This window comes from Cognatiyoonia sediminum (assembly GCF_900129845.1).
GTDB lineage: Bacteria > Pseudomonadota > Alphaproteobacteria > Rhodobacterales > Rhodobacteraceae > Cognatiyoonia > Cognatiyoonia sediminum.
The window spans coordinates 1-54,715 of sequence record NZ_FQXB01000002.1 but is presented as its reverse complement, the minus strand read 5'-3'; the positions used below and the strand labels follow the sequence as shown (position 1 = coordinate 54,715).

Here is a 54,715-nt window from a genome sequence, read left to right as displayed (position 1 = left end):
CTGGGCCGGCGATTGACCCCAAAGCTGTCAAAGGAGTGAGGGCCAGCGCCACCCAGCCATTTTGGATAAAGCCCAATGCTACGAAGGCAACAACGTCTATGCTCAGCCCAACGATCACAGCGTTCCTTTCGCCAAGAACACGCAAGATCGGCCGCATTAAGACGCCCTGAACAATCGCAATCCCTACGCCGAATACGCCAAGCGATAGACCGATCATCCCCGGCCCCCAACCAAACTGGGCTGCACCGAAATAGGCCCAAACGCCGGGGTAGACGAAAAACGCAATCGTATAGATGAAGGTGATCAGCATCAGCCGACCCAAACCAGGCAGTTTGTTGATGTGCTTAAAGGCACCCATTGGGTTGGCCCTGCGCCATTTAAAGGGCCTGCGAATTTTGTCAGTCACTGTTTCAGGTAGTACAAAATAGCCGAACAGAAAGTTTGCCGCTGCGAGCGCCGCCGCCGCATAGAAGGGGGCTCTGGTGCCATACTCAGCCAAAACACCACCCATCAGCGGCCCCAGCACAAAACCGACGCCAAAGGCCGCTCCGATCAGGCCAAAGTTCGCAGCCTTTTGATCTGGCTCAGAAATATCGGCCATATAAGCCGCTGCGGTTGACTGTGTTGCCGCTGTAATCCCGCCAATGATGCGCGCGACGATCAAAAAGGTGATCGACCCCGCGATGGCCATAAGGATGTAGTCAAACGCCATTACAGCGAGGGAGATCAGCAGTACGGGTCTTCGCCCAAACCTATCAGACAAGCTCCCCAGTGTTGGGCCAAAGATGAACTGCATTGCGGCAAAGATTGTCGCAAGGATACCGCCCCAAACGGCGGCATCGGCGATGCCCGCGCCTTCGACCTCTTGGATCAGGTCCGGCATGACGGGCATGATCAACCCAATGCCCATGCTGTCCAGCACAACACTAATCAGAATAAATGTGATAGGAAGGCGGTTATCCATCAAAGAACTCATAAAGTATTTTGCCGCAACCTAAACTGATTAGTTTAGATTGCAACGGACAGAGTTCAGCCTGCTGACACGCTATGGCCGATACGATAGAGAAAACCGTTTAGAGTCTCCGCAAATGCCTCGGTTTGATCCACACAAGGCAGATGGCCGGCCTTGCGGATCAGTTTGAATTCGGACCCTGGGATCAAGTCCACGGTTTCGCGCACCAAGTCTGGCGGTGTCGATCGATCTTCTGACCCAGCAATGCCGAGCGTTGGCAGACGCAACCCGCTGGTCGGGGTGTAGAAATCGGTTCCGGCAATCGCCGAACAAACGCCGCAATACCCTTCCACGGGCACCTTGCTGACCATCTCTTTCCAAGGTTTGACGTCAGGGCTTGTGCGAAACGCGCGTCCAAACCAGCGGCTCATGACGTCGTCCGCAACGCCAGACATGCCCTTTTGGCGTACAATGTCGATCCGATCCCGCCAGAGCTTTTTGTTCCCGATCTTCGCCGCCGTGTTCGACAGCACCAGACCTCGCACCAAATCCAGCCGCTTTATCGCCAGCCCTTGTGCAATCATGCCGCCAACAGAAAGACCGACGAAAACGCAGTCTTTCACCTCGAACCCATCGCAAACCGCTTCAGCATCGCTGACCATTGCACCCATAGTATAAGGTCCGCTTGGAACGTCGGACCGCCCATGGCCACGATTGTCGAAGCGGATGATACGCATCCCATCCGGCAGCAGCGGCAAGACCTGATCCCAAAGCTCGAGAGTGGTCCCAAGGGAGTTTGCAAAAACGAGCGTCGGCGCGTCCGTCGCTGCGTCTCCATCCTGCTTAGCGAAGATGCGCGTCCCGTCGCGGCTAGTGACAAACTGTTCCAAATCAAATCCTTAGAAAAGATCAAGCCGCGTTGGGTCCCCCCAGACGCGGCTCTCTCCTGCCATCCATCAACACCTTTCGCAAGGTGGAGGATGGCCCTCCCGAGCAGGAGAGAAATAAAATTTCACGCTCAAGTCAAACATTTTCTTAAAGTGACTAGAAAATATGCATATGGGCCATGATCTGGCCGTGATCTGAGGCAAGTTTATTATAGGGCGCTTCGGGGTGGCTGCCATCGGTCAGATGGTCATTCAACACGCTGAAATAGTCCATTTGCCCAATTCGGTTTGGGTTGTCTGGATGGAAGTGCTGGCTCATCAAAATCTGGTCGATGGATTCAAAAACGCCGCCAAATGCCGAAGTAAATACCATATCTCTCAATGACTTACGCACAAACAGCTTTTCGGCGGAGTGCAATTTAACACTACTGATCTTCTCTTGGATGATCTCGTTTTCCGCGTCCGTGTACCTATCGGATTTATGTGTCGCATCATGTCGCCGCATCCATGCGTAATTCTTGAAAGGAGCCTCTCCGGTGATGATTTCGGTGGAAACCGCATGTTCGCTGTCATTGAAGTCGCCCAGCACCATCACAGGTTGTCCAGCCTCCAAACTTTCAAGAATCGCCCTTCGTAGCACCCACGCCTCTGCCATCCGGCGAAGTCCGGCGCGCAATGATCCAAGCGCACGAGCCGCTGCGTCATAGTTCACCAAGTCAGCTGCGGGCGGGAAGGGTGCGCCGTCCGGTCGATCCAACTCACCCAGTTTCGATTTCAGGTGGCAGTTGAACACCGTGATCACAGTATCTCCAACAGGAACCCTCGCTTTCAAAAGTGGGCGAGACAATCGGCTGACCTTATAGGAACCACCATCGGAGCCACCCAGATCGGTGAAGGGGATTTCCAAAGGTTCAGACAAATCCTGAATGATCTCCGGCTCTCCGACGAAACCCGTCTTGGATAGGATCGCAACACCAGGCCGCCGGTGGCCCGGCGCGCCATCACTTATGTTTGGCGCGAAGGCCAGCGCGGCATTCGTATACGGCGCATAGGCCAGTTTTCTGAAAATCGCCTTACGCGCATATTTCTTAGATCTATCCGGAATATTGGATTCATTCGCTTCCATCCCCGCCGCATCTGCTTCATCAATCACCGCTTGCAGCGCATCTTCTTCGAAAATCTCTTGAAAACAGATGACATCGGCGTTCAGGGTCAAAACCTGTTCTGCCAGCCAGCTTTGCTTCCACGCATGTTCCTCCGGCGTGTAGCTTTCGTAGGTGTAGTATTCCTGCTCCGCACCGATCAGATTTTTAACGTTGAAACTCGCGATGGTGAACTCTGTCATGCCAAGGTCTCCAATGCTCTTTGGAAAACTTCTTTGTCTACGTTGCCACCAGTTGCCACAGCAATCACGGTGTCATGTCCCAATTCATTCCCATGAAACAATGCGCCCGCCAAAGCTGCTGCTCCACCTGGCTCCACCACGATCCGAAGACGTTCAAATGCCAACCCCATAGCGCGCAAGCATTCGTCTTCAGTCACAACAATTCCAGGGCCGCAATGTTCTTTTAGAATAGGAAAAGTTATCTCACCGGGGCTTGGTGTCAAAATGGCATCACAAATTGAGCCACTTTCGCTGTCATTTTTCTCGCGTTGCCCGGACAGCAGAGATCGCGTGACATCGTCAAACCCTTCAGGTTCACAGGGTCGCACGGTCATCCCCGGAGCCTCTGCCGCCAAAGCCAAGGCAATGCCACCCGTCAGCCCGCCGCCGCCACAGCAAACCAAGACATCCGCTTCAGTAACGCCAGCATCGGCCACGATCTCAAGACCGCATGTGCCTTGCCCGGCGATCACCTGAGGTTCGTCAAATGGTCTGATCAGCGTCAGCCCCCGTTTCCGAGACAGCGCTTCACCAATCTCTTCACGGCTCTCGTTCTCGCGGTCATAAAGAACCACCTCAGCACCCAAGGCGCGGGTGTTCTCAATCTTCACCTCGGGCGCATTAGACGGCATGACAATCACTGCAGGCGCGCCGTGTTCACGTGCCGCCAAAGCGACGCCTTGTGCGTGGTTCCCGCTGGAAAACGCAATTACGCCGGTTTTCAATTCATTGTCGGACAGATTCGAGACCGCCGACCATCCGCCGCGAAACTTGAATGAGCCTGTGTGCTGCAAGCATTCGGCTTTCACCAAAAGCTTGCGCCCGGCTATTTCGTCCAGAAACGGCGAAGACAAAAGTGGCGTCCGCCGCGCGTGTCCTTCCAAACGTTTCGCCGCCGCACGGATCATGTCGATATTCATTGCAGTTTCTCCACCCAAGCGGTTAGCGCCGCCAATGCCTCTTTTTCATCAAGGAACGGTACATGCCCGCGCCCGGGAACCTCTGCGCGGATCATATCCGGCCTGCGCTTGGTCATCTCATCCGCACAGGCTCTAGTCAAAAGATCAGAATTGACGCCACGGACCAAAGCCAGCGGTAAGCCTTCGAGTGCGTCGAATAAGGGCCAAAGATCAGGTGCAGGCGCTGCCGATTTCAAAACCGCGTCCCGCAGTTTCGGATCGTACCGCAGATGCAGCCCATCCTCGCGTTCCTCATAATGATTGCTGACTTCGGCCAACCAACGCTCCATTGGAACATCCTGAAAATGTGTCCAAACCTTTGCCCGAAAGGCGGCGACCTCTGTATAGGTTGCCTGCAAGGGTCGCTTTCCGATGTAGTCTTTGATGACCTCCAAACCCTTGTCGGCGATCTCCGGCCCAATGTCATTCAGCGCGACGCCCAACAGCCGATCCTTCGCTGTTGCTGCGAGCACCATCGCTATTAGCCCGCCGCGTGACGTGCCCAAGATCGCGGCCCGTTCCAGCCCCAGATGATCCATCAACGCTAAAGCGTCCTGCGCCTCTTGCGGAATCGTATAAGTCTCTGGATCAGCCCAATCCGACTGCCCGCGACCGCGATAATCGAGCCGGATCAAGCGAACGGGTAGGTGAGGGGCGACATGATTAAAATCGCGACCGTTTCGCGTTAAACCAGCCAAAGCGAGAACCGGTAAACCGTTCCCTTCATCGGTGTAATACAGGTTGATCCCATCTGCGGTCGAAAAAGACGGCATCACCCCAACTCCGGTATGCTAGTCAGGTCGGGTAACACATGCTGCGGAGTGCCAAAAAGTCGGTCCATTGGTGCGCCCGCACGGTTCACCCAGGCCGTCTGGAACCCATAAGCGGCCGCCGAACACGCATCCCACCCATTGGACGACACGAAGAGCACCTCATCCCGCGCGCAGCCAAAGTGCCCCTCGACTAGATCGTAGACAGTCGCGTGCGGCTTAAACACACCAACGCTTTCCACCGACAAAACAGCGTCCAGCAAGGTTTGTAGCCCCGCCGAGTCAACTGCGCCTTTCAGCATCTCAGGCGAACCGTTTGACAAGATGGCCGTCTGCGCTCCATTCGCTTTGAGCGCTGCGAGCATCAGAGGGACTTCCTCAAAGGCGTCCAACTCCCAATAGAGCGCCAACAACCTCTCTCGCAGCTCGGCATCCACCAATCCGCAAGCCTCCATCGCCCAATCCAACCCGTCCTGCGTGACCTGCCAGAAATCGCAATGATGCCCTGCAACTGCACGAAGCCACGTGTATTCCAACTGCTTAAGCCGCCAATCAGAGGCTAGTTTGGGCCAAACCTCCGCCAAAGCATCGCGCCCGGGTTCCGCCGCCGCGACACGCGCTGCTGCATTCACGTCAAAAAGCGTGCCATAGGCATCAAAAACATAAGTTGTAATCGGCATGTGTGTCTCCTCGAGCCTCAGCTTGTCACGGCTCTGACGAAAGTTCAAAGCCGTTTGCAACGCCATCGCAACCCGCATAGGGTCGCGCGATTGAAACACGAAAGGCAGACCCAAATGACGACAGCAAAATCAGGCGATACGGTGCGTATCCACTACACAGGAACGCTAACCGATGGGTCCGTCTTTGACAGTTCCGAAGGGCGTGATCCGCTCGAATTTATACTTGGCTCTGGCATGGTGATTGCCGGCTTTGATGATGGCGTAACCGGCATGACGGTGGGCGAAAAGAAACGCGTCGAAATCCCTTGTGATCAAGCTTACGGCCCGCGCCACGACCAAGCGACGCAAAAGGTGCCACGCGCTGAAATCCCAGACAGCATCCCGCTTGAACTAGGTTTGCAACTGCAAATGCAAGCGCCAAACGGTCAGCCGATTATGGTCACTGTTTCCGAGCTGACAGATGATGAAGTCACGCTGGACGCAAACCACGCACTTGCTGGCAAAGACCTGATTTTTGATCTGGAATTGGTCAGCATCGACGCGGCCTAGACCGTTAGGCATTTATTTCGAATTTTATGAAGCCGTCCTGTTTGCGGCCACCCTTGGCCGTGACAGGAGGTGATGAAACTGAACAATAAAAGACACCAAAATTGGATGCTCGCGATTGCCGTGGCAATACTTGTGATCGCAATCATCCGCCTTTTCCTAGGCCTCTAGCCTAGAAAGAGGTTGCCCCGCAAAGCTGCAACTTTGTGGGGCGTTCTTTTTGGTGAGTCCACAGAAAAAGAAGATACCAAGGTCAGTATATAGAGTTTTCCTAAGAACCCGTAAACCCTGTGGCCTTAAAGGTGATCCGGCTGCGGCATCCCCAGTACGTGGAAACCACCGTCCACGCGGATGATCTCGCCAGTGGTGCAAGCCCCCGCATCGGACGCCAGATAAACCGCGGTCCCGCCCACGGCCTCCAAGGTCGCATTGTCCCCCAAAGGTGCGTTCTGTCCGGTATGCTTATAAGTCTTCCGCGCGCCGCCGATTGCGGCACCGGCGAGCGTTTTCATAGGCCCGGGGCTAATCGCATTTACCCGAATGCCTTGCGGACCCAGATCATTCGCCAAATATCGCGTCGCACTTTCCAGCGCGGCCTTCGCCACACCCATGACGTTGTAGAACGGCGTCACGCGGTTTGAGCCTTGATAGGTCAGCGTCAGCAATGTGCCCCCATTGGGCATGATTTCAGACGCGCGTTTGGCCACGTCGATAAAGGAATAGCAAGAGATCGAGAGCGAGTTCTTGAAGTTCTCGCGCGATGTATCGCTGAACCGACCGGTCAACTCGTCCTTGTCGGAATAGGCAATAGCATGGACGACAAAATCCAAGCTGCCCCATTTTTCTTTCAACGTATTGAACGCCAAATCCATGCTGGCATCGTCGGTCACATCAACGTCGACCATGATGTCGGACCCGACGCTTTCCGCCAAAGGCTTCAACCGCTCGCCGAACGCCGCACCTTGATAGGTAAAGGCCAGCTCCGCGCCTGCATCTGCCATCGCCTTTGCAATGCCCCATGCGATAGACCGATTGTTGGCCACGCCCATCACCAAACCGCGTTTGCCCTGCATGGAAAGTGTCATCGGCTTAGCCCTCAAACTTACTCAACAACATCGACCCGTTCGTCCCGCCAAACCCGAAAGAATTCGTCATGATTGTGTCCAAACCAGCGTTCTCCACAACCTCAGTCGCGATCTCTTCCGGCTTCAAGGCAGGATCGAGCGTTTCCACGTTGATCGAAGGCGCGATAAAGTCATGCTCCAGCATCAACAAACAATAGACAGCCTCCGACGCACCGGTCGCCCCTTGGCTATGACCCGTCATCGACTTGGTCGAAGACACCGGCGGTGTCGAGCCTTCACCAAAGACGCGGCGCACGGCTTCAATTTCACCCACGTCGCCCACAGGCGTCGATGTGCCATGCGCGTTGATGTAGGACACCTTCCGCCCTTCTGGCAGCGACTTCAAAGCCCCACGCATCGCGCGTTCGCCGCCTTCGCCGGAGGGGGCCACCATGTCCGCCCCGTCTGAGGTGGCGGAGAAGCCTGTGACTTCCGCATAAATCTTGGCACCCCGCGCCTGAGCGCTTTCAAGGCTTTCCAGCACAACCATCGCGCCGCCACCGGCAATCACGAACCCGTCGCGATCCGCGTCAAACGCCCGGGATGCCCGTTCTGGCGTATCGTTATACTTCGACGACATCGCACCCATCGCATCAAACAGACAAGACAAGGTCCAATCCAGCTCCTCACCGCCGCCAGCGAACATCGTATCCTGTTCGCCCAACGCTATCTGTTGAGCGGCCATACCGATGCAGTGCAAAGACGTCGAACAGGCCGAGGTGATCGACATGTTCATGCCCTTGATTTTGAACGCTGTGGCAAGGTTCGCGCTGACCGTCGAAGACATGGTCTTTGGCACCGCAAACGGCCCAATCCGCTTTGTCGCGCCGGAGTTCAGCACCACCTGATGCGCGGCCAACATGGCCGACGTAGACGGCCCACCAGACCCTGCAATCACGCCAGTCATCGGATTGACGACCTGATCTTCTTCAAGCCCTGCGTCCTCAATCGCCTGCTGCATCGCAATGTAGGAATACGCCGCACCCGGCCCCATGAACCGCAGCGTCCGCTTGTCCACATGTTCGGAAACATCAAGTTTCAAAGTCCCCGCAATCTGACTGCGGAACCCATGCTCGGCCATTTCTGGACTGGCTTCGATGCCAGATTTGCCCGTCTTCAAAGAGGCTAGAACCTCATCGGCATTATTTCCAATAGGCGAGACGATCCCCAACCCTGTGACCACTACTCTGCGCATGAATGCTCCCCAAAACGGCTTTTGATCTTAGTAGGGGAGTGTGGGCAAGGGGGCAAGGGTGGGGCGCTTGACCTTAGGTCATTGTTTGAGAGACCAGAGTTTTATCCGTTGCGGAAAAGTTCTGCGGCCAAATGATCAAAGGTGTACCTAATCCGCCGGCTGGTATGAAGTTCGCGATGCGTCACGAGCCAGGTTTCTAATTTTGCGATCGCGACATCGGGAAGAATGCGGACCAGTTCGGGATTTCGTTTGGCAAGCTTAACGGATAGAGGGCCGATACCGCCGCCTTGTCGGATCAACTCGAACATAACCGGGCCGTTGTCGCTGACCGCAACGAAATTGTCTTTTGTTGCAGGTATGCCCATAGCTTTCAGTTGCGGGACTAGGCGCTCTGCTGATCCATAGCCAATAAATTGCGCTACGCCAAAATCTTCGGGGGCCTTCATGCGGCCAAGCGAACTGAGGTAGTCGCGGGACGCAAAAAAACCGATATCCAAATCGTCCAACCGTTTTGCAATAAGGTCGGGCTGTTGTGGTCGTACATGACGTATGGCGATGTCAGCATCTCTTCGAGTTAGGTCTGACATTTCGTTAGTTGGAAAAAGCTCGATCTGAATACCCGGATGCTTTTTATTTCTATGGTAATCCGGTTACTGATATCGCGATTTTCCTAGGCGCGTTCGGCGTAGAAATTATGCTGCTTTCTGTACCAATTTCCGTGCTGGCAGCGCATAAAATTGCGAGACGCTACAATCTCTTTGCTTCGGTGGTCATGCTGCCTACGTCGTTGCTTGCCCCACCTCGCGACATGGACGATTACTTTTTTGCGGTGGTCACTGTTGTGACTTTGATCGTCATCTTTTCGGTCGCATGGCTCTGGAAAGCCGCCGACACCTCTCGTGCTGATCAGTCATATGCCTGAGGTTTTTGGCGTACCGAATGAGTTGGATCGGTCAATGGAACGTAATACAATACCAGTTTGGCGTCGCACCTTTGGCAGCTGGCAGTTTTCGGTTTCCAGAAATGCAATGACGACGCAGGAATTGGAGCAAGATTATGATCTCGCAGCGTCGATCTGGCAAAAGACCATATCAAAATTAGGTTTCGAGCGGGCTTATGATCAGCTCGTAAGAACTGGCATAGAGTCATTGTTAGCGAAAGATCCGGACAATGAATTCGCGGTTTTGGACATCGGTATTGGGTCTGGGGCGATGACAGCGGCCTTCGCAGGTCAGGTCGCTCAGCCAGCCAAATACTTCGGAGTTGATCTGTCAGGAGAGATGTTGAACGTCGCTCGAAATAGATTGCGTGGGATCGGGATTGACGCTGATCTTACAAAAAGCGACGCCGATGCTTTGCCGTATGCGGATAACAGCTTTGATGTCGTTATGGCAGCCCATGTTTTCGAACATACAGTCGACCCAAAACACGCCATTGAAGAGGCGCTCAGGGTCTTAAAACCTAACGGCGTTCTCTTGGCCTGCATAACCAAGCAGTCGCTTATGGGTGCCTACATACACCTCAAATGGCGGACACATCGCGCGTCACAAGACAGAGCACTTGATTGGTTTCGGTCAGCGGGTGCAGATCGGGTTTTGGTTCAGCAGTTCACAGCCAATTCATGGGCGCGTGGGTTTAGTTGCGGCTATATCGTTCGAAAACCGCTCTAACCTTCAATCATCCCAACGCGCGTGGCGTGGCGGCCGCCTTCGAACTCGGTCTCCAAAAATGCATCCACCAAATCCAATGCCAATCCTTCGCCCAGAACCCGTGCACCCAGCGCCATCATATTCGCGTCGTTATGTGCACGGATCATCTTGGCCGAAAACGCATCACTACAGACGCCGCAGCGAATGCCGTCCACCTTATTCGCTGCCATCATGATCCCTTGCCCGGTGCCACATACAATGATGCCAAACCTACATTCACCCGACGCCACCTTCTCCGCCGCGGCTTTGCCGTGCAGTGGATAGTGTGTGCTTTCGGTTGTGGTCGGCCCGATGTCGACGGCTTCCCACCCTTTGGCGGCCACGTGCGCCGCGATCGCTTGGCGCAGATCAATGGCCGCATGATCGCTCGATAGAACGATGCGTTTGTTTGTCATTTTGGAATGCCCCTAATTCCTTGAAACGCTTTAGCTTTCGCTCAGCGCGACCTTCATGTCCTTGACCTGATAGATCACTTCGCCATCAGCTTCGACGATACCGTCAGCGACACCCATGGTCAGGCGGCGTGTTTGGATCGCCTTGGTGAAATCGATCTTGTAAGTCAGCATCTTGCGATCTGGCCGAACCATCCCGGTCAGTTTCACTTCACCAACACCAAGCGCATAACCACGCCCTTGCCAGCCGCGCCAGCCAAGGTTGAAGCCTGTCAGCTGCCAAAGGCCGTCCAGACCCAAACAGCCTGGCATGATCGGGTTGCCGGGGAAATGGCAGTCAAAGAACCAAAGATCAGGCGTGATGTCGAACTCTGCCAAAACATGGCCTTTGCCATGCGCGCCGCCATCCTCTGAAATCTCGGTAATGCGGTCCATCATCAACATCGGAGGCGCCGGCAATTGCGCGTTTCCTTCGCCAAACAATTCGCCGCGGGCGCACTTCAACAGGCCCTCTTTGTCAAAACTCGTAGGATATTGCGCCATCTATTTCCGCTCGCTTGCTTTAGTTGTTTGTTGTCTAAGTCCGTTTACCATCGCGTCATTCATAAGGGCAAGTGCGACACCATGTTCGAATCTGATTGATCCCAGCGCAGTTTTTCCCATATGTGTAAGAGGATAAGAGGGTTTTGACGATGTCAGACGTAGAAACAGTTCGGTCCACTGAATGGCTTGCCGGCGCTGATTTGCGCCCGACACGGCAGCGAATGACGCTGGCGAAACTGCTCGTGGGCGATGGCCAAAACCGTCACGTCACGGCCGAAAGCCTGTTCGAAGCTGCAACCAAACGCGACGAAAAAGTCTCGCTCGCCACGGTCTACAACACGCTACGCGCGTTTTGTGATGCCGGTTTGATGCGTGAAATTACAGTCGATGGGTCAAAGAGCTACTTTGACACCAACATGTCAGATCACCCGCACTTCTACTGGGAAGACACCGCGACGTTGACCGATGCGCCAGCGGAAGAACTTGAGTTTTCCAAAGTGCCAGACGCTCCGTCAGGGGCAGAGATCGCATCTGTTGACGTGGTTATCAGGTTGCGCCGAACCTAAAACCACTGCCCGGGTTCCATCAGGCCTAAATCCATCAGCTGCTGCGAATGCCAATTGAACTTGGCACTGTTGCGCCATTTGAACGTCTCGATTGCATAGGAACTCCCCGGGTTCCGCTTGAGCGCTTTGGCCGTCCGAAAGGAGGCGATCGCCGCGGTGAGACTGTGATGCCATGGGCAGGCATAGGTATTCATTTCAGGATCATTCAGAGTGTGATCGCCAAGCAAAGTCAGATTGGGTTTGGCTTGGAAAAGGGCGATCCGGTCAATCCGCCGCCGCGCCGTCGGAATATGTTCCTCGAACCGCCACCGTAGCCCACCGAAGAAATCGAGCTGTCGTTCTTTAAACTCACCAGCCGCGTCTTTCCGCGCCAAAGCGTAATATCCAGATCTATCCAGATGCGCGTCTTCAATGGAGACAGCGTTCGGATGCGACCAAAGATCACCGGCATAAAGGTCAATCACATAGGTCAGCAGGTGCGGCCTGCGTTCCTCCATCGCGAATGCCGCCATCTCGCCCACGCTGCGCGTCTCGCAAAAGGGAAAAAACAGGTATTCGCTGTTGTAGCAGTAAAAAATCCAAGCGGTGGGGTAGGCTTTGATGAAGGCATTCACCGCGTCGAGCAGAGCATCCTCAACCGTCATATCATAGTCGATCCGATGGATTTGCTCTTCGACTGCGCCATCAATTTCTATGTTAGGGCTTCCCAGTGCCACCACTGCCTTAAACCCACTGGCCAAATGGTGCCGCAGGGTGGAGGCGACCTCGACCGCATCTTCCATGAAGATAAGCGCGATCGGACCTTTCAGCTTGGCGTTCTGGCCAAGAAAGGAGGAGAGATCAGGAAAGCTCATGTGCCTGTTGTTTATCTTAGTTACGCGCAAAATCGGTTAATTCGGTTTCCATTGCAAGCGGCGTGACCTCTCTATAGAAGCAGCCAGACTCCTAACTTCATCCAATGGTGCCCTCATGTCTGCGGACAAAAAGCTCTTTATCAAGACCTATGGCTGTCAAATGAACGTCTATGACAGTGAACGCATGGCAGAGGCGCTGGGCGGTAAGGGCTATGTGCAGACCGACACGCCGGATGATGCGGATATGATCCTGCTCAACACCTGCCACATCCGCGAAAAAGCGGCCGAGAAGGTTTATTCGGAACTGGGTCGGTTCAAAGGCCTCAAAGCCGCCAATCCCGATCTGAAAATTGGCGTTGCGGGCTGTGTCGCACAGGCCGAAGGGGAAGAGATCATTAGGCGTCAGCCGATGGTCGATCTGGTGGTTGGTCCGCAGAGCTACCACCGTTTGCCGGCGATGGACGATACGGTGCGGAGGGGCGCCAAAGCGCTCGACACCGATTTCCCCGAAGATGACAAATTTGACATGCTGAAAAAGCGCAAACGCGCCAGCCGCGCGCCGACAGCGTTTCTGACGGTGCAAGAGGGGTGCGACAAGTTCTGTGCGTTTTGCGTGGTGCCTTATACGCGCGGGGCAGAGGTCAGCCGCCCCTCGGCGCGCGTCATTTCCGAAGCGCACGAATTGGTCGAAAGCGGTGTGAAAGAAATCACGCTTCTTGGTCAAAACGTGAACGCCTATCATGGACATGAAGGCGGCCTCGCTGGCCTAATCTGGGAATTGGACAAAATCGACGGGTTAGAACGCATTCGGTTCACGACCAGCCACCCCAACGACATGGATGACGCGCTGATCGACGCGCATGGCTCCTGCGACAAGCTGATGCCGTACTTGCACCTTCCCGTGCAATCTGGCTCTGACCGCATCCTGAAGGCGATGAACCGCAAACACACGGCGGAAAGCTATATCAAACTGATAGAGCGCATCCGCGCCGCTCGTCCGGATTTGCTACTCTCTGGTGATTTCATCGTCGGCTTCCCCGGCGAAACGGATGAGGATTTTGAGGACACGATGTCCCTGATCCGAGAGGTGAATTACGGTCAGGCTTATTCCTTCAAATACTCCACACGTCCGGGCACACCCGCAGCAGAAAAGCCACAACTGCCTGATGACGTGGCCGCCGATCGCTTGCAGCGGTTGCAGGCGTTGTTGAAATCTCAGCAGATCGCGAACCAAGACGCGATGGTGGGCGGCAGGGTGAAAGTTCTGTTTGAGAAAGAAGGCCGCGAGGCAGGGCAGTTGATCGGGAAGTCCGAATACCTGCACGCGGTCTATGCCGAAGCGCCGAAAGAGGCGTTGGGGCAGGTGGTTGAGGCGAAGGTGGTTGAGTCTAGCCCGAATTCGCTGGCTGGGGTTTGTTTGTAGACCAATCCCATTGACCAGAGTTGTCTAAGGCATTCCATTTCAACAAAGCCAACGGAGCTGCAATTTATGCGAAAAATTATCCTTTGGTACTCGATTATGACTATGTGTTTCGTTTCGAATGCCATTGCTGACCCAAAAGATGACGCCAAAGTCATCGCGAGCGCATCAATTACCCCTGAGATACTCGAGGAGACTTTTCTTAGTTTAAGGCCTTCGGTAGTTGCTTCGCTCAGTAGGGCTTATTCAGAGCGGAACATTAGTCCTCCGGCAACGGACGAGTTCTACGATTTGTTGTTGGAAGAATTGACCAATGTGATTGGCGAACTAACACAAGATGTAGTTGTCGACTATTACTCAAATAACTTTTCTGAGAATGAACTGTCTGAAATTGCGACCTTTTTCAGGTCCGACGCTGGTCAAGCCTACGTTTCGCGTACGCCGGACATGATGCGCCAAATGACGGAAGTGACTAATACATTTGCGCTAGAAGCAATTAGAATAGCTGCAAACAGAATGGAGTCGCGAATACAGGAAGAAGGTCTTGTGGTTGTTGAGGATCCAGATCATTTGTCCCGTTTGCTAGATGTTTTGAAATAGCTTTATCTGCGAACGCCTCAACAATCCGCACCCACCTAAATTTTCGTATCAATCTCGTGACATTTTGCGACATCGGCTTGCACGTGCAGCAATTGCTTGCAACCATGGGGATACAACATGAATCAGGAGACTTGATTGGCCACCAGCGCCCTGACCCCACCCGCTGAACACCCCGCAGAATTGCTGCTGGAATTTCCGGATAACTTCCTGTTGATCGACCTGTGCGGCGAATATGACCGCAACCTCGCGACAATTGAAAACGCGCTCTCGGTGCAGATCTTGCGTCGGGGCAATCAGCTCGCCGTGTTGGGAGAGGAAGACAGCCTAGCCACTGCGGCCCGTGTGTTGCAAGCGATCTATCAGCGCTTAGAGGCGGGCAAGTCATTGGAAGTCGGCGACATCGACCGCGAATTGCGCATGGGGCCGGGGACCAACCCAGCTCCGATTGATACCGATGATCAGAAAGAACTGTTCAAAGGCGACCCAAACGCCAATCGGGTCGAGATCAAGACCCGCAAAAAGCTGATCGAACCGCGGACCGAAGCGCAGAAGGCCTATGTGAAGTCACTCTTTGACAATGAATTGGCCTTTGGCATTGGACCAGCCGGAACGGGCAAAACCTACCTCGCCGTTGCGGTTGGCGTGAATATGTTCATCAACGGCCATGTGGACCGCATCATCCTGTCCCGACCCGCTGTCGAGGCGGGGGAGAAACTCGGCTATCTTCCTGGGGATATGAAAGACAAAGTCGATCCTTACATGCAGCCGCTTTATGACGCGCTGAACGATTTCTTGCCCGGCAAACAGGCTGCAAAATTGATCGAAGAAAAGCGGATCGAAATCGCGCCCTTGGCCTTCATGCGTGGGCGGACGCTTTCGAACGCCTTCGTCGTTCTTGATGAGGCGCAAAACGCGACCTCGATGCAGATGAAAATGTTCCTTACGCGCCTGGGTGAGGGCAGCCGCATGGTCATCACCGGCGACCGCACGCAGATCGACCTGCCGCGCGGGGTCAGCTCCGGCCTTTGGGACGCAGAGCGGTTGCTCAAGAGTATTCCAAAGATCAGTTTCAATTATTTCACGTCTAAAGATGTGGTCCGACACCCGCTGGTCGCGGCGATCATCGAAGCCTACGAGGCTGACGAGGCGTGAATGTCAGTTGATTGCATTATCGAAGATCGGCGCTGGGCCGAAGCCAATATCGTACAAATCGCCGTAGCCGCCTATCAAAGTACCATGCGACACCTTGGCTATGATCCAGATCAGTTTGAGATCGGGCTTCTGGCCTGTGACGACGAAAAGATCGCTGAGCTCAATATCCAGTTCCGCGACAAACCTGTTCCCACAAACGTCCTCAGCTGGCCGTCAGAGGAGCGCGGGGCGGAAGTGGAAGGTGCAAAACCCGAACCCGTGATCCAGATGATGCAGGGCGATACCTTCCTTGGTGATGTGGCCATTGCCTATGACACTTGCGCCAAAGAGGCTGCGGAAAGCGATAAACCGCTGAAATCTCACGCGACCCACCTGTTGGTGCATGGAACACTGCATCTTTTGGGCTACGATCATGAACGCGATGGCGACGCGACCTTGATGGAAGGTCTGGAAACGCAGATACTTGAAACCATGGGGATAGCCGACCCATATGCACAATGACGCATCTGTCTGATGCGCAATTAGGATAGGAGACGATGGGCGACACCACCGACGGGTCCTCTAACGCAGCGCACCGCGCGCAGGACAATTCATCAGGCAGCAAGCAACCCGGGCTGATTGCTAGGTTGTTTGGAGGTCGCGCCAACGGCGTCGAACCTGTGTCTGCTCTTCCCACACCAAATCCAGATCAAAAGCCTCAGCCGCCGATGCTGGGCATGCTGAACCTCCGCCGCATGAGCGTGGAAGAGGTGATGGTCCCGAAGGCCGATATTGTTGCGGTTGCAGTGGACACGCCCAAAGCAGAGCTTGTGAAGGTCTTTCGCGAAAGTGGTTTAACGCGATTGCCGGTGTTTGACGGTACGTTGGATACTCCGCTTGGGTTTGTGAACCTCAAGGATTTTGCCCTGAAACACGGCTTCAACGGCAAAACCACCAAAATTGACCTTAAAAAACTGGTCCGGCCTTTGTTGTTCGTCCCTCCGTCCATGCCGCTGGGCATATTGCTGCAAAAGATGCAGTCAGACCGCATTCACATGGCCTTGGTCATTGACGAATATGGCGGGACTGACGGTTTGCTGACAATCGAAGACCTGCTCGAACAAGTGGTCGGTGAGATCGAAGACGAACACGATATTGAAGAGGCAAAGAGCTGGATCCAAGAAGAACCTGGTTGCTATCTTGCCAAGGCGAAGACGTCCCTCGATGAGTTTGAGGTCGAAATCGGTATGGATCTGAAAGCGGACGCCGAAATCGATGACGAGGACGTCGATACTTTGGGCGGCTTGGTGTTCAAACTCCTCGGCCACGTGCCGGTGCGCGGCGAAATGGTAACGCATCCGAAGGGACCAGAATTTGAGGTTCTGGAAGCTGATCCGCGCCGTATCAAACGCCTCCGCGTGCGCGTGCCGGCTTTGGCAGAAAAGTAAAACGCAGTGAACGGCGTCCTCGAAAGTAAGTGGGGTCGTCGTTTGACGCTGGTACTGCTCGGTGTCACCGCTGGACTTGGCCAAGCGCCGACAGATCTTTGGTTCGTAACCATCCTTGCGCTAGCCGCAATCCTCGCTCTCTTCAGAACCAGTTCTACCATTCAAGCCGCCTTTGGCACAGGATGGTGGAGCGGTTTGGGCTATTTCGCTTTTAGCCTTAGATGGATTGTCGAACCCTTCCTAGTTGATGCTGCCACCTATGGCTGGATAGCGCCGTTCGCATTGGTCCTGATGGCGGGTGGTGCGGCCCTTTTCTGGGGCGCGGCGGGCTACGTCGCGTATCGCTTTTGCCGCCCGCTTGACGTCGGGTTTGTGGCGACGTTCAGCTTGGTCGAGATCGCACGTTCTCTCATTCTTACCGGTTTTCCTTGGGCTCTTGTCGGGCACATCTGGATAGAGACGCCTTTGGCTTTGACTGCTGCACTCTGGGGCCCGCACGGTTTAACGCTGATCGCGCTGCTGTTGGCGCTGAGCATTTTGCGCTTGGTATCGGGTGCATGGCTTTGGGCAATCGCACCGGCAGGAGCCGCAATCGCATTCTTAGTGCTGTCGCCACCGACGCTTCAAACACCCGCCGACGCACCGTTGATCCGTATCGTACAACCGAATATCCCCCAGCAAGAAAAATGGGACCCTCGCAAAAAACCGGAGAACTTCGCGCGTCTCTTGCAATTGTCATCGCTGCCGAGTGGCGATCCCGATCTCGTTGTGTGGCCCGAAACGGCTTTGGCTGAAATCCTCGAACGCGCAGGGCCTTCAATAGATACGATCTCCGATCTTGTGGGCGATGTGCCTCTGATCACAGGCGTTCAACGACGCGCGCGGGATGACATCTATCATAACAGCCTGATTATGATCGAAACCGGTGGCGAGGTAACAGCGACCTACGACAAGCAACACCTCGTTCCCTTCGGAGAATATTTCCCGGGTGGAGAGCTTGCCGCACGAATGGGATTGCGAGGTTTTGCATCTTCGCAGGGGTTCGGATTTACCCCAGGCGAAACCGACACCAAAATCGATATCCCGAATATCGGACTCGCACGCCCGCTCATCTGTTACGAAGGGATTTTTTCGGAAGAACTGACAACAGGTGAACGCCCAGATTTCCTCCTCCTCATTACAAACGACGCATGGTTCGGCAAAGGCGCTGGGCCACAGCAGCATCTCGCCCAAGCGCGTTTACGCTCCATCGAGCAAGGACTCCCAATGGTGCGCGCAGCAAATACGGGTATCAGCGCGATGATCGACCCCTATGGCCGATTAATTTCGACATTGGCGCTGGACGAACAAGGCGTCCTTGATGTCCAGCTTCCCCAGCCAGCCCCCGCAACGCTCTACGCGCGGCACGGCGACATTCTGGCAATGAGTGCAGCATTAATGCTTCTGCTAACGTCAATTTTACGGATGCGACGAAACCCCATTGACCGCACTCAGACGGACCTCTAACCCTTGTGCGTTCGCTGCCACAACGGCTTCCTGACGTGGCGGTTCAATTCTATCGGAGCACTTCATGACACGCCAAAACTACATCTTCACTTCTGAATCCGTTTCAGAGGGCCATCCGGACAAGGTTTGTGACCGGATTTCTGACGCTATACTCGACGCTTTTCTTTCCGAGGAACCCGAAGCGCGGGTCGCCTGCGAAACCTTTGCTACAACCAACCGTGTGGTCGTTGGGGGTGAGGTAGGCCTATCTGATCCCGAAAAACTCAAAAGCTACATGGGCCGTGTTGAAGACATTGCGCGCGCGTGCATCAAAGATATCGGGTATGAACAGGACAAGTTCCACCACGCAACCTGTGAGATCACCAACCTTCTGCATGAACAGTCGGCCCATATCGCTCAGGGTGTTGATGCCGGTGAAGACAAGGATGAGGGTGCAGGCGATCAGGGGATAATGTTTGGCTACGCCACGACAGAAACCGATGCGCTGATGCCAGCCCCGATCCAATATTCCCACGCCATCCTGCGGCGTTTGGCAGAGGTGCGGAAATCAGGGCAGGAGCCGACGTTGCGGCCAGATGCGAAAAGCCAGGTTTCCTTGCGCTATGAAAATGGCGTGCCGGTTGAAGTGATGTCTATCGTTCTCTCAACTCAACATGCCAGCGAAGATCAAACCAGCGATGATATTCGTGCCATCGTGGAACCCTATATCCGCGAAGTTCTACCGAGCGGTTTGATCACCGAAGCGACCGAATGGTGGGTCAATCCAACTGGCACTTTCGTCATCGGTGGCCCAGATGGCGATGCAGGCCTGACGGGACGCAAGATCATCGTTGATACTTATGGTGGTGCCGCACCCCATGGTGGTGGTGCATTCTCTGGCAAAGACCCGACCAAGGTTGATCGTTCGGCAGCTTACGCGTCTCGGTATCTGGCCAAGAATGTCGTTGCGGCCGGCATGGCCGACCGTTGCACGATCCAATTGTCTTACGCGATTGGCGTGGCTAAGCCGCTTTCGATCTACGCCGACACCTACGGAACGGGCGAAGTTGATCCGGCCGCGATTGAAAAAGCCATCGCAGACGTGATGGACCTGACGCCGCGCGGTATCCGCCAGCACCTCGGCTTGAACAAACCGATCTATGAACGCACGGCTGCCTACGGCCATTTCGGACGCGATCCCGAAGCGGACGGCGGGTTCAGCTGGGAACGGACCGATCTTGTCGATGCTTTGAAAAAGGCGGTTTGAGCGACTTTTCAACGGCGGCGCGGTTTGCTAGGGCCGCGCCATGACGCAAGACAAACATCCATCAGGCGCACCGTGGCGCAATTTTTACGGTCGTTTTAAAGGCAAAGGTATGCGTGCGGCGCAGCAGGCCTATCTTGACGAGGATTTGGCCGCATTATCGCCGGGGCTTGTCACTTGGGAAGACAACCCCGACCGCGTGCCTCTCGATTTGCAGTCGCTTTTTGGCGATCGACAGCTTTGGCTTGAGATTGGATTTGGTGGTGGTGAGCACTTTGTTCACATGGCTGGTTTGTATCCTGATGTCGGCATCATTGGATGCGAGCCTTACATTAATGGCGTCGCAATGCTCCTTGGCAAAATCCGCAAGGCCGGTGTCGATAACATTACGATCCACCCTGGCGATGCCCGTGATTTGTTCGATGTTGTGCCGGACGAGAGTTTTTCGAAGGTGTTTTTGAATTATCCCGATCCTTGGCCGAAGAAACGCCATCATAGACGCAGGTTTGTGACGCCAGAGCATCTGGAACCCTTGCACCGCGTCATGAAGCCTGGGGCCGAGTTGCGGGTCGCGACGGATATACCGGACTATGTGCGGCAGACGTTAGAACAAGTTCCTCGTCATGGGTTCGAATGGCTTGCCGAAGAGGCTGCGGATTGGCGCGATCCGTGGTCCGATTGGACATCGACACGGTATGAGCAAAAGGCACTGCGCGAAGGCCGAGTGCCGCACTATCTGACCTTTCGCCGCGTTTGAGGCGGGGAGAAAATTCTTGGTTGAGAATTTTGCCTCCGGCGGAAGTATTTTGGCTCAAAAGACGCGAGGCGATGGACCCTTCGCGGGCTTTGGGCTAGAGGACGGACAAATCACTGAAAGGTCGCAGAATGTCTGGTCATGGCACCCCGATTCCGATGACGTCTCGCAAAGCGGGACCGTTGAAAGGTGACGCTCATGTGCCTGGTGATAAATCTATTTCGCATCGATCGCTGATCCTTGGCGCGATGGCCGTTGGCGAGACGCGGATCACGGGTCTGCTAGAGGGCGAAGATGTGCTCGATACCGCCAAAGCGATGCGGTCGTTTGGGGCGACGGTGACAGATCATGGCAGCGGCGAGTGGTCGGTGCACGGTGTTGGGGTTGGCGGTTTTATGGAACCCGATCATGTGATCGATTGTGGGAACTCCGGCACTGGCGTGCGCTTGATCATGGGGGCAGCTGCAACAACGCCGATTACGGTGACGTATACTGGCGATGCGTCACTGAACGGGCGTCCCATGGGGCGTGTGACGGATCCTTTGGCCTTGTTTGGATCGCAAGCGTTTGGGCGCGAGGGCGGGCGGTTGCCGATGACCTTAGTGGGCGCCGCTGATCCTGTGCCGGTCGTCTATGAGGTACCGGTGCCTTCAGCTCAGGTGAAATCTGCCGTGCTTTTAGCCGGTCTGAATGCACCAGGGCAGACGGTCGTGATCGAGAAAGAAGCCACACGCGATCATACCGAGCGGATGTTGCAAGGTTTCGGTGCAGAACTCTCCGTCGAAGAGAATGAAGATGGGCGTCGGATCACTCTAACAGGGCAACCAGAGTTGCAACCGCAAACGATTGTAGTTCCTCGTGATCCGTCCTCTGCGGCGTTTCCTGTCTGTGCGGCTATCATCACCCCGGGGTCGGATGTGTTGGTGCCGAATATCGGCTTGAACCCCACGCGGGCGGGTCTGTTCACCACATTGCAAGAAATGGGTGCGGACCTCGTTTATGAGAATATGCGCGAAGAAGGTGGAGAACCCGTTGCAGATTTACGCGCTAAGTTTTCGCCTAATCTTAAAGGCATAGCGGTACCTCCGGCCCGGGCCGCGAGCATGATCGACGAGTATCCCGTTTTGTCGGTCGTCGCAGCTTTTGCCGATGGCGTGACCGACATGCAAGGCGTCAAAGAGCTGCGCGTGAAAGAGAGCGACCGGATTGACGCTATGGCGAAAGGCTTACGGGCTGCTGGAGTGACCGTCGACGAGGGCGATGACTGGTGGACAGTCACTGGCCTTGGACAGGGGAATGTCCCCGGTGGCGTAAGAGTGGCCAGTCAATTGGATCATCGCATTGCTATGGCGTTCATGGTGATGGGGATGGCGACCGAAAAGCCGATGACGGTGGATGATGGGTCGCCCATCGCAACATCGTTCCCGATCTTCGAAGACCTTATGGGCAGTCTGGGCGCCAATATCACACGCGCCAATAGCTAAGGGATGCCCTAGCGTTTTGCGGGGCGACGCGCTACGCAAGCCAGATAACTTTATCGGAGGCTCTCATGTCGTTCACCGTTGCGATTGATGGCCCTGCCGCCGCGGGGAAGGGCACTGTCAGCAAAGCCGTTGCTGCGCATTTTGGCTTTGCGCATCTGGATACTGGCCTTTTGTATCGTGCCGTAGGTGCAAAAACCCTTGCAAGTGCGCATGCGGTCGACGCAGCCAAAAGCCTAGTGCCAAAAGACCTCGAAAACCCCGAATTGCGCACGCAAACGGTGGCCAAGGCCGCGAGTGATGTGGCGAAAATCCCAGAAGTCCGGGCGGCCCTCGTGGCATTCCAACAAAGCTTCGCAAAACGCGATGGTGGTGCGGTCTTGGACGGGCGCGACATAGGAACAGTCATTTGTCCGGATGCGGAGGCGAAGCTTTTTGTGACGGCGAGCCCCGAGGTACGCGCACAAAGACGCTATTCTGAATTGCTTCAGCGGGGTGCAGAGGTCACTCTCGAAGGTGTTCTTGCTGATGTGCAGGCCCGCGACAAGCAAGATCGGGAACGCGAAACAGCGCCTTTGGTTGCTGCCGACGACGCGATCCTGATCGATACCTCTGAGCTGAGTATCGAAGATGCAATCGCCGCTGCCATTGCTGCGATTGAAACAAAGCGTTCGACTTAGTCACCAAAGCGTGGTTCGCCTCGTGATCCAAAGCCCGCTAGGCTGAGGGTAGGAGGACACCCCATGTTCCGTTTTTTGATCATCTGCCTGATGTCTTTGCCAATCGCTCTATCGGCGCAGGAGAGGGAGCCTTTGATGACTCCTGACAGGATGTTTCAGATAGCGCTCGCCTTAGATCCTGATGCGCGCCCACTGCCCAATGGGATCGAAATGACCATCGAAGACGTCCCGGTTCTGATCGTCGCGGATATCGTGGCCAATAGAATGCGTGCCATGGTCCCGATCCGTTTGGCCGAAGGTATGACGCCAGAAGAGTTGGAGCGGGTTTTGCAGGCGAATTTTGATACAGCATTGGATTCAAGATATGCGCTCGCCAACGGGAGACTTTGGGCGGTCTATATCCACCCCTTTGCGCAACTCGAACGGGATCAGTTCATTTCCGGAATTGCCCAGACCGTGAACATTGCCAATTCTTACGGAACCCTATTTTCAGGCGGTGCGGCTCAATTTGGCGCGGGCGATCTCAATTTGGCGCGGGCGATAGTGTCGATTTGCAGCGCGATCTTTTGCAAGAGTTGCTAGATTGCGGGCAAGAACTCTAAGTTCAGTGCCGGCGTTTCCAGACGTCGAAACTCAACCTAATTTTCGTGTCGTCATAATCAACGGCTGGCTCCGGTGTGAGGCCCTCGGTCTCTGACAGGGCCGTCTGATCTAGCGGCCAGCGTTTAAAGTAGAGCGGTGAAACGTGTGGAAATTTCTTCCATTCGTTCAAGCATGGCGCAGAAAAAATGGCTGTCATTGGCGACCCATTTGTGATCCTTTGATGAGCCTTGTCCAAGATCGTGATTACGATCGCGTCCTCTTCGTCGAGAGCCAGATCGGCCTCCGCCGTCCCATTTGAAAGCTCACCCTCATAGAAGGCGGGATTGCAGGCATGGAAAATCGCGAGAGCTGTACTTCGGTCGAGCTCTGGTTGAGAAAGTATCGCGTCGAATAAGACGAGTTCAGCTTTCAGTCCGTGCACCGTCGTAAAAACAGTCAAATCATCTTTTGAGGCGCTTTTGACGAACGCGACGAGGGCATGTTCGTCAGAGCAAAACACGTCCAATAATGGATCAGTGGCTCGCCACGCACGGCGACATTCATTCACGGAAACGGTCATTTCCCACCTTCGACAAAGTTCCCTGTCCGAGGCATAAAGGCAGATATGGTCAAAAGTTTGACTATTTGGCCTCAGCTCTCAGGTGTCACATTCACTCAGGAACGTGTCATACGGAAGGGTGAAAAGAGCTAGAAAGTTCTCATTGGGTGACCAATTTGAACAAAGGGATGAAAGGCCTCGCGATGGCGGAAGTGATCATCGACCAAGAAAACTGGGCGAGAAAAGATCAGTTTGACTTGTTTCGCTCCTACGAGCGTCCGCATTTCGCAGTCACTAAACGGCTCAACGTCAACCAGCTCATGACGGTGCAGAAACCGAAAGGCACGTCGCCTTACCGTGCTTGCCTCTATGCCATCGGCGCAGGGATACATGCCGTCGACGAACTCAAGATGCGGTTTCGCGATGATATTGTCGTCCGTCACGATGCGATCGACCTTTCGATGACGGTGCCAAAACAAGATGGCGGGTTTGCTTATGGCTACGTGCCATTTCATCCCAGTTTTGCCGAGTTCGACCGCATCTCCAGCGCGCTGATCGAGGAAGCATCCAAGGGAGCGCTTGCGCCGAACACCGGCCAGCGCGATGACCTCGCATATCTGTCTTGCATGCCTTGGCTAGATTATTCCTCGATCAACAACGCAATGCCCCACGCCGGTGACTGCATCCCGCGTGTCTCTTGGGGCAAAATCGTTAAAGATCCCGATGGCATTTGGCGGATGTCCATGACGCTTGAAGTACATCACGCGCTGGTCGATGGTGAACATGTCGGGACGTACTTCGAACATGTGCAAACAGCTCTCGACAGTATATCGGCATAACGCCGCCCAATCCCCTTGCCACATTGGAAAATACCGCCTATACGCCCGCTTGTCTAAGCGTCGAGACAGGCGCGGGCACTGAGACTCGAGCAGGGTTGGATTTTCCAACCCTGTTTTTATGTTTCAAAGCCTCGACCAATTGAAACCCAAAGACCGGCGGAGACAACCGCCCGGCCCGTATAAAACGAAAAGTTAGGAAACGAACGCCACATGGCTGAAAACGTATCAATGGAGGAATTCGAAGCCCTCCTAAATGAAAGCTTCGAAATCGACACGCCGCAAGAAGGTAGCGTTGTCAAAGGCAAAGTCATCGCAATTGAAGCGGGCCAAGCCATCATCGACGTAGGCTACAAAATGGAAGGCCGCGTTGAGCTAAAAGAATTTGCAAACCCAGGCGAAGACCCAGATCTATCCGTTGGTGACGAGGTTGAAGTTTATCTGCGCGCTGCAGAAAACGCCCGTGGCGAAGCGGTTATCTCTCGTGAGATGGCGCGCCGCGAAGAAGCTTGGGATCGTCTGGAAAAAGCCTATGCGGATGAAGAGCGTGTCGATGGCGCGATCTTTGGCCGGGTTAAAGGCGGCTTCACTGTTGATCTTGGCGGCGCGGTTGCGTTCTTGCCGGGTTCTCAGGTTGACGTCCGCCCGGTGCGCGACGCTGGCCCATTGATGGGTCTCAAGCAGCCATTCCAGATCCTGAAAATGGACCGCCGCCGTGGCAACATCGTTGTCTCCCGCCGCGCGATCCTTGAAGAGTCTCGTGCAGAACAGCGTGCAGAGGTTATCGGCAACCTGGCAGAAGGTCAGGACGTCGAAGGTGTGGTTAAGAACATCACCGAATACGGTGCATTCGTTGACTTGGGCGGCGTAGACGGCTTGCTCCACGTCACAGACATGGCGTGGCGCCGTGTGAACCACCCATCTGAAATCCTGACAATCGGTGAAACGATCAAAGTTCAGGTCATCAAGATCAACAAAGAAACACACCGCATCAGCCTTGGCATGAAGCAGTTGCAAGCCGACCCATGGGATACGGTTGCAACCAAATACGCTCTCGGCACAGTCCACATGGGCCGTGTGACAAACATCACCGACTACGGTGCGTTTGTCGAGCTTGAGCCAGGTGTTGAAGGTCTGGTGCACGTGTCTGAGATGTCTTGGACCAAGAAGAACGTCCACCCAGGCAAGATCGTGTCTACGTCTCAAGAAGTCGAAGTCATGGTTCTGGAAATCGACGGCACCAAGCGCCGCGTCTCCCTTGGCCTCAAGCAGACACAGCGCAACCCATGGGAAGTCTTTGCTGAGCAATTCCCAGAAGGCACTGAAGTTGAAGGCGAAGTTAAGAACATCACCGAATTCGGTCTGTTCGTTGGCCTCGAAGGCGATATCGACGGCATGGTTCACCTGTCAGATCTGACTTGGGAAGGCCGTGGCGAAGACGTGATTGGCGACTTCCGCAAGGGTGACATCGTCAAAGCCAAAGTTGCTGAAATCGACGTTGAAAAAGAGCGTATCTCGCTCTCCATCAAAGCGCTCGACGGCGACCCATTCGCAGACGCTGTTGGTGGCGTGAAGCGCGGTTCGATCATCACTGTTGAAGTGACCAAGATCGAAGACGGCGGCATCGAAGTGGCTTACGAAGGCATGACGTCCTTCATCCGCCGCTCTGACCTTAGCCGCGACCGTGCTGAGCAGCGCCCTGAGCGTTTCGGCGTTGGTGACAAGATCGACGTTCGTGTGACCAACATCGACAGCAAGACCCGCAAGCTGGGTCTGTCAATCAAGGCACGCGAAATCGCGGAAGAGAAAGAAGCCGTGGAACAGTACGGTTCCTCCGACTCCGGTGCATCCTTGGGCGACATCCTCGGTGCCGCGTTGAAGGGCGACGAGTAAGTCTTTCTCGGTTAAGTATTAGAAAAGCCCCGCAGATGTCTGTGGGGCTTTTTTTGTTTGCTTGGTGACCCATAAACTCCTCACGCCCACTTCAATACCCAGTGAGAACGCAGCAAGTTGAAACTGGCGTTACCACCGACCCGCTAACCTTGCAGACGTCTTTATCGCGAAGACTCTCTCCTCTCACGACGTCAGCAAGGACTAGAACAATGACCAAAATCCAAAGACGAGAGTTGTTGGCAGGCACCGTTGCCGCAACAGCGCTCACCCTTACCAGCAAATCAGCTTCGGCCGATGTGCCAGCGGGCCGTGACCCGTTCACTTATGAAGTACAACGCACCGATGCCGAATGGCGCGAACTATTGGGCGATTCCTATCCCATCATGCGTGAAGGAAAGACCGAAAAGCCATTCTCCAGCGACACATGGGCCGAGGCGCGCGAAGGCGAATACCGCTGCCGAGGATGCGACCTTGTGCACTACTCTTCATTCACCAAAGTCGCGTTGGCCAAAGGCTGGCTTTTCTTCACAGCGTCAGAGCCCAATTCGCAACTAATGTCGCAAGACGGGCCAAACGTTATGGCGGACGGGAACTCCCCCTTTGATGTCATCATCGAAGTCCATTGCCGCCGCTGCGGTAGCCACACGGGGCACATTCTGAAAGTGGATGGGCGCACGCTGCATTGCATCAACGGCGCATCGCTCGATTTCATCGAAGCCACCGCTTAGCAAAACAAAGAGAGGGCCGCTCAAAAGCGGCCCTCTCTTTTTCGTATCGGATCGAATGAATTATTCGACGTCGATTTTGATGCTGTCTACAGCATTGTCTGGGTTCATGAAGTCATCACCTGTGAACAGGAATGCGATGACGTCCTGACGTACTGGGTGACCCAGAACAACGCGTGTTTCGCTGTTTGCGCCTTCACGTACAGATGCAACGCCCAACAGACGGCCAACTTCGTCTTTGTGGTTGTCGAAGACTGCAACGTAGCCATCAGCAGATGCTGTCAGAGGTTCGAAAACGATGACGCTTGAGTTCTGGTCAACGTCTGCTTCCATACGTGCAAACATGTCTTGTGCAGAAACTGCAGTAGCGGCGAGGATTGCGATTGTTGTCGCGAGGATGGTTTTTTTCATAGTAGCTCCATTTGTGTGTGAACGAACGGGTATCGCTCGTCTGGATGTTGTGAAGCAGGTCTGAGGGCCTCGACGCAACGAAACTTCACAAGTTTCCAAGAGCTGTGAACACGTGTGAACGATGGCTCGCAATTTCGTGGGCGACGCGTGAATCGGGTGTGAAATCCTGTGAACGGATAGCCGAATTTGATCACGCTATTTGTAACACTCGCGATTTTTATTTGGTTACGAATCAGATCAATCAGGTTTCTGGCGGCAAGAAAATGAAGGGCACTTGCCTTAGCCCATCGAAAGGCGAATCCGTTCTGACCGGCCAAAAGATTGACAAATCGTCACTTTTTTCGATGTTTCGTGCCACCATCTTGTTTCGCGATGAAAATTTTTGGCTATAGTCTTTACGAAAGCAGCTCTGCCGGCTGGAAAAAGACTTACTCGCCTTTGGGGGGCTATCACATGATCCGCTCTGAATTGATCCAGAAACTCGCTGACGAAAACCCACATCTTTATCAGCGCGACGTTGAGCGTATCGTGAACACCGTTTTTGATGAGATAACCGGCGCTATGGCCAAAGGTCATCGTGTTGAGCTCAGAGGCTTCGGAGCCTTCTCGGTGAAGAAGCGCGATGCTCGTGTAGGAAGAAATCCGCGCACTGGTGAATCTGTCAGTGTTGAAGAAAAGCACGTTCCGTTCTTTAAGACGGGCAAACTCTTGCGTGACCGCCTCAACGGCGGCTGAGGTAAACTAGAAATGAAAGCTATTCGTTACGGCTTCTGGGCCATTGTCGGGCTTTGTTTGATCTTTGTTGGGATCGCGAACCGCGAATTTGTCACCGTAAAAGCAATGCCGACTGCATTCGCAGATTTCCTTTCCATCTCGCCCACCATTGAACTTCCTTTGTTTGTCGTGATCATGTTGAGCGTCGGCGTCGGGCTCTTGATTGGGTTCCTTTGGGAATGGGTGCGTGAGCATCGTTTGCGCTCCGATGGCCGCGCAAAGGCGCGCGAAGCAGATCAGCTGCGCAAAGAAGTGGATGAACTGAAAAAAGCCAAAGCATCCGCAGAGGGCGACGAAATCCTTGCCCTGCTGGATTCGCCCACGCGATAAATCATGACTTCCGACGTCCGAATAAAAATCTGCGGTCTCACAACGGCAGAGGATATAGACGCGACCGCGCGCGCGGGCGCGCATTATGTCGGATTCAATTTCTTTCCCAAATCTCCGCGATACGTCGATCTTGATCGCGCGCGCGAATTGGCTGTGACAGTGCCCGTGGGGATTGCAAAGGTTGCGCTGGTTGTGAATGCCGAAAATGACGCGCTCGATCAGTTGGTGGATCGGGTTCCAATCGACATGTTACAGCTTCATGGGAGCGAAAGCCCAGAAAGGGTCGCCAAGGTGAGGGATCGCTACGGTTTGCCCATCATGAAGGTCCTCGGGATCGCGTCAGAAGAAGACGTCTCGAAAGTCGACCTCTATAGCGACGTTGCTGATCAATTGCTCTTGGACGCCAAGGCGCCGAAAGATGCGGCGCTGCCCGGTGGCAATGGGCTCACATTCGATTGGACGCTTTTGGCAAACCGAAAATACTGGACGAAGCCGTGGATGCTTGCGGGAGGCCTTACGCCTGAAAACGTTGCCGAAGCGATTGCCCGCACAGGCGCGCGACAGGTTGACGTAGCGTCCGGTGTGGAGAGTGCGCCCGGTCAGAAAGACGCTGGATTGATCGAAGCGTTTTGCAGGGCGGCGCTAGAGGACATTTAGGCAAACTCTGCATCGCTCCAAAGAAATCGTTCAGGCCTCTTCCACCGCTTGAGGCATTCTGTCGCTTTACCCTGTCTACGCTTCGGGATAAGCCTGTCGCGTTAACGCAAAGTGAGATCACGCGAATGGCGCAAGACCTTTTCAATTCCTTCATGACCGGCCCCGATGAAAAGGGCCGCTTCGGTGATTTTGGTGGGCGGTTTGTCTCTGAAACCCTCATGCCACTGATCCTTGAGCTTGAAGCGCAATATGAGAAGGCCAAAACCGATGACAGCTTCTGGGCAGAGATGCACGATCTCTGGACCCATTACGTCGGTCGTCCCAGCCCGCTGTACTATGCGGAACGTCTCACCGAACATTTGGGCGGCGCAAAGATCTATCTCAAACGGGATGAGCTGAACCACACAGGTGCGCATAAGATCAACAACGTACTTGGCCAAATCATCCTTGCCCGTCGCATGGGCAAAACTCGGATCATCGCTGAAACTGGTGCTGGTCAGCATGGCGTGGCAACCGCGACCGTTTGTGCCAAATTCGGTCTCAAATGCATCGTTTACATGGGCGCCCACGACGTAGAGCGTCAGGCTCCAAACGTTTTCCGCATGCGCTTACTGGGCACAGAAGTTGTCCCAGTCACATCTGGTCGCGGCACATTGAAAGATGCAATGAACGACGCCCTACGCGATTGGGTAACCAACGTGCGCGACACTTTCTACTGTATTGGCACCGTCGCAGGTCCGCACCCGTACCCAGCCATGGTGCGTGACTTCCAATCCATCATCGGCAAAGAAGCCAAAGAACAGATGATGGCTGCCGAGGACCGGTTGCCCGATACAATCATCGCAGCGATCGGCGGTGGCTCTAACGCGATGGGACTGTTCTACCCGTTCCTTGACGACAAAGACGTCGGCATCATCGGCGTTGAAGCTGGTGGCAAAGGCGTGAACGAAAAGATGGAACACTGTGCATCGCTGACCGGTGGCCGCCCTGGCGTCCTTCATGGCAACCGCACCTACTTGCTACAAGACGACGATGGCCAAATCCTCGAAGGGTTCTCCATCTCCGCCGGTCTCGACTACCCCGGCATTGGGCCAGAGCACGCATGGCTGCACGATATTGGCCGCGCGCAATATGTGTCCATCACCGACGTCGAGGCACTCGAAGCCTTCCAGCTCTGCTGTCAGCAAGAGGGGATAATCCCAGCGCTCGAACCCTCACACGCCTTGGCACATGTGATGAAGATCGCGCCAGACCTGCCAAAAGATCACATCATCTGCATGAATATGTGTGGCCGCGGCGACAAGGATATCTTCACCGTCGCACGCGCTTTGGACTTTGATATGGGCGAATTCGAGTAGCAAACGCCCTTAAGTCGATCGGATAAACCTCAGTTTATCCGCTTTATCCTGAGGTTTATGGCCTGTGCCCTAAACCTGCAGCACATTCCTTTTGTGAACACTCTGAACATCATGGCCGGTAATTCGGCTGCGTGGTGCGGCCGTGATCACGAAAGGACAGACCTATGAACCATCTACTGACAACGACCGCGATCTCCATGATCTTAACCGCAACGGGTGCAACCGCTGCCACAATCGAAGAGCAGGTTAAGACCGAACTTTTGTCTCGCGGCTATGAAGAGATTGAAGTTCAAAACGCCAATGATCGCGTCGCTGTCGCCGCCGTCCGTAACACAGTTGTTTTAGAGATCGTCTATGACGCGCTGACCGGTGAGGTCTTGGTTCACCATGTCGAGGAACTCGACGTTGAAGAGTTGAGCGAAGCCGATGTTTTCGACCTGCTCGATGAGGACGACGAAGACGAAGATGATGACGAGGATGATGAAGATGACGAAGTCGAAGATGATGATGATGACGACCACGATGAGTAGGTCACAGGCTCCTTCTCTCAGTTAGGCGTCTCAACTTTTTTGTCCCCGACTGCTATGGTGGTCGGGGATTGGTGTTACGGGAGAAGCCGATGAAGCTCGTATATTCTGGATTGCTCAGCCTAACTCTGGCGCAGCCGGCATTTGCGCAAACAGCCGAAGAGCAGATCATCACCCAACTTCTTGGGCAGGGATATACTGAGTTTCGGATCGAGCGGACCTGGCTCGGACGCGTTCGGATCGAAGCGACAGATGGCGATCGAGATCGTGAACTCGTATTCAATCCATACACTGGCGAGATTCTGCGCGACCGTTGGTATGTCGAGGATGATGATGACGACGCTGATGAAGATGACGACGAGGAAGATGACGAAGACGCAGATGATGACGAAGACGACGATGAGAAGGATGATGACGACGAGGATGACGACGAGGATGATGACGAAGATGAGGATGACGATGATGAAGACGATGACGACGAAGATGAGGAAGATGACGAGGAAGATGACGACGACTAATGCCTTCCTCTCGCCACGGCTCATCTAGCCAAAAGACATTTTTGATAGCTCTTTTGATCGTGCAAATCGCTTGCGCGGCTCTTTACCTAATCAATTTACTTTCCAGCATTACCGGAATTGGCGTCCTCAGCTGGGCCGTTCACGAATTCATCGAATTAGGCGCAGCGCTTGGTCTCTTGTTAGGCGTCATTCTCGGCGCGATCACTTTGCGCCGCACTCTGCAACGCAATCAAATTGTAGAAGATCAGCTAAAGGCCGCATCAGGCGCCTTTATGGACCTCCTAAACGAGAGATTTGAAGAATGGGCGCTCACACCGGCCGAACGGGATGTCGCGCTGTTCTCCATTAAAGGCCTGTCCATTCAAGAAATCGCAGGCGTGAGAGACGTCAGCGAAGGCACGATTAAAGCGCAAACAAACGCAATTTATCGCAAAGCAGGCGTAAGCGGCCGGCCTCAGCTTTTGAGCCTATTTGTCGACGAGTTGATCGAATTGCCGCAGGCCTAACCTTCCGGCGAGGCATTCTCCGTCAATACCTCAATGGGTACGATATTCAGCGCTTTCACGTGGGTCGCATCCAAATTGACCTTCGGCGCGCATCCTTCCTCATGGGCTTGCAAAAACCGGCTGGCACAGAGGCACCAATGGTCGCCGGGGTTCAATCCCGGAAACCCCCATTGTGGGCGAGGCGTGCTCAGATCGTTTCCGACATATTTTGAGTAGGCCAAAAACTCCTCAGTCATGACGGCACAGACTGTATGACTGCCGGTATCTCGGTCGCATGTGTCACAAGACCCGTTGCGAAAGAAACCCGTCATCGGATCGGTAGAGCAGGGGGCCAAGGCGCCTCCCAGTACGTTCAATGACGGGTCTTTCTCTATCACTCTAGGCTCTCTGCAATCTGACGAAACATCTCTTCGTTGCCGCGCCCGACGCCCGCTTCACGAAACGATCGGTTTGCTGCGTTCAAGACGATTACCACATTCCGAGACGGATCAATATAGGTGTACTGATCATAGATTCCACGCGCCATAAACTGCCCATCTTCGGACCCAACAGGTATCCACCACTGATACCCATACCTTGTTTCGCCTGTTTGCGTCGGCGCGCTGGGCGCGGTGCTTTCCTCCACCCAGGCCTCCGGCACAATCTGTTGATCGTTCCAACGCCCGCCATTCGCGATCATCTGCCCAAACCGCGCATAATCCCGCGATTTCATGTTGAGCCCACCTAGCGCGAAGGCCACGCCATATCCGTCAGTGAGGTAGTAGGGTGCGGCTTCCAAACCCATCGGCTCTGCAATCTTCTCCGACAACAGATCGGTTAAACTGCGCCCTGTCGCGCCGCGTACCACCATGCCCAACACATGCGTGTCAATGGATACATATTGCCAAGTCTCGCCTGGGTCTGCGTAGGTCTCAGTCAGGCCAGCTGCAAACTCATCCATCGACCCACCCAAGGCGAGGACGCGGCCCATCTTGTTGATATCTGAATCGTAGTCGAGGTAATCCTCGTCAAACACGACGCCCGATGACATTTGCAAAACGTCCTTGATCGTTGCGCCGTCATAGGCACTTCCCACCAGCGATGGCGCATATTGCGTCACGGGATCGTCGACCGATCCAATCGCGCCTTCTTCCAGCAGGATGCCAAAAAGCGCCGACAACCAGCTTTTCGCCATCGACCAACTGATCCGCAGGTCGTCTTCGCCCGTGCCCTGGTAGTAATCTTCGAACACAACCGCACCGTCCTTCAAAACCACAAGCGCCGTTGCCGAACGGCTTTCGAGCCAATCTTCAGTCCCGTCCGGAAGCGTGACGGTCGCGGCAACCGGCAACTCCGAAACGTCGCCAGAGGAAGTTAGGGAGGTGTTCAGGAACATCGTGTCCATGTTGGAGAAGTTGTTCACGATCTTCTCTTCTGAGAAGAGGCTATTTACAGCCAGTAGGCGCTTCAATTCTTCGCCTTTCCAAACCCAACCGATGATGGCGATCACGCCCAAAAAGACGACGATCCGTCCTAGCCATTTCAACATTGTCCGCTCCACTCAATCCAACGGCCGTGGAAATCCGCACGGCCGAGGTTGAGCGTGACATCGCCGGGCCAAAGGCGCAAGGTTAACGCCGCGCCACGTGCGCCGCCGTCATTTTCCATCGAGAACCATGCCAGAGGGGTTTGGTCGGTCGTCTGTAACCCTGCAGCCTCGATCAGTTTAGTGCCTTCCGTTTGTCGTTCAGAGGGAAAGTACTGCCAAGCAATCGTGTGGTAGATCATGTGGGTTTGGCGTGGCACATGCGTCAGGCGCGGGGCGAGCCAGTCAATCGCATCCGCTTGATTCACAAGCGGTTCGGCAATCTCTATTGCAGCCGCTGTACGCTCAATGCGATCTGGTTGATCCGGCCAAAGATAGGCCCGAAGGCGCAAAGCGGCCAGTGGGTTAGTCGGGTCGAGGGGGTTCAAATCTACGCCCTGACGTTCGACCACCGATGGTGATGCTATGGGTGGCTTAGGGCCAGACCAGTCAGGCTCCAGCAATAGCGTTCCGCTTTGCCCCCAAAGCGCATCTCCGATCCTGAGCCCATAGTGATCCCATTTCAGGTTCAGTCCACCACTTGCTCCAAGTTCGGAGGTTCGTAGTGGCAAACCAAATCGATCCGCGACCACGTGGGCTGCGGCAATGATGGCAGATGACCGGCGCACCTCGTTTGTCTGAGGCGCGCTTTTCACCCAATTGCAGAGGAAATCGTCGTAGTCGATCAAAACGCCTTCAACAGCGTCCCAAAGAACCTCGTCGGAAACTTTGGAAGGTGGATAAATCCCGTCAAACGCTCGCCCCTCAAGATAAAGCGCATGCAACCCGCCAGCGACCCTCAGCGGTACGCTTTCCCCACGCGGCGACAAATCGCCAGTCCACGAATAGACGCGGTCTTTCAAAGCCGTCTGCGGCCAATCTCGCTCCGAAAACAAGTTACATAGCTGCGCCATGAAAGGCGACCCAAGGGAAGCGCAAGCTATGGACTGATAGCTGAACGCTTCCCGAACCGCTGGAGGCGTCATCGGAATTTATCCACCAGCTTTTGCAGCGGCGAGCGAGCGTCTTCCTCAACAGGTTCTTCGACCCTTGGAGCTTGCGGTTTCGGCTTCGACTTAGATGACCGTGCGGGCGCAACCCTCAAAGCGATGGCATTCAGAAACTTGTCACCATTCCCCGCAACAAGCTCAGGTGCACCATCCCCAATGCCGCGCAAAACATCGTCCAACCATTCTGCATCGGCTTTCGGGAAATCGCGCAGCACATAGCCTGGCACAGCATCCTTATGTCCGGGATGTCCAATGCCCAACCGCACACGGTCATAGTCAGCTCCGATATGCCCGTGGATCGACCGTAGCCCATTGTGGCCAGCATGTCCGCCGCCGGTCTTCAAACGAACCTTTCTGGGGGCGAGATCCAACTCGTCATGAAAGACGATCACGTCAGCCGGCTCTAATTTATGGAACCGCATCGCTTCGCCAACCGATTGGCCTGACAGGTTCATAAACGTCTCAGGCTTGAGCAAAATCACCTTGTCCGACCCAAACCGCCCTTCGCTGATTACCCCTTGGAACTTGGATCGCCACGGACCAAAACCATGATCCGACGCAATCTGATCCATCGCCATAAAGCCGATGTTGTGACGGTTCTGCGCGTATTTCGCGCCGGGATTTCCAAGGCCGACAAGAAGTTTCATAGCGTCGGTCTAAACGCTGCGGCGCAGAAAGACAAAGATTTCAAGCGATGGCTATAGCGATCGCTTCCTTGATTGGGATCGGCCGGAAGTTTGGCGCAAGCTTTTGCAACTTTGAGCCATCAATCTGATGCGGTTTCTCCCATAGATAGCGCATCTCCAGAACTTCTCGTATCATCGGTTGGAAAATCGACAAGAGACGCATAATGCCCCACGGCATTGAGCGTACCTTTAGCGTTTGCCCGCTTGCCTTCTCTACCAAGCGTTTCAATTGTTCGCCTGTAAGCGAAAATCCGTCGAAACCCACGTCCTCAAATCTTGCGAGGTCTTCACGTACATCTGCGAGATGAACCATGGCACGTGCCATATCGGGCAGAAATGCCCAAGCATGCACCACGTCCAAATTCCCTGGATACACCATCGAACCTGTTTCGATCTTGTTGACCATATGGGACTCGAACCAATTGCCTGTGTCTTTGCCTTCCATAAAGTCTCCGCCGCGAAAAACGATCGTTTGAACGCCATCAACCGCCGCATCTTCGTAGGCCCGTTCCATTGCAACGCGAATGCGACCTTTTTCGGTCGTGGGCCGTTGAGGTGTGTCCGTCCGTAGGACCGAGGGCATATCAACGCCAAAGTTATAGACATTCCCAGGGATCATCACGCTGGCACCGGAAGCCTTTGCGGCGGAGATGACGTTTTCAGTGATAGTTGGAACTGTTTCGGCCCAGTCAGTGTAAGGTGGATTGACTGCGTTCACGATTACGTCTGCGCCAAGGCACGCTTTTTGAACACTTGAAACGTTCATCACGTCGCAAGTGCGCAATTCTACGCTAGACGGGAATGAACTCCCAACCATATTGCGACGCGCAGCGATAACCGTCCAATCGGCACTATGAAATGCTTCTACCGCATTCCGCCCAAACCGCCCCTTAGCACCCAATACAACAACTGTCTTTGACATCTGATCTACTCCTTTGCGTGTACGTTAGGAGCTAGATAGCTATCCAATTTATGTGTATAAATTGGCGAAATATAAATCGAGATATTCAATTATGAATGGCAAGGTTCCTTGGCAACTCCTGCAATCCATGGCGGCAATAGCCGAACATGGATCACTCTCCGCTGCTGCACGAGAAGTTGGCGTAAGCCAACCGACGTTGAGCAGGCACCTATCTACCTTGGAAGATCTCTTAGGTGATCGCTTGTTTGACCGGACGCGCGAAGGAATGGCGCTCACGGTGAAAGGCGAACAGCTTTTTCAAGAGGTGCGCTCGATGGCCGACACGGCTGGGCGCATCTCTCGCAAGGGAGAGGAAGAAGCCGATGATTTGTCAGGAACTGTTCGCATTTCGGCCAGCCAAATTGTTGCGACCTACCTTTTGCCAGACATACTCACCGAACTTCGCAGGAAGACGCCGCATCTCGCCTACGAAGTGGTGGCGTCGGACACCTCACAAAACCTGATCCGTCGTGAGGCTGATATTGCTGTCCGCATGTATCGGCCAAGGCAGTCTGATCTGTTCATTCGTAAAGTCGCCGAACTCAAACTCGGGATCTTTGCCCACCGCGACTATATGGCGGGCAAGGACACGATAACTGTTGATAACTTCATGTCCTTTGACGTCATTGGCTATGATCGAAGCTCTCTCATCCTTGATGGCATGCGCGCTTTGGGGATGAAAGTCGATCGTGACGACTTTGCCTTTCGGTCTGACGACCAAGTTGTATGTTGGAATATGGTTCGTGCCGGTTATGGTCTTGGCATGATGCAAGTAGAGCTGGGCAAAAGGGATCCCAATCTCGTCCATTTTGCCTCCGAGATTGATATCGGCAGCATGCCAGTTTGGCTTGCAGCACACAAAGAGCTCAAAAGCAGTCCGCGTATTCGAATGGTCTTTGATCATCTGGCGACGTCTTTCCAACGCGCGTCCTAGGGCAATGATTATGGTTGGCTTCGAGCCAGTCACCAGTTACTGTTGTGTTATTCGAGCCCGCTGCCGCTAGCTTCGCAGAAGTGTTTCAATCCTCGCCGCATCAAATGCCAGAGGGAATTGCTTTAGGAGTGGCTTTAAATGAATCCCGATCGCGCACTCATGCCCGACTATTTGCGCCTGATCGCTCTGTTCGGGATCGTGGTTGTAAACGTCCAGTTCTTCGCCTACTCCATTTCCATTTCTGATGAGACGGCTCCGGCCGTGTCGATTGCAGATCAGATTACAAAATTTCTGGTTGAAGGACTGGCGACGCTCAAAAGCTATGGCCTCTTTTCGTTCATGTTTGGCGTCGGCCTCGGATTTCTGATGGCCTCAGCTGAACGTCGGTCCATCGACTTTGGTCCACTATATCGGCGGCGCATGATCGGTTTGCTGATCCTTGGGTTTCTACACGGCACTCTTTTCTTCTATGGCGATATTCTCTTCATCTACGGTTTGATGGGCAGCCTTTTGTATTTGATGCGAAATTGGTCTGTCCGACGTTTGACGCGGATGGGCACAATCCTGTTGGTTGCCTCAGTTGGTATCGGATCCCTCTTGATGCTAGGCGAGGGCGGTATTCCACAGGAGTTTCTAGATCTCGAAGCTGTGGTCATGACTGAAGGAAGCTTCTTCGATGTTTTCCTGTTCCGATCCGTATCGTTCGCCATAGTCGTTTTCCTTCTGATCTTTATCCAAGGGATCGCCGCACTTGGATGGTTCTGCCTTGGCCTTGCAGCGGTCAAAGCTGGCATCATCGACCAACCAGATCACCCAATTTGGGCCAAGGCCCGGTCGATCGCACTGATCCCGAGCGTCGCCCTCAGCCTCATCGGTGCTGGTATGACCGTTTGGGGGGATATGACCGTTGGCCAATTCATAGTTGCCGCCGCTGCACCGCTGGCCACGCTTGGCTACCTTGGACTGATCGCGCAGTTATCTCGACATCCCGGACCGATCACGCAAAAGCTCCTCGCAGTAGGAGGATCAAGTTTGAGTATCTACCTTGGCCAGTCGATCCTGTTGAGCTTGATTTTCGCGCCTTATGGCTTGGGCCTATGGGAACAGGTCGGTCTGGCGACAGCCGAACTCATCGCTGTATCGGTAACGATTGCTTTGATCATGGCCTTGAGCCTCTGGCGGCTGAAATTCCGACTTGGACCCTTCGAATGGGTCCTGCGGCGTTTCACATACGGTCGGGCACAAAAAAACGGGGCCAGCTAGGCCCCGCTTAAATTCGCTAGAGGTAAGAGATTACTCTTCCGCAGCTTCTTCTTCTGCACCGCCTTCAGCAGCCTCTTCACCACCTTCTTCGGCTGCGTCTTCATCATCCGCAATCGCGTTCTTCGGCGGCTGGATGTTCGCAATAACGAAGTCACGGTCGACTGTCGGTTTTGCACCTTCTGGCAATGTCACGCTGCTGATGGACAGTGTGTCACCGATCTGCGCTTCAGCCAGTTCGACATCGATTGCCTCAGGGATATCACCTGCAAGAACTTCTAGTTCCACTTCAGGGCGAACAACAGTCAGAACGCCGCCCTTCTTGATGCCTGGGCATGTGTCTTGGTTGAGGAAGTTTACAGGGATCATCAACTTCACGCGTGTTGTCCGCTTCAGGCGCATCAGGTCGATGTGCGTTGGCAGATCTTTAACAACGTGACGCTGAACGCCGCGGCAGATCACGCGGACGTCGTCGTGGCCTTCAACCTTGAGGTTGTAAAGCGTGGACATAAAGCCACCCTTGCGCAGGCGTGTCAGCAATTTGTCGAAGTTTACGTTGATCGGAAGTGGGTCAGCACCACCACCATATACAATGCCAGGTACGTCGCCGGCGCGGCGAGCTGCGCGAGCGGCCCCCTTGCCTGTCCCCGCGCGTACCGTGGCGTGAAGATCAGGGATCTTATCAGCCATAGTCGTATTCCTATAATGTAGCGGCCGGCCTCCAAGGGTGTCCGACCTGATGAAGCTCGTCCTTTAGGGGGAATCATCTCGCTTGGGAAGGGGTAAAATAGAGGCAGTTAAGGATTTTTCTGCGCGTGCGCGGCTTCACCGTAAAGTTCGCGACCAACCTCGTCCAAAAGGTTCCTGAGCCAGATGATGCGACCTGAATGTTCGTTTCTCCGGTGCCACGCAATATCGTAATAGATTGGTGGCAAATCGATCGGTGCTTTGCAAAAGGTCAGATCGCGAGAAACCGTCGACGCCCACCGACTGGGCATGGTTGCTATGGCTGGTGTGCCCGCGAGAAGATTGCCTAACATGGATGTAGTTGGCGCAACCAACGCAATTTTGCGTTCGCGTCCAAGCTTTTCAAAAGCAATGTCGATCTGTGTCTTTGAATTGCCTCCGAAATTGACCACCCCATGTGTTGCCTCTGCATAGTCTTCCACAGATTCTATAGGTCCGCGAACTTTAGGGTCATAAAAGACGACCAGTTCATCTTGACCGTATGGTGTCCTATTCAGGAAAGGTGATCGGGCATGGCCATTAATCACAAATGAAATGTCGATCTCTTTTTCCTGAAGCATTTGTGCAATGTGGTTTTGTGGAACCGCGCGCTTCATCTCCAACCGGACGTTTGGCGCTATTTTGGCTAGTTTTACTTGAAGCAACTTCACGTCGTGTAATTGGGCAGGTGTCTGTATTCCCAATGCGAAAGGCTGGTTATCTTTTCTTGGATCGTAACTTTCTGGAATGGCCAGACCCTGAATTTCTGCCACCAAGCGTTCAACTCTTGGCACCAAACTCAATGCGGCTTCTGTTGGGACGATGCCTCGGCCTGCTTTAACGAAAAGGGGATCTCCCACAGCCGCACGAACTTTATCAATCGTATGGCTAATCGTTGATTGGTTCAAATCGTAGGCAACGGCTGTCTTGCTGATGGATCCAGTTTCGCACACCGAAAGGAAAACGCTTAGCGAGTGCCCGTCTAACCTCAATACATCGAAATTTTCCATTGAAGAATTATAATCAATCGATTGTTTGCTGCAAGCGGTAAAGTAACTGTTAACATGTCTTATGGGGAACGGCGGGAAAATAGATGACGGTCTATGATGGAACGGCATTTTTTAAGGAAAAAGACCACATGCTCTTCGGGTTAATCCGACTCTTGGGCTACGTGAGTTTGGATGCCGAAGAACTTGAGGCGCAAGAATTGGTCGAAGCAGTTGATAGGGCAATCGTGATCGCATCGCGTCACGTATTGGAACAAAGGGTCACCTAAGCACTCACGAAACGCGCTACCGTTCACCCTTCGAAAAAGAACTTGCTTTGGCTGCTAAGGACTGTCACCGCTTACTGCGATGACAGTCCTTAACGCTTTATATATCTCTCGCCGTCCCGTTGTGGCGTTTGTAGTGGTCGGAGTTTTCTGGGGCTGCTTTGCTGCTTTGGTTCCAGTCTACAAGGCGAACCTTGGCGTCAATGACGCTGTTTTCGGAACACTATTGCTGGGGTCAGCGCTAGGACTTGTCTCTTCGATGTTCCTTGCTCCTCGAGCGGACAAAATCTTGGGCGCGAACTCGATGCGATTTGGCATTGTTGCGCTGTCTCTCGCTTGGTTTTTGCCAGCGCAAGCGACCGTGCCGGTTATGTTCGGCCTTTTGATGGGTGCTGTTGGCATGGCTTCTGGCCTGTTGGATGTCGTCATGAACGCCCGCGTTAGCGAGTTGGAGGCAAAATACGATAGGCCTCTGATGAACGCCAATCACGCCATGTTTTCCGTGGCCTATGGGGCCTCTGCCTTGATCACCGGATTTGCGAGAGAAGCGGGACTATCGCCAACCTACATAGTCGCAGGCTTCGCGTGTTTCTGCATTCTGCTCGTGCCGTTTATGCGTATGGACGTGGCTGTTGTTGACGCGGATGAAGAGGCCAAAGCCGCAAGGTATCCTCTCTGGCCAATCGTGATCTGCGGCCTGATCACACTTTCCGCCTTCATGACAGAGGCCACGGTCGAAGCATGGTCCGCTCTGCACATCGAACGCACCTTGGGCGGCGGCGCGAAAGAAGGCGCGCTTGGTCCGGCGATGCTTGGTTTCACGATGGCGTTTGGCCGTTTCTCAGGGCAAGCTGTCTCTGAACGCCTCAGCGATGTGACTGTCGTGATAGGCGGGTCGATTATTGCAGCCTCAGGGGCGATCCTCGCGGCGTTGGCTGGGACGCCGCTTGTCGCTCAGATCGGGTTTGGGATCTTTGGCTTGGGCGTTTCCGTCATCGGCCCGATCGGCATTTCAATGGTGGGACATCTGGTGCGCCCGCATCTGCGAACCGAAGCCATCAGCCGTGTCGCTGTGATCGGGTTCTCCGGTTTCTTCTTCGCGCCAATGCTGATGGGCCTCGTTTCCGAAGCTTTCGGTTTACGGATCGCATTCCTCTGCGTGGCGGGCGTGATCCTATGCGCCGTACCACTTGTTCTCATTGCCGCACGACTACCTAAAATTGGTGCGGCCTCGACAACGGCGGCGGCGTAGCGTCAGGTCCAACGCCCCTCGAAATCCTCAGGTACCAAAAGAATATCTCGATCAATGTCGCTGATGTTCCGCTTCCCACACAACGCCATCGTCGTGTCGAGTTCTTTCTGAATGATGTCCAAAGCGGTGGTCACACCTTTCTCTCCCATCGCACCAAGGCCATAGATGTAAGCCCGCCCGATCATCACGCCATCAGCCCCCATCGCCAAAGCCTTCAACACGTCCTGCCCAGAACGAATACCGCTGTCCAAATGGATCTCAATCTGACCACCGACGGCCTCGACGATCTTCGGCAGCATACGGATCGAAGACAACGCACCATCCAACTGCCGCCCGCCGTGGTTAGAAACGATGATCGCATCCGCCCCTGCTTTGACCGCCTCTTTCGCATCTTCTGGGTCCAAGATACCCTTAATGATGACCTTGCCGCCCCAGTTTTCCTTCAGCTTCGCAATGGTTTCCCAGTTCAAGGCTGGATCAAACTGTTCAGCGGTCCAAGAGTGTAACGAACTCATATTCTCGACGCTCTTGGCATGTCCAACAATGTTGCGGAACGTGCGCCGGTGTGTGCCGAGCATCTCTAATCCCCAACTCCATTTGGTCGAGAGGTTGAGAAGTGTCTTTGGTGTCAGCTTCGGCGGAGCCGTCAACCCATTCTTCAAATCCTTATGGCGCTGCCCAAGAATTTGCAGATCGACAGTGATCACCAACGCTGAACATCCCGCATTCTTCGCCCGTTGGATAATGTTGTCGACGAAGTCCTCGTCACGCATTACATATAGCTGGAACCAGAACGGCGCACTGGTGTTCTGGCGAATGTCTTCAATTGAGCAAATCGACATCGTTGAGAGGCAATAGGGTACGCCAAATTTCTCAGCCGCCCGCGCCGCTTTAATCTCACCGTCCGCATTTTGCATTCCGGTCAACCCGACAGGAGCTAAGGCCACCGGCATTTCGTAATCGGTTCCAAGCAGCGAACCCTTGGTGGTCCGGTTCGTCATGTCGACAGCAACACGTTGCCGAAATCGGATTTTGTCAAAGTCAGAAGTGTTCTCTCTAAACGTCTGCTCCGTCCAACTGCCTGACTCCGCGTAGTCAAAAAACATCTTTGGCGCGCGCCGCTTATGAAGCCGCTTGAGATCGTCGATGTTGGTGATGATAGGCATAGTTCAAGTCTTTCAGGGCAATATTGGTTAGGATTGCTTACCAATAAGCGCAAAAATTCGCAATGGAGGAAAAATATCTTCAATAATACGATATCGAACTAATATTATAGTGCGAAATCGTATTAATGGAGATCAAAATGGAACTGACGCGTAGAAAAATGCTCGGCATTATCGGGGGAGGCACCGTCATCGCGGCCGGCGCAGGTTTTGGATACCACGTGACCCGCCCGCTGGAGGTTGCCCTCAAACCATGGAAGCTCGCAGGCCAATACGACGATGTACGCCGGAATGTCTTAAGCTATGCTTTGCTCGCCCCTAATCCCCATAATCGCCAACCTTGGATGGTCGACCTATCGACAGACAATGAAATCACATTGTTCGCCGACCTCGATCGCCTATTGCCGCACACCGATCCGTACAGCCGCCAAATCACAATCGGCCTTGGGTGTTTCCTTGAACTTCTGCGTATGGCTGCGGCGCAAGAAGGCTATGGTGTAGCCTTCGATCTTTTCCCAGACGGTAGCAATCCAGAGGCATTAGACCTCCGCCCAATCGCGCGCGTGACGTTGAACGCCGGGGCAGGTGACCCCGATCCGTTGTTTCAATATGTGATGGAGCGTCGGTCAACCAAAGAACCCTATGACCTGACGCGCCCCGTCGCCGCTGGCACCTTGGCCACTGTTGCGGATGTTGTCATCAACGGCGGCTCAGCCGGAGGAACCGTCGATCCGGATGACATCGACGAACTCAGGGCGCTGTCGCTTCGCGCCCGTTTGATTGAAACAGAAACGCCGCACACCTACAAGGAAAGCTTCGACTTGTTTCGTATTGGCCGCAAAGAAGTCGATGCAAATCCGGACGGAATTGACTTCAGCGGGCCCCTTTTTGAAACCGCGCGCAGCGCTGGGTTCCTCAGCCGCGAAGCCGCACTTGATCCCGCGTCGCAAGTCTATTCCGGAGGGATTGATTACATAACCAACAACTCAATGACTGCGATGGGATTCGTCTGGCTAACGACGCAGACAAACACGCGTACAGATCAAATCAATGCCGGGCGCGATTGGCTTCGGATGAACCTTGCGGTCACCCCACTTGATCTTGCCATGCAGCCGATGTCGCAAGCGCTGCAGGAATACCCTGAAATGGCCGAGGAATACGCCGCGATCCACAACCGACTGGCCCCGCAAGGCGAAACTGTGCAAATGTTGGCGCGCGTGGGCTATGGTCCGAAAGTTGCCGCCAGCCCGCGATGGACATTGGAGAACAAAATCATCACATGAAGCCAGAAGACTTCGGCCCCATTTTCGCTTTTTTCAACGAGATCGGAATAATTGAGCAGTTGAGCCGCACACAGTTGGAGGCTCACCTGCCTGAGGGGCTGATCGCACCTCACTTTGGGGTCTTGAACCACTTGGTGAGATTGGGTGACGGTAGAACACCATTGCAGATCGCTAAAGCGTTCCAAGTCCCCAAGACGTCAATGTCTCATACATTGGCTGTCTTACAAAAGCGTGGCTTGATTGATATGGCGACCAACCCCGAAGATGCTCGATCCAAAATCATCGCAATCACGCAGGCGGGGCGCGATGTGCGGGAAGCTGCAATCGTCAGCCTCATTCCCGATTTCCAACGGGTTTTGGGTCAGTTTGATCCAGAGAACTTCAAAGCCGCGCTACCGTTCCTCATCAAGCTGCGCGAGACGATGGACAAGGCAAGAGATGCACCTTGATCAGTCGCTATGCGCCCCGTCTGCCAACTCGCCCACGAAGCCAAGGACGTCCGGCACAGGCTCCCCCGCACCAATCTTTGCGACGATGGCCGATCCAACAACCGCGCCATCAGACACACTTGCCACGGCCTTCGCATCGGCGGGTGTCTTGATCCCGAAACCAACGATCACAGGAAGGTTTGTGGCCGCCTTGATCCGTGCGACCTCTGGTGCCACCTCATCACTTTGGACGTCCGCTGTGCCTGTAATCCCGGTCATCGACACGTAATACACAAAACCAGACGTATTCTGCAGAACCGTGGGCAGGCGTTTGTCATCGGTCGTCGGTGTGGCCAAACGGATAAAGTTGATCCCCGCGGCCTGCGCTGGAATGCATAGCTCATCATCTTCTTCTGGCGGCAGGTCGACCACAATCAAGCCGTCAATTCCTGCCTCTTTGGCATCTGTCAAAAACGCATCCACGCCTCGCGAATAGATCGGGTTGTAGTATCCCATCATCACAATCGGCGTGGTGTCGTCAGATTTGCGGAAATCCCGCGCATATTGCAGCGTCATCTCTAAGGTCATGCCGCCTTCCAGCGCGCGCTGCCCCGCCAATTGGATCGTTGAGCCATCGGCCATTGGGTCCGTAAACGGCATCCCCAATTCGATGATATCAACTCCTGCTGCAGGGAGACCCTGCATCACCTCAAACCCGGTGTCATAGTCCGTGTCGCCTGCCATCACATAGGCCACAAAAGCCTTTTTCCCTGCGGCGCGCAGTTCTGCAAATTTGGCGTCAATCCGGCTCATCGTGATCCCCTGGCTAAATGCTCAACGCGGTTTGACGTAGGCGGGCGGGAAAATCAATGGGTCAGGTGAAAATGCGAGGGGCAAACGCCGGTTCCCTCTCCCAATTTGGTAGCGAACCCAATACATAGACCTTATGTTTTATCTCTTTTTCATCGCCCTCCCGCTGATCGTCTTAGCCGTCTTCCTGTACCGCTGGTTTCAGCGGCAAAGCAGACGCAATAAATTGCTCGCCACACCACTCACCGCAGAGCAGCGTCAGATCGTTGATAAGCTGGTGCCCATTACTCACCATCTGCCAGAGGAATTGCGGCCCGCTCTCGAAGGAAAAATGAACCTCTTCCTCGATCAAATCACGTTTCACGGCAATGGGATCGAAATCACAGAAGAGATGAAGCTTTCCATCGCAGCGCAAGCCTGCCTCTTGGTGGTCAATAGCCCGTCTTGGTACGACACACTACGCACCGTTCTGATCTACCCTACCGCCTTCCATTCGCGCCACCAACGCCGTGACGGCTATGTGGTGAGCGAGCAAGACAACATCGTACTTGGTGAAAGTTGGGCGCGCGGGCCGGTGATCCTGTCGTGGCCCCACGCGTTACAAGGGGGCTTGGATGATCATGACGGCCATAACGTCGTGATTCACGAATTCACCCATCAGTTGGACGAGCTAACAGGCAGCACCAACGGCATCCCCGTCTTACGCAAAGGTCAGGCCTATGAGGCATGGGAGAAAGCGATGCTCGATGCCTTTGGTGCGCATGTGGCGCGCGTCGAACACGGTCGCAAGACTCTGATCGACCCATACGGGGCAACGGGTCATGAGGAATTTTTTGCGGAAGCCATCGTCACGTTCTTCGAAAAACCCAACGCGTTCAGGCGGGAAGAACCGGCCCTTTATGCGCAATTCTCCGAACTCCTCGCTCTCGACCCGGCCGAGTGGGGTTAACGCTTGCGATACCGGCCCGCCCGAACTATCTGCAGCGAGTGATTAAAGGAGAGCCATCATGGGTTTCAAAATGGGTATCGTCGGTCTGCCAAACGTCGGCAAATCGACCCTGTTCAACGCGTTGACCAAAACCGCTGCCGCTCAGGCTGCGAATTTCCCGTTCTGCACCATCGAACCCAACGTGGGTGAGGTCTCCGTTCCCGACGCTCGCCTCGACAAATTGGCCGAGGTGGCGAACTCCAAAAACAAGATCCCCGCGCGAATGACCTTCGTTGACATCGCAGGCCTCGTGAAAGGCGCGAGCCAAGGTGAAGGCCTCGGCAACCAGTTCCTTGCCAACATCCGCGAGGTCGACGCCATCGCCCACGTCCTGCGCTGCTTTGAAGACGATGACATCACGCACGTCGAGGGCCGCGTTGATCCAGTTGCCGACGCGCAGGTGATCGAAACGGAACTGATGCTTGCCGATCTTGAGAGCATCGAAAAGCGCCTGCAAAACATCGTCCGTAAAGTACGTGGCGGCGACAAAGAAGCCGTGCTGCAGCAGAAGCTAATGGAACGCGCGCAAGAGGCCTTGGAAAACGGCCAACCCGCCCGCACGGTTGAGGTCGACGCCGAGGATCAGAAGGCATGGAATATGCTTCAGCTGTTGACCACGAAACCGGTTCTTTATGTTTGCAACGTCGAAGAGGATTCAGCAGGCACCGGCAACAGCCAATCCGCCCGCGTGGCCGAAATGGCCGCAGCAGAAGGCAACAGCCACGTCGTGATCTCCGCCCGCATTGAGGAAGAAATCAGCCAGCTTGAAGACGACGAGGCAGAGATGTTCTTGGGCGAGATGGGCCTAGAAGAAGCGGGCTTGGACCGCTTGATCCGCGCCGGATACGACCTGTTGAACCTTCAAACCTACTTCACATGCGGCCCCACCGAATCCCGCGCATGGACGATCAAAGAAGGTACTTTTGCCCCTCAAGCCGCCGGGGTCATCCACGGCGATTTCGAACGCGGGTTCATCCGTGCCGAGACGATTGCGTTTGATGACTATGTTGCGTGCGGGGGCGAGCAGGGCGCCAAGGAAGCGGGCAAGATGCGGGCCGAGGGCAAGGCGTATCTCGTGAAAGACGGCGATGTGATGCATTTCTTGCATAACACCTAGCGGCGTCAGACCTCGAACGGAACTTCTAGATCTTCCAACTGAAGCCAGTTGCCTTTTCAGACACATCCCACAAGCGGGTCATTACAGCTTTGTCGTATGCATGGGCATTCAGCGTACCTTTGCCGACAGGGCCCACGAACTCCATCCGGCCTGTTGGCCCGTAAATCGCGCGCTGTTCCAAGCCCTCTTCTGTTGCACACATCACTTCAGGAAAGGCGCCCTTTTCGGCGGATTGGACCATAGGAGAAAGGGACATCAGTTGGAACAAGATACGTGTGATCATCCCACCGCTTGTTGAGATGAGTGACGTAGCCGACGATCCCGGGTGGCACACGTAAACTTCAACCTTGCGCTCCGTCGATTTCAGTCGGTCCTGTAGTTCATAGGCAAACATCATCTGGGCCAACTTACTTTGGCTGTAGACTGGATTAGCGCTGTAATTCTTGTCCCAATTCATATCGTCGAATTGGATAGTCTTGATGCCCATGTTGTAGCCAAGGCTTGCCGCGACCACGATCCGGCCGCCGCTCGCCTCAAGTCGATCAAAGAGCATCCCGCATAAAAGGAAATGGCCATAGTGGTTCGTACCCAACTGGCTTTCAAAGCCATCAACGGTCAGCTTTTGAGTCGGGACCTGGGCAATAGCAGCGTTGCAGATCAGGGCATCAATCTCAGGAACAGTTTCAAGCACGATCTCGGCAGCGTTCCGAACACTTGAAAGGTCGGATAGGTCCATTCGGACAAAACTGACATCTGTGTCTTGCCCGAATTCGGTTTTTAGCTCTGCCACAGCCGCCTCGGATTTCTCATGGCTTCGGTTCAACATAACGACCTTCGCGCCCTTCCCGAGGAGGATGCGTGCGGCCTGAAAGCCTGCACCAGCATTTGCCCCTGTGATCAGGTATGTCTTTCCTGATTGGTCGTTTAAACGTTCGGGTGTCCAACCGTTTGGGCCAAAGGTCGTGTCTGTCATCGTCTCTCTCCATGATCGCGCTAACAAGAGGTTTGCGCGAGCTTCGTGATTTCGTCGATTTGTATTTTAATCTCTACGAAGGAACAAAATAGATCAAATTGTCCTGATTGCTTGCCTGATTATATCGTTGACCTTGAAATTCTTGATGCTCTTGGGCAAGTTTGAGCTATGTTACAAGACCAAATCAGAAATCATATCGAGCCCTTCATTCATCAGGACGGCCTGACCGAAACGGGCCTGCCGGGTGTGCAGCTTTTTCGCGCGACGGAGGCTTTGCCGTGCGTACCAGCTGTCTATGATCCCAGCGTGATAGCGATCGTCAGTGGATCAAAGGAAGCCGTTTTGGATGGTAAGCGATTTGTCTATGACAAGTCCCAATATCTTTGCTGCCCAACGTCGTTGCCGCTGAAGGCAGGGACACCAAAGGCATCCCTAGAGGCGCCCTTGTACGGTGTCTTCATCTCGCTCAACGCGCGCATTATGAATGAGCTCTCGCTTGAGATGGAGAACGCCGGTAACCCAGGAATAAGAACGGATGGTGGTCCATCCTATCGAGCCATTGGACTCTCTCGATGGGACGAACGGTTTTCAGATGCTTTGTTGCGACTTCTTTCGCTCTTGAGCAATGAAATGGATGCAGCGGTTCTCGCAGATGTTCGTGTGCGAGAGTTGTACTATGCGATCCTTAAAGGTGATGCCGGTCAATTCGTGCGTGACTCTTTTGGCGTCGGCAATGCGATCGCACGTTCGATCGCGCATGTATCCTCGAATTTGGACCGGCCTTTATCGATCGATGATTTGGCCGGACGTGCGCATATGAGCCGCGCGGTGTTTCATCGCAAATTTAAGGATGCGACCACGATGTCGCCCATACAATTCGTCAAATCTATGCGATTGAATTCGGCCGCCATGCGGATCGCCGAAGGGTACCCTGTCAACCAGGCAGCCACGGATGTAGGGTACGTAAGTGCCTCTCAGTTTAGTCGGGACTTTAAGCGGATGTACGGCCAATCCCCTCGGCAATGGAGCCTTGCAAATTGATTTGAGCCGCATCTATCTGGAATATGGATCCAAGCGGTGAGGTGTCTGTTGTATGTACGCTGTATGTACGCCTTGTGTATAGCTGGTGTACATGATTTTAGAGGGTTTTGGGTGATTTGAGGCTACCCGCCGACCCCCAATAACTCCGCCTCAAATCCCCGCAAAGACGGGCGGGCGAGGGGGCCGTATGTGGCAGGCAGGCTGCGCAGGTCCGGGAAGATGTGAAATAGTTCTTCCCGCTCTGTCGACCCCACAGCATCAAGCCCTGTTTCGCCGGGAAAGAAGCTCTCTGATGGCGCATCTTCGGCGAAGACAACTTGGTGTTCGTCAAACATGATGTGAACGTAAGCGACTGATTTTCCGACCTCTTGCGTGATCGTCTCTCCATTGATCAGATGTTTGGCTGGGATTAAAACCTCGCTATGGCTGAACAGCAATTCCGACCGGCTGCCTTGATAGAGCATGCGGTGTTGCGGTGAAACGAGCAGGTCTTTCGTATTCCCAATGGCTCCAGCCTCAAACCGAACCGGCGCCAGTTTGCCTTCAGCCGGAACCGTCCTCATCCCGATCCACCGCAAAGGCTGCGGCCCATTATCCAGCGTCAAAACAAGATCTCCGGGCCGTAAGGTTTCAATTGGCCTCGGCCCATTCGGAGTTGAAATAGACGTTCCAGCCGTGAAGCAGATGATGATGTTTTCAATCTGCGAAAAGGTTAGAACTGTCCCATCTGTGAGCGTCGCAAAACCGCTCAATCCACCTGCCGCATCGTCTGTGTTTGTAAACGTAATGCCGCCAAAGGGCGTTAGGCCTTGGAAATCGAGGGTATCGCCAGCGCTTTCCCCTGTCTCGCCGCCGATTACAGTGATGGTCGATGCGCCAGATTCACCAAGGTCCGTCACCAAAAATGTATCGTCGCCGCGCCCTCCTCGGGCAATGTCGCCTTCCGCGACATGGATCACATCGTTGCCAGCATTCCCGCGAATATTATCAGCACCAGTGCCACCGAAAATCGTATCATCGCCACCGCGGCCAAAAACAGTATCGTTCTCATCGCCGGCAAAGACCGTGTCATTCCCGGCACCTGCATCAATGATGTCTTCGTTGCGATTTGGCCCCGTCCCGTCGCCGCCATCCACGAAGTCGTTCTCTGGATCGCCATCGTAGGATGCGTCGATGATGTCATCGCCGGCGGTACCGCTGACCGTTCCGTCAGACACAACGATGGTGCCGCCGATAACGTCGGATTCCCACGTCCCGTTCGGATCACCGTTTCCGAAGTCGGTCGTCGGGTAGTTTATGAGCGCCGCAGGATCGCCCGAACCCGGCAGAACAGTGTCGTTGGTTCCGCCGTCTGTGTATCCAACCGTGGCGTCGCCGGTGAAACCGTTGGTCCATTGGATGTCTTCATAGATGAACTCGACCGAGAAATCGCCTCCGCCAGTATCCGTGAGAACAACCTGGAATGAATTTGTTCCCGTCCCGGTGTACGGCGCGACATCCAACCAAGTGATCGTAAAAGTGCCAGCGGTTGGGTCTAAGTCCCAGTAAATCTCACCGCCATCATTGATGTTCACGTCTGACCAAAAGGGCGCAATGGCAGGAGAGGTGAAACCATCGATGCCCACTGGTGTAAAGGCAGTCTCCGGCCCGTCAAATGTGATCAACCCATTGGTATTGATGTAAATCCCGGTATAGCTCGTGCCGAAGAATGAAATACCCGATGGTCCAAAGACAGACGTGACATCGACAAGAATACTACCGTCGTCGAGATTCCCAGCCGTCAGCGTCGACGACGAAAAGACGTTTTCGCCATAGCCTGCTGGGCCTCCCAATCCTGTGTTCATTGTCGCCATTTGTAATGGTACCGTTCGTTCGCCGGTCTTCGAGGCTGCTCAATTTGTTTGTCGTTTTGGGTATTTTAGCCGTGACAGAGCAAAAAATGAATCCCCTTGAAAATATTCGAAAGTCCGCTTGATGTCGCGAGTGAGGTTGTTTCGGACCGTTCGCCTCTCGTGGTCACGTTTTGCCTCTTGTCCTACCATGCACCTATCGCTACACGGGTCAGCGGAGACGTGGCCGAGTGGTCGAAGGCGCTCCCCTGCTAAGGGAGTAGGCGAGGAATCGTCTCGAGGGTTCGAATCCCTTCGTCTCCGCCATTCAACCTATACTTGATTTTTTGATATTATATCAGATGCTTGGGCGGTGCGTGCATTATTTAGCCACCCACGTTTACCACCCACGTTGAGCGTCAGAACGCTGCTCGATCTTACCAAGATTTCACTCGAATCTTGTGTCGTTCAATACTCATTAAGCGTCTGTATCCAGCATTGCTTCATTTCTTTCGGTGAAATCCAATGCAGTTTGTCTATCGTTGTTTACGATGGTTCCATCAGCGCCATTCGTTAGGATACAACTATGTTTCGGAATGTACCCCGCATACTCGTTAGCCGAGCGATTACGCAGGACTGATTGACTTAGTTGTTGCAGTCCGCTGTTAGTCTAGCCTTCGTCATCTGTTTCTAGAATTCGTTTTAGACGTTCGGCCATGGTCTCATCTTCGTAGGTCCAATATGACCAACCATTAGCTTGCTGCCAGTTATAACCATCCCGATGAAGCAACTTGAGCGCACTGCTACTGAGGCTCTCTTCCTGTCCCTCAAAAATTACTTTCTTTGATCCAATTACTACTGCCTTAATGCTCTCATCCTTCAAATATGAGAGTTCATCACCATCTTTCAGTCCAGCTTGATAAAGAGTAAAGGCTCGTTGTCTCTTTTGCTTTTTTAATGACGCGAGACCTTCCTCATCAGCGGCAATGTCGTCTTTGGGCGTAACCTCCACCCCACCAGTCATCTGGAGTGCAGCGATAACTCGTGACGGATCAACCTCAAAAAATTCCCTATTCGAGCGGGTTCGATGGTCAGCAAATGCGCCATGTGCAAGGCGCTCAATCGTATCCATATCTGGGACGCTAACAGCATACACACAGCGAAATGGAAGAGGAACGCTGGTGTTGTCTAACTGTCTCAGACGTTGTTCAAGGTTAATGGTTTTGCCGATTTTCACGAAACCATCGAAGGCATCATTAATAAGGACATATACAACACCTTCATTCATTCGCTTGCACCTCAATCACAACAGCCGTTCCAGAAGCCACAAGCATCACCATAGAACCTGCAGACGACAACTCCACGTAGTCCAAATCGACCCCAACCACAGCATTAGCACCAACCTCATAGGCCTCACGCTTGAGTTCGTAGAGTGCTGCCTTCCGGGAATCCCGCATGGTCTTTTGGACTGCCTCAGAACGTCCACCAACAATGTCTCTGACCCCCGCAAACAGGTCTTTGAAGACGTTCATGCCGAAAGCACACTCGGCGGATACGATCTCAATACGCTTGGTGATGTTCAGGTTGGGGACTGTTTCTGTGGTGAGCAGGATGGCGTCTACGTCTGCTTCAATCTCTGCCTTTAGATTGATTTGTTCAACGACCTCTGGCTCTAGGCTTTCTAGGTAAGCACAGGTAGAGCAGAAGCCGTTTGAACCTGCCTCCAGAAAGCCAATTTTTTTTCCGCATCCTGCGCATTTTGCCATGTGTTTCCATCCTAAAAAACGCTATCCAGAAGAACTGTCAGAACGTCGAAAATTTCTAATAAAGTTTAGTGTTTGTATTTTCTGATCTGGCTTCAGCAGTGTCAGCTTGCCCTTTAACTTATTCCCGACAGGGTCCATTTTCATCACTCTCAAAGAAGCCAATTGTTTTTCCGAATACTGAACATTGACCCATGAGTTTTGGCCTGCAGGGCTGTTCTTAGCGAGTGCTCTGAGAGCCTCAGAAGGGCATATTTGCTAGAACTACTTTACCTTGATGGCTTACAGCCTTGCACCTGCGGATAATGGATGCGCGTAGATTTGGTAATAACACTACTGACAGTCAAAGTTATCGTTGCCTAGTTTAGTACTAGCATCAAACTCTGCAATCGCCATTAAGGGAATAAGGTCAGGTTCTGTCAGCGTTTCGAGTTCAATGATGGCGCTTCTGTTGATCAACTGCGCCAGCAATAATTCTGATGCAGTAGGCCCGGCGATTTCAGAATTTGGAAGCCCCCCTGAAGTAAAGATACTATTGCAAACATCATTTGTAATTGCGCCTATTTCGTCCGTTACGAACCATTCGTTACAGGCTTCAATGGTTGCATTTAAGGTTTCAGCACGTCGATCTTGCTCAGCATCCTTAGCTAATTTGATGGTCTGCGCAGTTTCTTCGATTAAGTCTTTAAGTTCACAGAACCGCCCCCTTAAGGTTTCTTGTCTGCCTGCTTCCAAATCGTTGTATTTACCTGGCACAAACCTACCATCTTCAAACTTGAAGGCACCACCAAAGGCTGTTTCGAGGCATCGTTTCCCATTCTCTTCGTTTTGAACGCCAACATTAAAGCGGCTTCTGCTGAATAGTTCTCTGGCATAAATAGCCACATCACCATCACGTTCGATTATCTCAGCGCAGGTTGAAATAAGATCGGAAATACGCATTTCCGTAAGTGGAGTTTCAGATTTTCCAGTCGTTGTTGATAAGAAAAAAGCTATCGATATGGCTAAAAGAAACCGCATATTCATTCCTTAAAAAAAGATCAGCACTAAACTACAAATAATGTAAGAGCATATTTTACTAGATCGCATAACAAATTCCCTCAACTCTAGATTGTAGGTCGCATGCTGGGCTTCTGTCTGCAATCCAAATCTTT

At 53.9% G+C, this 54,715-nt stretch carries 62 protein-coding genes, 1 tRNA gene and 1 riboswitch (1 of these 64 cut by a window edge); of the genes, 35 read left to right on the top strand and 28 right to left on the bottom strand.

The genetic code is table 11. The annotated features are described in order from the left end of the window. From BUA85_RS08500 to BUA85_RS08475, 6 genes are all read right to left on the bottom strand, one after another. Nucleotides 1–964, bottom strand: the 5' portion of a protein-coding gene (locus BUA85_RS08500; protein WP_072900533.1) for a TCR/Tet family MFS transporter. It extends 257 nt beyond the left edge of the window; the window shows 964 of its 1,221 coding nt (coding positions 1–964); its start codon is at nt 962–964; its stop codon lies beyond the left edge, outside the window. A gap of 65 nt (nt 965–1,029) precedes the next feature. Next, the gene (gene pcaD / locus BUA85_RS08495; RefSeq protein ID WP_083526226.1) at nt 1,030–1,842 is read right to left on the bottom strand and encodes a 3-oxoadipate enol-lactonase; all 813 of its coding nucleotides are present in this window, start codon (nt 1,840–1,842) and stop codon (nt 1,030–1,032) included. Nucleotides 1,843–1,996: 154 nt separating this feature from the next. Continuing rightward, on the bottom strand, nt 1,997–3,184 hold the full coding sequence (locus tag BUA85_RS08490; RefSeq protein ID WP_072900532.1) for an endonuclease/exonuclease/phosphatase family protein: 1,188 nt from the start codon (nt 3,182–3,184) through the stop codon (nt 1,997–1,999). After that, nucleotides 3,181–4,143 carry a threonine ammonia-lyase gene (locus BUA85_RS08485; protein WP_072900531.1) on the bottom strand — a complete coding sequence of 321 codons (963 nt, stop codon included), beginning with the start codon at nt 4,141–4,143 and terminating at the stop codon, nt 3,181–3,183. The genes BUA85_RS08490 and BUA85_RS08485 overlap by 4 nt, the downstream gene beginning before the upstream one ends. Next, entirely contained in the window at nt 4,140–4,955 is an 816-nt protein-coding gene (locus tag BUA85_RS08480; protein ID WP_072900530.1) for an alpha/beta fold hydrolase, read from the bottom strand. The genes BUA85_RS08485 and BUA85_RS08480 overlap by 4 nt, the downstream gene beginning before the upstream one ends. Next, complete coding sequence (locus BUA85_RS08475; RefSeq protein WP_072900865.1) at nt 4,955–5,632, bottom strand: haloacid dehalogenase type II; 678 nt, start codon at nt 5,630–5,632, stop codon at nt 4,955–4,957. The genes BUA85_RS08480 and BUA85_RS08475 overlap by 1 nt, the downstream gene beginning before the upstream one ends. A gap of 114 nt (nt 5,633–5,746) precedes the next feature. Between BUA85_RS08475 and BUA85_RS08470 the strand changes: the two genes are divergently transcribed. Then, nucleotides 5,747–6,181, top strand: coding sequence for an FKBP-type peptidyl-prolyl cis-trans isomerase (locus BUA85_RS08470; protein ID WP_072900529.1), 435 nt, complete (start codon nt 5,747–5,749; stop codon nt 6,179–6,181). 293 nt (nt 6,182–6,474) lie between these two features. Here BUA85_RS08470 and BUA85_RS08465 read toward each other — a convergent pair whose 3' ends face one another. The 3 genes from BUA85_RS08465 to BUA85_RS08455 all read right to left on the bottom strand — a co-directional run bounded on the left by BUA85_RS08465 (nt 6,475) and on the right by BUA85_RS08455 (nt 9,084). After that, entirely contained in the window at nt 6,475–7,263 is a 789-nt protein-coding gene (locus tag BUA85_RS08465) for an enoyl-ACP reductase FabI (protein ID WP_072900528.1), read from the bottom strand. A 4-nt stretch (nt 7,264–7,267) separates the two neighbouring features. Beyond that, complete coding sequence (locus BUA85_RS08460; RefSeq protein WP_072900527.1) at nt 7,268–8,497, bottom strand: beta-ketoacyl synthase N-terminal-like domain-containing protein; 1,230 nt, start codon at nt 8,495–8,497, stop codon at nt 7,268–7,270. Nucleotides 8,498–8,598: 101 nt separating this feature from the next. Further along, entirely contained in the window at nt 8,599–9,084 is a 486-nt protein-coding gene (locus BUA85_RS08455) for a LysR substrate-binding domain-containing protein (RefSeq protein ID WP_072900526.1), read from the bottom strand. Nucleotides 9,085–9,092: 8 nt separating this feature from the next. On the opposite strand from BUA85_RS08455, the gene BUA85_RS08450 reads away from it, so the two are divergent. After that, nucleotides 9,093–9,419, top strand: a complete 327-nt coding sequence (locus BUA85_RS08450) for a hypothetical protein (RefSeq protein WP_072900525.1) — start codon at nt 9,093–9,095, stop codon at nt 9,417–9,419. Between the two features lie 34 nt (nt 9,420–9,453). After that, a complete protein-coding gene (locus BUA85_RS08445) occupies nt 9,454–10,167 on the top strand; it encodes a class I SAM-dependent methyltransferase (protein WP_165611599.1) in 714 nt (237 codons plus the stop codon). On the opposite strand, the gene rpiB is transcribed toward BUA85_RS08445, so the two are convergent. Next, nucleotides 10,164–10,601, bottom strand: a complete 438-nt coding sequence (gene rpiB, locus BUA85_RS08440; RefSeq protein WP_072900523.1) for a ribose 5-phosphate isomerase B — start codon at nt 10,599–10,601, stop codon at nt 10,164–10,166. The two genes, BUA85_RS08445 and rpiB, sit on opposite strands and share 4 nt — an antisense overlap. Nucleotides 10,602–10,631: 30 nt before the next feature. Beyond that, complete coding sequence (gene fabA / locus BUA85_RS08435) at nt 10,632–11,141, bottom strand: bifunctional 3-hydroxydecanoyl-ACP dehydratase/trans-2-decenoyl-ACP isomerase (RefSeq protein WP_072900522.1); 510 nt, start codon at nt 11,139–11,141, stop codon at nt 10,632–10,634. Nucleotides 11,142–11,290: 149 nt separating this feature from the next. On the opposite strand from fabA, the gene irr reads away from it, so the two are divergent. After that, complete coding sequence (gene irr, locus BUA85_RS08430) at nt 11,291–11,707, top strand: Fur family transcriptional regulator Irr (protein ID WP_072900521.1); 417 nt, start codon at nt 11,291–11,293, stop codon at nt 11,705–11,707. On the opposite strand, the gene BUA85_RS08425 is transcribed toward irr, so the two are convergent. Then, the gene (locus tag BUA85_RS08425; protein WP_072900520.1) at nt 11,704–12,561 is read right to left on the bottom strand and encodes a glycosyltransferase family protein; all 858 of its coding nucleotides are present in this window, start codon (nt 12,559–12,561) and stop codon (nt 11,704–11,706) included. The genes irr and BUA85_RS08425 overlap by 4 nt on opposite strands. Nucleotides 12,562–12,676: 115 nt before the next feature. Between BUA85_RS08425 and miaB the strand changes: the two genes are divergently transcribed. The 11 genes from miaB (at nt 12,677) to BUA85_RS08370 (ending at nt 23,406) form a co-directional block, all read left to right on the top strand. Continuing rightward, nucleotides 12,677–13,984, top strand: coding sequence for a tRNA (N6-isopentenyl adenosine(37)-C2)-methylthiotransferase MiaB (gene miaB / locus BUA85_RS08420; RefSeq protein ID WP_072900519.1), 1,308 nt, complete (start codon nt 12,677–12,679; stop codon nt 13,982–13,984). 66 nt (nt 13,985–14,050) lie between these two features. After that, nucleotides 14,051–14,581: a DUF2059 domain-containing protein gene (locus BUA85_RS08415; RefSeq protein ID WP_072900518.1), complete on the top strand. Its 531-nt coding sequence runs from the start codon at nt 14,051–14,053 to the stop codon at nt 14,579–14,581. Between the two features lie 135 nt (nt 14,582–14,716). Beyond that, nucleotides 14,717–15,733, top strand: a complete 1,017-nt coding sequence (locus BUA85_RS08410; RefSeq protein ID WP_072900517.1) for a PhoH family protein — start codon at nt 14,717–14,719, stop codon at nt 15,731–15,733. Continuing rightward, nucleotides 15,734–16,234 (top strand): rRNA maturation RNase YbeY, encoded by a 501-nt coding sequence (gene ybeY / locus BUA85_RS08405; protein ID WP_072900516.1) that lies wholly within the window; start codon nt 15,734–15,736, stop codon nt 16,232–16,234. 35 nt (nt 16,235–16,269) lie between these two features. Continuing rightward, on the top strand, nt 16,270–17,160 hold the full coding sequence (locus BUA85_RS08400) for a transporter associated domain-containing protein (protein WP_072900515.1): 891 nt from the start codon (nt 16,270–16,272) through the stop codon (nt 17,158–17,160). A 6-nt stretch (nt 17,161–17,166) separates the two neighbouring features. Continuing rightward, a complete protein-coding gene (lnt, locus tag BUA85_RS08395) occupies nt 17,167–18,666 on the top strand; it encodes an apolipoprotein N-acyltransferase (RefSeq protein WP_072900514.1) in 1,500 nt (499 codons plus the stop codon). A gap of 11 nt (nt 18,667–18,677) precedes the next feature. Beyond that, nucleotides 18,678–18,726: riboswitch (SAM-SAH riboswitch) on the top strand. Nucleotides 18,727–18,730: 4 nt separating this feature from the next. Further along, nucleotides 18,731–19,912, top strand: a complete 1,182-nt coding sequence (gene metK / locus BUA85_RS08390; protein WP_072900513.1) for a methionine adenosyltransferase — start codon at nt 18,731–18,733, stop codon at nt 19,910–19,912. A gap of 40 nt (nt 19,913–19,952) precedes the next feature. Further along, complete coding sequence (gene trmB, locus BUA85_RS08385; protein ID WP_072900512.1) at nt 19,953–20,666, top strand: tRNA (guanosine(46)-N7)-methyltransferase TrmB; 714 nt, start codon at nt 19,953–19,955, stop codon at nt 20,664–20,666. A 128-nt stretch (nt 20,667–20,794) separates the two neighbouring features. Then, entirely contained in the window at nt 20,795–22,147 is a 1,353-nt protein-coding gene (gene aroA / locus BUA85_RS08380; RefSeq protein ID WP_072900511.1) for a 3-phosphoshikimate 1-carboxyvinyltransferase, read from the top strand. Nucleotides 22,148–22,212: 65 nt separating this feature from the next. Further along, nucleotides 22,213–22,824: a (d)CMP kinase gene (gene cmk, locus BUA85_RS08375; RefSeq protein ID WP_072900510.1), complete on the top strand. Its 612-nt coding sequence runs from the start codon at nt 22,213–22,215 to the stop codon at nt 22,822–22,824. Between the two features lie 63 nt (nt 22,825–22,887). Continuing rightward, nucleotides 22,888–23,406, top strand: a complete 519-nt coding sequence (locus BUA85_RS08370) for a hypothetical protein (protein WP_242649029.1) — start codon at nt 22,888–22,890, stop codon at nt 23,404–23,406. Between the two features lie 22 nt (nt 23,407–23,428). Here the strand turns inward: BUA85_RS08370 and BUA85_RS08365 are convergent, their stop codons facing one another. Continuing rightward, nucleotides 23,429–23,986: a hypothetical protein gene (locus tag BUA85_RS08365; RefSeq protein ID WP_072900509.1), complete on the bottom strand. Its 558-nt coding sequence runs from the start codon at nt 23,984–23,986 to the stop codon at nt 23,429–23,431. A 146-nt stretch (nt 23,987–24,132) separates the two neighbouring features. Here BUA85_RS08365 and BUA85_RS08360 point away from each other — a divergent pair, with 146 nt between their 5' ends. The 3 genes from BUA85_RS08360 (at nt 24,133) to BUA85_RS08350 (ending at nt 27,422) form a co-directional block, all read left to right on the top strand. After that, nucleotides 24,133–24,804, top strand: coding sequence for a chloramphenicol acetyltransferase (locus BUA85_RS08360; RefSeq protein ID WP_242649028.1), 672 nt, complete (start codon nt 24,133–24,135; stop codon nt 24,802–24,804). A gap of 210 nt (nt 24,805–25,014) precedes the next feature. Then, the gene (rpsA, locus tag BUA85_RS08355) at nt 25,015–26,694 is read left to right on the top strand and encodes a 30S ribosomal protein S1 (RefSeq protein ID WP_072900508.1); all 1,680 of its coding nucleotides are present in this window, start codon (nt 25,015–25,017) and stop codon (nt 26,692–26,694) included. Nucleotides 26,695–26,903: 209 nt separating this feature from the next. Beyond that, entirely contained in the window at nt 26,904–27,422 is a 519-nt protein-coding gene (locus BUA85_RS08350; RefSeq protein ID WP_083526225.1) for a peptide-methionine (R)-S-oxide reductase, read from the top strand. A 60-nt stretch (nt 27,423–27,482) separates the two neighbouring features. Here BUA85_RS08350 and BUA85_RS08345 read toward each other — a convergent pair whose 3' ends face one another. After that, nucleotides 27,483–27,830, bottom strand: a complete 348-nt coding sequence (locus BUA85_RS08345) for a hypothetical protein (RefSeq protein WP_072900507.1) — start codon at nt 27,828–27,830, stop codon at nt 27,483–27,485. A 453-nt stretch (nt 27,831–28,283) separates the two neighbouring features. On the opposite strand from BUA85_RS08345, the gene ihfB reads away from it, so the two are divergent. The 7 genes from ihfB (at nt 28,284) to BUA85_RS08310 (ending at nt 32,500) form a co-directional block, all read left to right on the top strand. Then, complete coding sequence (ihfB, locus tag BUA85_RS08335; RefSeq protein ID WP_072900862.1) at nt 28,284–28,565, top strand: integration host factor subunit beta; 282 nt, start codon at nt 28,284–28,286, stop codon at nt 28,563–28,565. Between the two features lie 12 nt (nt 28,566–28,577). Beyond that, nucleotides 28,578–28,934, top strand: a complete 357-nt coding sequence (locus BUA85_RS08330; RefSeq protein WP_072900505.1) for a LapA family protein — start codon at nt 28,578–28,580, stop codon at nt 28,932–28,934. Nucleotides 28,935–28,937: 3 nt separating this feature from the next. Next, on the top strand, nt 28,938–29,591 hold the full coding sequence (locus BUA85_RS08325) for a phosphoribosylanthranilate isomerase (RefSeq protein ID WP_072900504.1): 654 nt from the start codon (nt 28,938–28,940) through the stop codon (nt 29,589–29,591). Nucleotides 29,592–29,716: 125 nt separating this feature from the next. Continuing rightward, nucleotides 29,717–30,949, top strand: a complete 1,233-nt coding sequence (gene trpB / locus BUA85_RS08320; protein WP_072900503.1) for a tryptophan synthase subunit beta — start codon at nt 29,717–29,719, stop codon at nt 30,947–30,949. A 164-nt stretch (nt 30,950–31,113) separates the two neighbouring features. Next, entirely contained in the window at nt 31,114–31,479 is a 366-nt protein-coding gene (locus BUA85_RS16785; protein WP_165611597.1) for a PepSY domain-containing protein, read from the top strand. Between the two features lie 89 nt (nt 31,480–31,568). Further along, the gene (locus BUA85_RS16845) at nt 31,569–31,994 is read left to right on the top strand and encodes a PepSY domain-containing protein (RefSeq protein ID WP_207548136.1); all 426 of its coding nucleotides are present in this window, start codon (nt 31,569–31,571) and stop codon (nt 31,992–31,994) included. Next, nucleotides 31,994–32,500 (top strand): helix-turn-helix transcriptional regulator, encoded by a 507-nt coding sequence (locus BUA85_RS08310; RefSeq protein WP_072900502.1) that lies wholly within the window; start codon nt 31,994–31,996, stop codon nt 32,498–32,500. The genes BUA85_RS16845 and BUA85_RS08310 overlap by 1 nt, the downstream gene beginning before the upstream one ends. Here the strand turns inward: BUA85_RS08310 and BUA85_RS08305 are convergent. The 5 genes from BUA85_RS08305 to BUA85_RS08285 are packed head-to-tail and all read right to left on the bottom strand — an operon-like array spanning nt 32,497 to nt 36,682. Then, nucleotides 32,497–32,874: a DUF2237 family protein gene (locus BUA85_RS08305; RefSeq protein WP_072900861.1), complete on the bottom strand. Its 378-nt coding sequence runs from the start codon at nt 32,872–32,874 to the stop codon at nt 32,497–32,499. The genes BUA85_RS08310 and BUA85_RS08305 overlap by 4 nt on opposite strands. Continuing rightward, a complete protein-coding gene (locus tag BUA85_RS08300) occupies nt 32,874–34,028 on the bottom strand; it encodes a serine hydrolase domain-containing protein (RefSeq protein WP_072900501.1) in 1,155 nt (384 codons plus the stop codon). Before BUA85_RS08300 ends, BUA85_RS08305 begins: the two co-directional genes overlap by 1 nt. Beyond that, nucleotides 34,022–35,050: a DUF2332 domain-containing protein gene (locus tag BUA85_RS08295; protein ID WP_072900500.1), complete on the bottom strand. Its 1,029-nt coding sequence runs from the start codon at nt 35,048–35,050 to the stop codon at nt 34,022–34,024. Before BUA85_RS08295 ends, BUA85_RS08300 begins: the two co-directional genes overlap by 7 nt. Continuing rightward, entirely contained in the window at nt 35,047–35,721 is a 675-nt protein-coding gene (gene pth / locus BUA85_RS08290) for an aminoacyl-tRNA hydrolase (protein WP_072900499.1), read from the bottom strand. Before pth ends, BUA85_RS08295 begins: the two co-directional genes overlap by 4 nt. 40 nt (nt 35,722–35,761) lie before the next feature. Next, nucleotides 35,762–36,682, bottom strand: a complete 921-nt coding sequence (locus BUA85_RS08285; RefSeq protein WP_072900498.1) for an NAD-dependent epimerase/dehydratase family protein — start codon at nt 36,680–36,682, stop codon at nt 35,762–35,764. Between the two features lie 91 nt (nt 36,683–36,773). Here BUA85_RS08285 and BUA85_RS08280 point away from each other — a divergent pair, with 91 nt between their 5' ends. Then, a complete protein-coding gene (locus tag BUA85_RS08280) occupies nt 36,774–37,655 on the top strand; it encodes a LysR family transcriptional regulator (protein ID WP_072900497.1) in 882 nt (293 codons plus the stop codon). A gap of 138 nt (nt 37,656–37,793) precedes the next feature. Continuing rightward, nucleotides 37,794–38,918 (top strand): DUF418 domain-containing protein, encoded by a 1,125-nt coding sequence (locus BUA85_RS08275; protein ID WP_072900496.1) that lies wholly within the window; start codon nt 37,794–37,796, stop codon nt 38,916–38,918. Between the two features lie 30 nt (nt 38,919–38,948). On the opposite strand, the gene BUA85_RS08270 is transcribed toward BUA85_RS08275, so the two are convergent. Then, entirely contained in the window at nt 38,949–39,605 is a 657-nt protein-coding gene (locus BUA85_RS08270; protein WP_072900495.1) for a 50S ribosomal protein L25/general stress protein Ctc, read from the bottom strand. A 107-nt stretch (nt 39,606–39,712) separates the two neighbouring features. After that, nucleotides 39,713–40,651, bottom strand: coding sequence for a LysR family transcriptional regulator (locus tag BUA85_RS08265; RefSeq protein WP_072900494.1), 939 nt, complete (start codon nt 40,649–40,651; stop codon nt 39,713–39,715). 83 nt (nt 40,652–40,734) lie between these two features. Between BUA85_RS08265 and BUA85_RS16780 the strand changes: the two genes are divergently transcribed. Next, nucleotides 40,735–40,917: a hypothetical protein gene (locus BUA85_RS16780; RefSeq protein WP_072900493.1), complete on the top strand. Its 183-nt coding sequence runs from the start codon at nt 40,735–40,737 to the stop codon at nt 40,915–40,917. A gap of 79 nt (nt 40,918–40,996) precedes the next feature. Further along, nucleotides 40,997–42,166: an MFS transporter gene (locus BUA85_RS08255; RefSeq protein WP_072900492.1), complete on the top strand. Its 1,170-nt coding sequence runs from the start codon at nt 40,997–40,999 to the stop codon at nt 42,164–42,166. Nucleotides 42,167–42,168: 2 nt separating this feature from the next. Here the strand turns inward: BUA85_RS08255 and BUA85_RS08250 are convergent, their stop codons facing one another. Next, nucleotides 42,169–43,332: an alpha-hydroxy acid oxidase gene (locus BUA85_RS08250; protein ID WP_072900491.1), complete on the bottom strand. Its 1,164-nt coding sequence runs from the start codon at nt 43,330–43,332 to the stop codon at nt 42,169–42,171. 137 nt (nt 43,333–43,469) lie between these two features. Between BUA85_RS08250 and BUA85_RS08245 the strand changes: the two genes are divergently transcribed. Then, on the top strand, nt 43,470–44,612 hold the full coding sequence (locus BUA85_RS08245) for an Acg family FMN-binding oxidoreductase (RefSeq protein WP_242649027.1): 1,143 nt from the start codon (nt 43,470–43,472) through the stop codon (nt 44,610–44,612). Beyond that, complete coding sequence (locus BUA85_RS08240; protein WP_072900490.1) at nt 44,609–45,061, top strand: MarR family winged helix-turn-helix transcriptional regulator; 453 nt, start codon at nt 44,609–44,611, stop codon at nt 45,059–45,061. Before BUA85_RS08245 ends, BUA85_RS08240 begins: the two co-directional genes overlap by 4 nt. On the opposite strand, the gene trpA is transcribed toward BUA85_RS08240, so the two are convergent. After that, complete coding sequence (gene trpA / locus BUA85_RS08235; RefSeq protein WP_072900489.1) at nt 45,062–45,853, bottom strand: tryptophan synthase subunit alpha; 792 nt, start codon at nt 45,851–45,853, stop codon at nt 45,062–45,064. Between the two features lie 133 nt (nt 45,854–45,986). On the opposite strand from trpA, the gene BUA85_RS08230 reads away from it, so the two are divergent. Continuing rightward, nucleotides 45,987–46,799, top strand: coding sequence for a M90 family metallopeptidase (locus BUA85_RS08230; protein ID WP_072900488.1), 813 nt, complete (start codon nt 45,987–45,989; stop codon nt 46,797–46,799). Nucleotides 46,800–46,857: 58 nt separating this feature from the next. Beyond that, on the top strand, nt 46,858–47,955 hold the full coding sequence (gene ychF / locus BUA85_RS08225; RefSeq protein WP_072900487.1) for a redox-regulated ATPase YchF: 1,098 nt from the start codon (nt 46,858–46,860) through the stop codon (nt 47,953–47,955). 25 nt (nt 47,956–47,980) lie between these two features. On the opposite strand, the gene BUA85_RS08220 is transcribed toward ychF, so the two are convergent. Then, entirely contained in the window at nt 47,981–48,928 is a 948-nt protein-coding gene (locus BUA85_RS08220; RefSeq protein WP_072900486.1) for an SDR family oxidoreductase, read from the bottom strand. 168 nt (nt 48,929–49,096) lie between these two features. On the opposite strand from BUA85_RS08220, the gene BUA85_RS08215 reads away from it, so the two are divergent. Next, nucleotides 49,097–49,969, top strand: a complete 873-nt coding sequence (locus BUA85_RS08215) for an AraC family transcriptional regulator (protein ID WP_072900485.1) — start codon at nt 49,097–49,099, stop codon at nt 49,967–49,969. 122 nt (nt 49,970–50,091) lie between these two features. Here BUA85_RS08215 and BUA85_RS08210 read toward each other — a convergent pair whose 3' ends face one another. Then, on the bottom strand, nt 50,092–51,813 hold the full coding sequence (locus BUA85_RS08210; RefSeq protein WP_165611598.1) for a Hint domain-containing protein: 1,722 nt from the start codon (nt 51,811–51,813) through the stop codon (nt 50,092–50,094). Between the two features lie 222 nt (nt 51,814–52,035). Here BUA85_RS08210 and BUA85_RS08205 point away from each other — a divergent pair. Beyond that, nucleotides 52,036–52,125, top strand: a tRNA-Ser gene (locus BUA85_RS08205). A gap of 343 nt (nt 52,126–52,468) precedes the next feature. Here the strand turns inward: BUA85_RS08205 and BUA85_RS08200 are convergent. The 3 genes from BUA85_RS08200 to BUA85_RS08190 all read right to left on the bottom strand — a co-directional run bounded on the left by BUA85_RS08200 (nt 52,469) and on the right by BUA85_RS08190 (nt 54,581). Then, nucleotides 52,469–53,086 (bottom strand): GIY-YIG nuclease family protein, encoded by a 618-nt coding sequence (locus BUA85_RS08200; RefSeq protein WP_072900483.1) that lies wholly within the window; start codon nt 53,084–53,086, stop codon nt 52,469–52,471. After that, a complete protein-coding gene (locus tag BUA85_RS08195) occupies nt 53,079–53,564 on the bottom strand; it encodes a YbjQ family protein (protein ID WP_072900482.1) in 486 nt (161 codons plus the stop codon). Before BUA85_RS08195 ends, BUA85_RS08200 begins: the two co-directional genes overlap by 8 nt. 330 nt (nt 53,565–53,894) lie before the next feature. Further along, nucleotides 53,895–54,581 carry a hypothetical protein gene (locus tag BUA85_RS08190; RefSeq protein WP_131802781.1) on the bottom strand — a complete coding sequence of 229 codons (687 nt, stop codon included), beginning with the start codon at nt 54,579–54,581 and terminating at the stop codon, nt 53,895–53,897. Nucleotides 54,582–54,715 lie beyond the last annotated feature (134 nt).

Excerpts from the sequence above, each read along its gene's own strand:
- BUA85_RS08240 (WP_072900490.1), top strand. The coding sequence starts at position 44,609 with ATGAAGCCAGAAGACTTCGGCCCCATTTTCGCTTTTTTCAACGAGATC.
- BUA85_RS16845 (WP_207548136.1), top strand. The coding sequence starts at position 31,569 with ATGAAGCTCGTATATTCTGGATTGCTCAGCCTAACTCTGGCGCAGCCG.
- BUA85_RS08345 (WP_072900507.1), bottom strand. The coding sequence starts at position 27,830 with ATGAAAAAAACCATCCTCGCGACAACAATCGCAATCCTCGCCGCTACT.
- BUA85_RS08465 (WP_072900528.1), bottom strand. The coding sequence starts at position 7,263 with ATGACACTTTCCATGCAGGGCAAACGCGGTTTGGTGATGGGCGTGGCC.
- BUA85_RS08365 (WP_072900509.1), bottom strand. The coding sequence starts at position 23,986 with ATGACCGTTTCCGTGAATGAATGTCGCCGTGCGTGGCGAGCCACTGAT.
- miaB (WP_072900519.1), top strand. The coding sequence starts at position 12,677 with ATGTCTGCGGACAAAAAGCTCTTTATCAAGACCTATGGCTGTCAAATG.
- BUA85_RS08480 (WP_072900530.1), bottom strand. The coding sequence starts at position 4,955 with ATGCCGTCTTTTTCGACCGCAGATGGGATCAACCTGTATTACACCGAT.
- rpiB (WP_072900523.1), bottom strand. The coding sequence starts at position 10,601 with ATGACAAACAAACGCATCGTTCTATCGAGCGATCATGCGGCCATTGAT.
- BUA85_RS08230 (WP_072900488.1), top strand. The coding sequence starts at position 45,987 with ATGTTTTATCTCTTTTTCATCGCCCTCCCGCTGATCGTCTTAGCCGTC.
- BUA85_RS08275 (WP_072900496.1), top strand. The coding sequence starts at position 37,794 with ATGAATCCCGATCGCGCACTCATGCCCGACTATTTGCGCCTGATCGCT.
- cmk (WP_072900510.1), top strand. The coding sequence starts at position 22,213 with ATGTCGTTCACCGTTGCGATTGATGGCCCTGCCGCCGCGGGGAAGGGC.
- BUA85_RS08265 (WP_072900494.1), bottom strand. The coding sequence starts at position 40,651 with ATGGAAAATTTCGATGTATTGAGGTTAGACGGGCACTCGCTAAGCGTT.
- BUA85_RS08425 (WP_072900520.1), bottom strand. The coding sequence starts at position 12,561 with ATGAGCTTTCCTGATCTCTCCTCCTTTCTTGGCCAGAACGCCAAGCTG.
- BUA85_RS08475 (WP_072900865.1), bottom strand. The coding sequence starts at position 5,632 with ATGCCGATTACAACTTATGTTTTTGATGCCTATGGCACGCTTTTTGAC.
- trmB (WP_072900512.1), top strand. The coding sequence starts at position 19,953 with ATGACGCAAGACAAACATCCATCAGGCGCACCGTGGCGCAATTTTTAC.
- rpsA (WP_072900508.1), top strand. The coding sequence starts at position 25,015 with ATGGCTGAAAACGTATCAATGGAGGAATTCGAAGCCCTCCTAAATGAA.
- BUA85_RS08400 (WP_072900515.1), top strand. The coding sequence starts at position 16,270 with ATGGGCGACACCACCGACGGGTCCTCTAACGCAGCGCACCGCGCGCAG.
- BUA85_RS08470 (WP_072900529.1), top strand. The coding sequence starts at position 5,747 with ATGACGACAGCAAAATCAGGCGATACGGTGCGTATCCACTACACAGGA.
- BUA85_RS08270 (WP_072900495.1), bottom strand. The coding sequence starts at position 39,605 with ATGGCTGATAAGATCCCTGATCTTCACGCCACGGTACGCGCGGGGACA.
- BUA85_RS08195 (WP_072900482.1), bottom strand. The coding sequence starts at position 53,564 with ATGGCAAAATGCGCAGGATGCGGAAAAAAAATTGGCTTTCTGGAGGCA.
- BUA85_RS16780 (WP_072900493.1), top strand. The coding sequence starts at position 40,735 with ATGACGGTCTATGATGGAACGGCATTTTTTAAGGAAAAAGACCACATG.
- BUA85_RS08455 (WP_072900526.1), bottom strand. The coding sequence starts at position 9,084 with ATGTCAGACCTAACTCGAAGAGATGCTGACATCGCCATACGTCATGTA.
- BUA85_RS08220 (WP_072900486.1), bottom strand. The coding sequence starts at position 48,928 with ATGACAGACACGACCTTTGGCCCAAACGGTTGGACACCCGAACGTTTA.
- BUA85_RS08255 (WP_072900492.1), top strand. The coding sequence starts at position 40,997 with ATGACAGTCCTTAACGCTTTATATATCTCTCGCCGTCCCGTTGTGGCG.
- pth (WP_072900499.1), bottom strand. The coding sequence starts at position 35,721 with ATGAAACTTCTTGTCGGCCTTGGAAATCCCGGCGCGAAATACGCGCAG.
- BUA85_RS08250 (WP_072900491.1), bottom strand. The coding sequence starts at position 43,332 with ATGCCTATCATCACCAACATCGACGATCTCAAGCGGCTTCATAAGCGG.
- ychF (WP_072900487.1), top strand. The coding sequence starts at position 46,858 with ATGGGTTTCAAAATGGGTATCGTCGGTCTGCCAAACGTCGGCAAATCG.
- BUA85_RS08310 (WP_072900502.1), top strand. The coding sequence starts at position 31,994 with ATGCCTTCCTCTCGCCACGGCTCATCTAGCCAAAAGACATTTTTGATA.
- BUA85_RS08245 (WP_242649027.1), top strand. The coding sequence starts at position 43,470 with ATGGAACTGACGCGTAGAAAAATGCTCGGCATTATCGGGGGAGGCACC.
- BUA85_RS08190 (WP_131802781.1), bottom strand. The coding sequence starts at position 54,581 with ATGCGGTTTCTTTTAGCCATATCGATAGCTTTTTTCTTATCAACAACG.
- BUA85_RS08300 (WP_072900501.1), bottom strand. The coding sequence starts at position 34,028 with ATGTTGAAATGGCTAGGACGGATCGTCGTCTTTTTGGGCGTGATCGCC.
- BUA85_RS08370 (WP_242649029.1), top strand. The coding sequence starts at position 22,888 with ATGTTCCGTTTTTTGATCATCTGCCTGATGTCTTTGCCAATCGCTCTA.
- BUA85_RS08445 (WP_165611599.1), top strand. The coding sequence starts at position 9,454 with ATGGAACGTAATACAATACCAGTTTGGCGTCGCACCTTTGGCAGCTGG.
- trpA (WP_072900489.1), bottom strand. The coding sequence starts at position 45,853 with ATGAGCCGGATTGACGCCAAATTTGCAGAACTGCGCGCCGCAGGGAAA.
- BUA85_RS08460 (WP_072900527.1), bottom strand. The coding sequence starts at position 8,497 with ATGCGCAGAGTAGTGGTCACAGGGTTGGGGATCGTCTCGCCTATTGGA.
- BUA85_RS08485 (WP_072900531.1), bottom strand. The coding sequence starts at position 4,143 with ATGAATATCGACATGATCCGTGCGGCGGCGAAACGTTTGGAAGGACAC.
- BUA85_RS08350 (WP_083526225.1), top strand. The coding sequence starts at position 26,904 with ATGACCAAAATCCAAAGACGAGAGTTGTTGGCAGGCACCGTTGCCGCA.
- BUA85_RS08215 (WP_072900485.1), top strand. The coding sequence starts at position 49,097 with ATGTTACAAGACCAAATCAGAAATCATATCGAGCCCTTCATTCATCAG.
- BUA85_RS08280 (WP_072900497.1), top strand. The coding sequence starts at position 36,774 with ATGAATGGCAAGGTTCCTTGGCAACTCCTGCAATCCATGGCGGCAATA.
- ybeY (WP_072900516.1), top strand. The coding sequence starts at position 15,734 with ATGTCAGTTGATTGCATTATCGAAGATCGGCGCTGGGCCGAAGCCAAT.
- BUA85_RS08295 (WP_072900500.1), bottom strand. The coding sequence starts at position 35,050 with ATGACGCCTCCAGCGGTTCGGGAAGCGTTCAGCTATCAGTCCATAGCT.
- BUA85_RS08415 (WP_072900518.1), top strand. The coding sequence starts at position 14,051 with ATGCGAAAAATTATCCTTTGGTACTCGATTATGACTATGTGTTTCGTT.
- BUA85_RS08325 (WP_072900504.1), top strand. The coding sequence starts at position 28,938 with ATGACTTCCGACGTCCGAATAAAAATCTGCGGTCTCACAACGGCAGAG.
- BUA85_RS08330 (WP_072900505.1), top strand. The coding sequence starts at position 28,578 with ATGAAAGCTATTCGTTACGGCTTCTGGGCCATTGTCGGGCTTTGTTTG.
- metK (WP_072900513.1), top strand. The coding sequence starts at position 18,731 with ATGACACGCCAAAACTACATCTTCACTTCTGAATCCGTTTCAGAGGGC.
- trpB (WP_072900503.1), top strand. The coding sequence starts at position 29,717 with ATGGCGCAAGACCTTTTCAATTCCTTCATGACCGGCCCCGATGAAAAG.
- BUA85_RS08210 (WP_165611598.1), bottom strand. The coding sequence starts at position 51,813 with ATGAACACAGGATTGGGAGGCCCAGCAGGCTATGGCGAAAACGTCTTT.
- BUA85_RS08285 (WP_072900498.1), bottom strand. The coding sequence starts at position 36,682 with ATGTCAAAGACAGTTGTTGTATTGGGTGCTAAGGGGCGGTTTGGGCGG.
- aroA (WP_072900511.1), top strand. The coding sequence starts at position 20,795 with ATGTCTGGTCATGGCACCCCGATTCCGATGACGTCTCGCAAAGCGGGA.
- BUA85_RS08200 (WP_072900483.1), bottom strand. The coding sequence starts at position 53,086 with ATGAATGAAGGTGTTGTATATGTCCTTATTAATGATGCCTTCGATGGT.
- ihfB (WP_072900862.1), top strand. The coding sequence starts at position 28,284 with ATGATCCGCTCTGAATTGATCCAGAAACTCGCTGACGAAAACCCACAT.
- fabA (WP_072900522.1), bottom strand. The coding sequence starts at position 11,141 with ATGGCGCAATATCCTACGAGTTTTGACAAAGAGGGCCTGTTGAAGTGC.
- BUA85_RS08490 (WP_072900532.1), bottom strand. The coding sequence starts at position 3,184 with ATGACAGAGTTCACCATCGCGAGTTTCAACGTTAAAAATCTGATCGGT.
- irr (WP_072900521.1), top strand. The coding sequence starts at position 11,291 with ATGTCAGACGTAGAAACAGTTCGGTCCACTGAATGGCTTGCCGGCGCT.
- BUA85_RS16785 (WP_165611597.1), top strand. The coding sequence starts at position 31,114 with ATGAACCATCTACTGACAACGACCGCGATCTCCATGATCTTAACCGCA.